We start from the raw sequence: 44,094 nt of genomic DNA on the forward strand, positions 1-44,094 counted from the left end.
TCGTGAACCGGAAAGGCCGCGAGCTCGACGTCCGGCGCAAGGCCGGGCGGGTAGGCGCTTCTCCAGGGAGCGGCGGCCAGATTCATTGCGCTCAGGCCGCTGGCCGGCCCGAGAAGCTGCCGCCGTCCTCGGCCATCTGCTTGAGGAGGGCTGCCGGCTTGAATACGTCCTTGCCCGTCTTGCCGTGCCAGTATTCCAGCCGCTCGACGATCTTCTTCAGCCCTTCGGTATCGGCCCAGAACATCGGACCGCCCTTGCCGATCGGGAAGCCGTAGCCATTGGTCCAGACGATGTCGATGTCGGAAGGCCGCGCGGCGATCTTCTCCTCGAGGATGCGGGCGCCTTCGTTGATCATCGGATAGAGCGTGCGCTCGGTGATCTCGTCGTCGGAGATGTCGCGCCGGTTGACGCCGCGCTCGCGCGCCTTCTCTTCGATCAGCTTTGCCACTTCCGGATCGGGGATCGGCTTTCGCGATCCCTGTTCGTAGAGATAGAAGCCCTTGCCCGTCTTCTGGCCGAAGCGGCCGGCTTCGCACAGCGCGTCGCCGATCGCGGCCGTTTTGCCAAGCGACTTACGGTTGCGCCAGCCGATGTCGAGACCCGCGAGGTCGCCCATCTCGAATGGCCCCATCGGCCAGCCGAAATCGGCGAAGACCTTGTCGATCTGCTCGGGCGACGCGCCTTCCAGCAGCAGGTCCTCGCCTTCGGCCGAACGCGCGCCAAGCATGCGATTGCCGACGAAGCCGTGACAGACGCCGACGACGACCGGCACCTTGCCGATCTTGCGGGCGACGGTGAGCGCCGTCAGAAGGACGTCGGGCGCGGTCTTGTCGCCGCGCACGATCTCCAGCAGCCGCATCACGTTTGCCGGCGAGAAGAAATGCAGCCCTACGACGTCATGCGGACGGCCGGTGGATGCCGCGATCTCGTTGACGTCGAGATAGGACGTGTTGGAGGCAAGGATCGCGCCGGGCTTGGCGATGGCGTCGAGCTTGCCGAAAACCTCCTTCTTGACGCCCATCTCCTCGAAAACGGCTTCGATGATGAGGTCGCAATCTGCAAGGTCAGCATAATTCGTCGTGCGCGAGAAGCGGCCCATGCGTTCGGCTTTGGCTTCCTCGCTCAGCGAGCCGCGCGAGACCGAGATCCCGTAGTTCTTGTCGATGGTGGCAAAGCCGCGGTCGAGCGCTTCGTCGCTCATTTCGAGGATCGTGACCGGGTATCCGCCATTGACGAATGACATGGCGATGCCGCCGCCCATCGTTCCGGCGCCGATGACGCCGACCTTCTTGACCGTGCGCGGCTGGACGTCCTTGCCGACGCCCGGCACCTTCGCGGCCTCGCGCTCGGCAAAGAACAGGTGGCGCTGCGCCTGCGACTGGACGCCGCTGACGAGCCCGATGAAGAGCTCGCGTTCCTTTTTCAACGCTTCGTCGAAGGGCAGGGTGACGGCGTTGCGAACGGCGGTGGCGCAGGCAAGCGGCGCCTCGAGCCCACGCGTCTTCCTGGTCACCTCCTTGACCGCCGCCTCGAAACCGGTGAGGTCGGCGCGTGCAGGAGCGATCTTATCGTCGCGATCGCGCACCGGAACATGCGGGCCGCCATCGGCCACCCTGGCCTTTGCGAAGGCAATGGCATCGGCTGTCAGTTCGCCTGCGGCGATGGCATCGATCACACCGGCCTCCAGCGCTGCCGAGGCGTTGATCGGGTTGCCGGAGACGATCATCGCAACTGCCTTTTCGGGGCCGACAAGTCGCGGGAGGCGCACCGTGCCGCCTGCACCTGGTAGAAGGCCAAGCTTGACCTCGGGCAGGCCGACCTTAGCGCCCTTGTCGGCAACGCGGTAATGGCAGGCGAGCGCCAGTTCGAGCCCGCCGCCCAGCGCGGTGCCGTGAACGGCGGCGACCGCCGGCTTGGGAAGCGATTCCAGCAGCGCGCAGAGTTCCGGCAGCGAGGGGCTGGCAAGCGCCTTCGGCGTGCCGAATTCCGTGATGTCGGCGCCGGAAATGAAGGTGCGCCCGGCGCAGGCGATGACGATCCCCTCGATCGCCGCATCGTCTCGTGCGGCTTCCAGCGCCTTGAACAAAGGCTCGCGCAGGTGGTGGCTGAGCGCGTTGACCGGCGGATTGTCCAGCGTGATGACGGCGATTGCGCCGTCGCGCGCCACTGTCACATAGTCACTCATGGGTCGTATCCTCGGTGTTCGTTGTCTTGGGATGGCGGCGTCAGCGCCAGCCGGCGTCGTTCAGGAACCCGCCGATCAGTCGGGCGGTTTCATCCGGTCTTTCGATACACGGCAGGTGGCCGGCGCCCTCGATGATCTCGAAGCGCGCGCCCTCGATCAGGTCGGCGGTCGAGCGCACGAGATCGGGCGGTGTCGATCCGTCCTGGTCGCCGACGACGCAGAGCACCGGCAGCTTCAGCGCGCGGGTGGATTCCGTCAGGTCGGCATCGCGCAGTGCCGCGCAGGTTCCCGCATAGCCGTCGACGTTCGTCCGCGTCAGCATTGCTGTGTATCCGACATAGTCGGCGTTTTCGGGGTCGCGGTAGCCGACGGTGAACCAGCGCTCCAGGATCGCGCCGGCAATAGATTCGATGCCGTTCTTCGTCACCGCGTCGATGCGGGTGTTCCACAATTCGTCATTGCCGATCTTGTGGGCCGTGTCGCATAGCACCAGCGCCGCCACATGGTCCGGTCGCATCGCTGCCAGCCCCTGCGCGATCAGGCCCCCGACCGACAGGCCGACGACGCCCGCCTTCTCGATTCCAAGATGGTCGAGCAGCGCAGCGAGATCGTGGACGTGGTCGATCAGACGATAGGGTGCGGGCGTCGCCTCAGAAAGGCCGTGGCCGCGCTTGTCGTAGAGCACGATGCGATAATCGTCGCCAAGCGTCCCCGCGACCTTGTCCCAGATGCGGAAATCGGTGCCGAGCGAATTGGAGAACACCAAAACAGGCCCGTCAGGCCTGCCGCGTACGTCATGATGCAGAACGACGCCGTTCACCCGCGCGAACGCCATGTGGCTCCTCCCTCAAGAACATACTACCGAGTATGTTGTATCATCGGAGCGCGGTCAATCGTGCCTGTGAGGAATTTCAGGCGCGATCGAGCCCCAACAGATCCAGCTCGTCCGCCAGCGGCGCGAAATAGGCATCTACATCGGCCTTGGAAACGCCGTCGAGCCCCGCCGGCCGCCAGTTGGGCGTGTTGTCCTTGTCGATGATGACTGCGCGCACGCCTTCATAGAAGTCGACGCCATCGATGATGCGGCTGACGATCCGGTATTCGATGCCCATGCAGGCCTCGAACTCCACCTTTGCGCCCTCCTGCATCTGCCGCAGCGCGATCTTGAGGCTGGTGGGCGACTTCTGGCGCATGGTTGCAGCCTGCTTGGCTGCCCATTCGGCATTCTCACCGGTTTCGGTATCGAGCCGTGCCAGTATCTCTTCCACGGTGTCGGCGGAAAAACAGCGATCGATCACCGGCTGCAGGACCGGTGCCTTGGCTCCATCCGGAACCTGAGCGAATGACGCAAGTGTGGCGTCGGGATCGCCCTTGTCGCAGAGCGCCTCCAGGATTGCATCGAAATCGGCCGAACGGGCGGCATGTGTGGCGAAACCTGTCCACAGCGTATCGGCCTGGCCCAGCCGCGCGGCGGTCAGGCCGAGCCAGGTGCCGGTCCTGCCGGGCAGGCGGGGCAGGAAGTAGGTGCCGCCGACATCGGGAAAGAAGCCGATTCCGGTCTCGGGCATCGCGAACATCAGCTTTTCTCCAGCCACGCGATGGCTGCCATGAACGGAAAGGCCGACACCGCCGCCCATCACGATACCGTCCACCAGTGCCACATAGGGCTTAGGATAACGCTTGATGAACGCATTGAGCCGGTATTCGTCGCGATAGAAGGACCGTATCGCCGGGTTGCCAGCCTTGCCCCAGTCGTGGAGCTGGCGAATGTCGCCGCCCGCGCAGAACGCCTTTTCGCCGGCGGCCTTGACGATCACGAGTTCCACCGCCGGATCGTTCGCCCAGGCGACGAGCTGGGGATGCATCAGCGCGACCATGTTGCTGTTGAGCGCGTTGAGCGCCTTGGGCCGGTTGAGCGTGACCACGCCCGCACGACCGCGCGTCTCGAAGATGATTTCCGGCTCGTCGCTCATGCGGCTCCTCCTTGGTGCTTCGAAGCGACCATAGCGGCTATCGTTCGTGCTGGAACATCAAAATGCGCACCGCCGTTGTGCGTCCCGTCAATCCAGCCGGTAGGGCACCGCGCCGCGATGGTTGTGGTCCACCACCAGCCTGCGCTTGAGCGGCGGCACCGCGCGTTGCGCGCAGTTGGGCCGTTCGCAGATACGGCAGGATATGCCGATCGGGTCGAAACCGGCGCGGTTGGCAATGTCGAGATCATCGGCATAGACGAAGTCGCCCGCATGCGTCACTTCGCAGCCCACCGCTATGGCATAGCGCCTCTGCGGCGCGCGAAAGCCCCCGCCGCCCTTCGATATCTCGGTTGCGAGACACAGATAGCGCACGCCGTCCGGCGTTTCGGCAAGCTGGCGGATGATGCGCCCCGGCGTTTCGAATGCCTGGTGCACGTTCCACAGCGGGCAGGCCGCGCCGAAGCGTGCGAATTGCAGCTTGGCCGCGCTGTGCCGCTTGGTGATGTTGCCGGCACGGTCGATGCGGGCGAAGAAGATCGGCACACCCTTGCGGCCGGGGCGCTGCATCGTGGAAAGCCGATGGGCGATCTGTTCGACGCTGGCGCCGAAGCGGCTTGCCAGCAGGTCGAGGTCGTGGCGCAGTTCCCGCGCCGAGGCCAGCAGCGCTTCGTACGGCATCATCAGCGCTCCGGCGAAATAGTTCGCAAGCCCGATCCGGCAGATCTCCACTGCCTCGCCGCTGTGGAAGCCGGCATTCTCCGCAATTGTTGCGATGGTCTCCGCCATCTCGAGTTCGCCGATCTGGAATGCGGCCTGGAAGCTGCGGGTCGAGACAGGCGAGAAGGGATTGAGGTGCAACGTACGCCTGTCGGGGTCGAAGCGCCGCAGCAGGTTTTCTTCAGGTGCTGCGCGCGCGGTCGTCACGCCATGCTGACGCTCGAGATAGTCGGGCAGGGCGGCAGAAGGGTCGCGGTCTGGAATGCCGAGCTTTGCCGCCAGTTCCTCGGCGGGGATGTCAAGTTCATGGATGTAGTTGTCGACGAAGTGGAAGAAGTCGCGCACCTCCTCGTAGGCGCTCGGCTCGGCGACGCCGGCTCCGCGGCCAAGCGTGTCGTCGAAACTCGCAAGCTGCTCGGAATTGCGCCGGTAGGCCTGATGCGCGGTGATGAGCGCGTGCGCGAAGCCGGGCGCGTTCTGGGTCACCAGCTTCATTTCCTGGAGACTTGGCTTGAAATTCTCGAACAGCGGATCATTCACCGCCTCGGACAGCGCCGACAGCAGCCTGTCGCTCTCCCCCGACGAGAAATCGGAGATTTCGATGCGAAAGGTCTCGGCCAGCGCCAGCAGCACGGCCGCCGACACGGAGCGCTGGTTGTTCTCGATCTGGTTCAGGTAGCTGGTCGATATGCCGATGCGCTCGGCAAACGCTGCCTGCGTCAGGCGGTTGGCCTCGCGCAGGTCGCGTATCTTGCGGCCGATGAATAGTTTGGTGTTTCGCATTTCGCAAATTCGCTTTTTGCAATATTGCGAAACCTACTTTATGCGCCTCCGCCCGTTCAAGCCTTTTCGCCGTCTTGCTAAGGCGTTATGCCGGAAAGTGCCGGCCATGCCGCAACAAACGCGAACAAACTGCCGAGGGGACGCCCGATGCACAGACAAGCCGACGCCGTGCGGGGATACCGCTGATGCGCGAAATCCTTGAGCAACTGGAAGAGCGCCGCGCCCAGGCGCGCCTCGGCGGCGGCCAGAAGCGCATCGATGCGCAGCACGCCAAGGGCAAGCTGACGGCGCGCGAGCGCATCGAGGTGCTGCTCGACGAAGGCTCCTTCGAGGAATTCGACATGTACGTCGCCCACCGCGCGGTGGATTTCGGCATGGCGAGCCAGAAGTATCCGGGCGACGGCGTCGTCACCGGCTGGGGTACGATCAACGGCCGGCTTGTCTATGTCTTCTCGCAGGACTTCACCGTGCTTGGCGGCTCGTTGTCCGAGACCCATGCGCAGAAGATCTGCAAGATCATGGATATGGCGGTGCGCAACGGCGCGCCAGTCATCGGCCTCAACGACAGCGGTGGCGCGCGCATTCAGGAGGGTGTTGCCTCGCTTGCCGGCTATGCCGATGTCTTCAAGCGCAATGTCGACGCCTCCGGCGTTGTGCCGCAAATCTCCGTCATCATGGGGCCGTGCGCGGGCGGCGCGGTGTATTCGCCGGCGATGACCGACTTCATCTTCATGGTGCGCGATAGCTCATACATGTTCGTCACCGGGCCGGACGTGGTGAAAACCGTCACCAACGAGATCGTAACGGCGGAAGAGCTTGGCGGGGCGCGTACGCACACGCAGAAATCCTCCGTCGCCGACGGCGCCTTCGACGATGATGTCGAGACCCTGGAACAGGTGCGGCGGCTGTTCGACTTCCTGCCGCTCAACAACCGCGAAAAGCCGCCGGTGCGGCCCTTTCATGACGACCCGGACCGGGCGGCGATGCGGCTCGACACGCTCATTCCCGATTCCGCCAACAAGCCCTACGACATGAAGGAGCTGATCCTGGCGCTGGCCGACGAGGGCGATTTCTTCGAGATACAGGAAGCCTTCGCCCGCAACATCGTCACCGGCTTCATGCGCATCGAGGGGCAGACCGTGGGCGTGGTCGCCAACCAGCCGATGGTCCTGGCCGGCTGCCTGGACATCGATTCATCGCGCAAGGCGGCGCGCTTCGTGCGCTTCTGCGACGCCTTCTCGATCCCGATCCTGACGCTGGTCGACGTGCCGGGCTTCCTGCCGGGCACCGCGCAGGAATATGGCGGCGTCATCAAACACGGCGCCAAGCTGCTGTTCGCCTATAGCCAGGCGACGGTGCCGATGGTCACGCTCATCACTCGCAAGGCCTATGGCGGCGCCTACGACGTCATGGCGTCGAAGCATATCGGCGCCGACATCAACTACGCCTGGCCGACGGCCGAGATCGCGGTCATGGGGGCGAAGGGCGCCACCGAAATCCTCTACCGCTCCGAGCTTGGCGACGCTGACAAGATCGCCGAGCGCACCAAGGAATACGAGATCAACTTCGCCAACCCCTTCAAGGCGGCCGAGCGTGGCTTCATCGACGAGGTTATCCTGCCGCATTCATCCCGCAAGCGTATCGCGCGAGCCTTCGCCGCGCTGCGCACGAAGAAGCTCGACCAGCCCTGGAAGAAACACGACACGATCCCCCTGTGAGGAACGACATGACCGACGAGAACAAATTCCCGCCCGAGAAGAATTTCCCCGCAGGCTATGTGCCGCCAAAGGTCTGGACGTGGGATTCCGCAAGCGGCGGAACCTTTGCTTCCATCAACCGTCCGATCGCCGGCTCTACGCACGAGAAGGAACTGCCGGTCGGCAAGCATCCGCTGCAGCTCTATTCGCTGGGCACGCCCAACGGCGTCAAGGTCACCATCATGCTCGAGGAGTTGCTGGCTGCTGGCCACGCAGGCGCGGAATATGACGCCTGGCTCATCAAGATCGGCGACGGCGACCAATTCGGCTCCGGCTTCGTCGAGGTCAATCCGAACTCCAAGATCCCGGCGATGATGGATCATGCGCCGAAGGGCGGAGGCGAGCCGGTGCGCGTTTTCGAATCGGCCTCGATCCTCCTCTACCTGGCGGAAAAGTTCGGCGCCTTCCTGCCGACCGATCTGCGCGCGCGTACCGAAGCGATGAATTGGCTGTTCTGGCAGATGGGCTCCGCCCCCTTCCTCGGCGGCGGCTTCGGCCATTTCTACGTCTATGCGCCGATGAAGATCGAATACGCCATCAACCGCTACGCCATGGAGGTGAAGCGCCAGATGGACGTGCTGGACCGGCATCTGGCGAAGAACGAATATATGGCCGGCAAGGACTATACGATTGCCGACATGGCTATCTGGCCCTGGTACGGCCGGCTGGCGGCCAGCGGCGCGTATGAGGATGCCGGCGATTTCCTCGAGGTCGACAAATACGAGCACGTGCAGCGCTGGCGCAAGGCGATCGGCGAGCGCCCGGCGGCCCAGCGCGGCTCCATGGTCAACCGCACTTTCGGCGAGCCGGCCAAGCAGCTCCACGAGCGCCATGATGCTTCGGATTTCGAATTGAAGACGCAGGACAAGGTCTCGGGCCAGTAATGTTCAAGAAAATCCTCATCGCCAATCGCGGCGAGATTGCCTGCCGCGTCATCAAGACGGCGAAGAAGCTGGGTATCGCCACTGTCGCGGTCTATTCCGACGCCGACCGCGATGCCCTGCACGTCAAGATGGCCGATGAGGCGGTGCATATCGGGCCGGCGCCCTCGTCGCAGTCCTATATCGTCATCGACCGGATCATCGAGGCGATCCGACAGACCGGGGCCGACGCCGTTCATCCAGGCTACGGCTTCCTGTCGGAGAACGCCAATTTCGCCGAGGCGCTGGCAAAGGAAGGCGTCGCCTTCATCGGCCCGCCGGTCGGCGCCATCGAGGCGATGGGCGACAAGATCACCTCCAAGAAGCTCGCTGCCGAGGCCAAGGTCAACACCGTGCCCGGCCACATGGACCTGATCGCCGATGCCGACGAGGCTGTGAAAATATCGTCCTCGATCGGCTATCCGGTAATGATCAAGGCGTCGGCGGGCGGCGGAGGCAAGGGCATGCGCATCGCCTGGAACGATGCCGAGGCGCGCGAGGGCTTCCAGTCGTCGAAGAACGAAGCGAAGTCATCGTTCGGGGACGACCGGATATTCATCGAAAAGTTCGTCACTCAGCCGCGCCATATCGAGATTCAGGTGCTGGGCGACAAGCATGGCAACACGATCTATCTCGGCGAGCGCGAATGCTCGATCCAGCGCCGTAACCAGAAGGTCGTAGAGGAGGCGCCGTCGCCCTTCCTCGACGAGGCGACCCGCAAGGCGATGGGCGAACAGGCCGTCGCGCTGTCGAAGGCGGTCGGCTATCACTCGGCCGGCACGGTCGAGTTCATCGTCGATGGCGAGCGCAACTTCTATTTCCTCGAGATGAACACGCGCCTTCAGGTCGAGCATCCGGTGACGGAGCTCGTCACCGGCATCGATCTGGTCGAGGAGATGATCCGCGTGGCCGCCGGCGAGAAGCTGAAGATCGCTCAGGATGATGTAACGCTCGAAGGTTGGGCCATCGAGAGCCGCCTTTATGCCGAGGACCCGTACCGCAACTTCCTGCCGTCGATCGGCCGGCTCACGCGCTATCGCCCACCGGAAGAAGGCACGCAGGACAACGGTACGGTCATCCGCAACGATACCGGCGTCTTCGAGGGCGGCGAAATCTCGATGTACTACGATCCGATGATCGCCAAGCTGTGCGCGTGGGGGCAGACGCGCGAGGATGCAGTGCGCGCCATGAGTGGGGCGCTCGATGATTTCGAGGTTGAGGGCATCGGCCATAACCTGCCGTTCCTGTCGGCGGTGATGGAACATCCGCGCTTCAAGGAAGGGCGGCTGACCACGGCCTTCATCGCCGAAGAATGGCCTGAGGGCTTCGCGGGCGTAACGCCTGACGATCGCGAGGCTCGCACGCTTGCCGCGGTCGCGGCCTTCGTCAACCTGCGTACGCAGAAGCGCAACGTGCTCATTTCGGGCACGCTCGCCAACCATCCGCGCCATGTCGGCCGCGACTGGATCGTCAAGCTCAACGGCAGCGGCGAATTCGCGGTGAACGTGCGCGACGAAGGCGGCAAGACGCAGGTCGCGTTCGTGGATGACGACAGCTCGCTGGCTGTTGCCTCCGACTGGCTTCCGGGCCGCAGCCATGCGCATTTCACCGTTGGCGGCCGGCGCATCGGTATCAAGGTTCAGCCTGCCAACTCCGGCTGGCGTCTTCGCTGGCGTGGCATTGACGCGAAGGCGCACGTGCGCAGCCCGCGTGTCGCTGAGCTTTCGCGGCTGATGCCGGAAAAGCTGCCGCCGGACACCTCGAAGATGCTTCTATGCCCGATGCCCGGCGTCGTGACGGCAATTGCCGTTGCCGCTGGCGACGAGGTGCAGGAAGGCCAGGCGCTCGCCACCGTCGAGGCGATGAAGATGGAAAACGTGCTGCGCGCCGAACGGCGCGGCGTCGTCAAAAGCGTCGCCGTCGAGCCCGGCTCCAGCCTCGCCGTCGACGAGCTGATCATGGAGTTCGAGTGATGGCTGCGGGCAATTCCAAACTAGACACCTGGCGCGCCGCCGCGGAAAAGGAAGCCAAGCGCGATCCGGAAACGCTTGTCTGGCAGACCCCGGAGGGTATTCCAGTCAAGCCGCTTTACACTGCCGAGGACCTTGAAGGCGTCGGGCATCTCGGCTCACTGCCGGGCCAGCCGCCATTCGTGCGCGGACCGCGCGCCACCATGTATGCGGGGCGCCCGTGGACCATCCGCCAATATGCGGGCTTCTCCACGGCCGAGGCGTCCAACGCATTCTACCGCAAGGCGCTCGCGGCGGGCCAGCAGGGCGTTTCGGTCGCTTTCGACCTCGCCACCCATCGCGGCTACGACAGCGACCACCCGCGCGTCGAAGGCGACGTCGGCAAGGCTGGTGTGGCGATCGATTCCGTCGAGGACATGAAGATCCTGTTCGACGGCATCCCGCTCGACCAGATTTCGGTGTCGATGACGATGAACGGCGCGGTAGTTCCCATCCTCGCCTCCTTCATCGTTGCTGGCGAGGAGCAGGGCGTCTCGCGCGACAAGCTTTCGGGGACCATCCAGAACGACATCCTCAAGGAGTTCATGGTCCGTAACACCTACATCTACCCGCCCGAACCCTCGATGCGGATCGTTGCCGACATCATCGAGTACACGGCGAAGGAGATGCCGAAGTTCAACTCCATCTCGATCTCCGGCTACCACATGCAGGAGGCGGGGGCGACGCTGGTGCAGGAGCTTGCCTTCACGCTCGCAGACGGGCGCGAATATGTACGCGCCGCGCTGAAGAAGGGGCTCGACGTCGACGCTTTCGCCGGCCGGCTGTCGTTCTTCTTCGCCATCGGTATGAATTTCTTCATGGAAGCAGCCAAGCTGCGCGCGGCGCGCCTTTTGTGGACGCGCATCATGGAGGAGTTCGAGCCCAAGAAGGCCTCCTCGCTGATGCTGCGCACCCATTGTCAGACCTCCGGCGTGTCGCTGCAGGAGCAGGATCCCTACAACAACGTCATCCGCACCGCCTATGAGGCGATGTCCGCAGCGCTCGGCGGCACGCAGTCGCTGCACACCAACGCGCTGGATGAGGCGATCGCCTTGCCGACCGAGTTTTCGGCGCGCATTGCCCGCAACACGCAGCTCATCCTCCAGCATGAGACAGGCGTGACCAGGGTCGTCGATCCGTTGGCCGGTTCCTACTACGTCGAGAGCCTGACGAATGAGCTGGCCGAAAAGGCATGGGCGCTGATCGAGGAGGTCGAGGCTCTGGGCGGCATGACCAAGGCGGTCAACGACGGACTGCCGAAGCGGCTGATCGAGGAAGCCGCGACCCGCAAGCAGGCGGCTATCGACCGCGGCGACGAGGTGATCGTCGGCGTCAACAAATACCGCCTCGAAAACGAGGACGATCTCGAAATCCTCGACATCGACAACAAGGCCGTGCGCGAGGCGCAGATCGCGCGCATCGAGAAGACTCGCCGCCAGCGCGACCCCGGGAAATGGGAAGCGTCGCTCGACGCATTGCGCGCGGTGGCCCGCACCGGCGAGGGCAACATCCTCGAGGCCGCGGTCGACGCGGCCCGCGCCCGCGCGACGCTCGGCGAGATTTCGGATGCTCTGCGCGAGGCATTCGGCGACCATGTCGCGGTGCCCGAGGTGGTTCGCGAGGTCTACGGGCCTGCCTATGAGGGCGAGCCGGAATACGAGAATCTTGTCGGCCGACTGAAGCAGCTTGCCGGCGCGCTCAGCGGTTCGCCCAAGCTACTGGTCGCCAAGCTCGGCCAGGACGGACACGACCGTGGCGCCAAGATCATCGCTTCGGCGTTTGGTGACATTGGTTTCGAGGTGATCGCAGGTCCGCTGTTCCAGACGCCGGCGGAGGCCGCCGATCTCGCCGTGAAGTCGAAGGTACACGTGGTCGGCATGTCGTCGCTCGCCGCCGGACACAAGACGCTCGCTCCGCAACTCGTGCAGGAACTGAAGGCCAGGGGCGCGGAAAACGTGATCGTCGTTGTCGGTGGCGTCGTGCCGCGCCAGGACTACCAGTACCTGCTCGATCACGGCGTAGCCGCCGTTTTCGGCCCCGGCACGAACGTGCTCGATGCAGCTCGCGCCGTCATCGATCTCATGGAAGGCAAGCGCCGCAACGAGTGACGTTGCACTAGGGGGCTGCGTCCAATGATGATGCCGGTGCTATCCTTCGCTTTCGCTTTTCGCTAAGTTCAGGAAAAACGAAAGGGGAGGAAAGCGATGTACCTGCCGCCGCGCCACGCCGAGATCATCCAGATGGCCAAGGACAATGGCCGGGTGCTTGTCGACGACCTCGCGAGCCATTTCGGCGTGACGCCGCAGACCATCCGCAAGGATCTCAACGACCTTTGCGACCAGCGCATGCTGACGCGCGTGCATGGCGGTGCGCTGTTCCCGTCTGGCATCGAGAACATGCAATACGAGGCGCGCCGCAAGATCGCGGCCGACGAGAAGGATGCCATCGGCCGTGCCGCCGCGCGTCTCATCCCCGACAGCGCGTCGCTTTTCGTCAATATCGGCACAACAACCGAGGCCGTCTCGAACGCACTTCTCGACCATCAGGGGCTGATGGTCATCACCAACAACATCAATGTAGCCAACAGGATGCGCGTCTATCCGTCGCTCGAGGTGGTAATCGCCGGCGGCGTTGTTCGTGGCGCAGATGGCGGTATCGTCGGCGAAGCGGCGGTGGATTTCATCCGCCAGTTCAAGGTGGACTATGCGGTGATCGGTGCATCCGCCATCGACCATGACGGCGCACTTCTCGACTTCGATTTTCGCGAGGTGAAGGTCGCGCAGGCAATCATCGCCAATGCGCGCCACGTCATCCTTGTCGCGGACTCCACCAAGTTCGAGCGTACGGCGCCCGTTCGGATCGGCCATCTCAGCCAGGTCGACACCTTCATCACCGATACCTGTAACGTCGAGGCGATACGGACCATTTGCCGCGATTCCGAAGTGGAGCTCCTGGAAACGACCCGCGAGTAGCTGCGGAGGCGTGGTTCGTTTGACATTCGTTCTGTTTTCGAAATAATCACATTTGAGTTTCGGTATTGCCGCTAACGTTTGTGACGGAACTCAATACCGCCGGGAGGGGACATGAGCGGGCATATTCTCGCGATCGATCAGGGCACCACGTCCAGCAGGGCGATCATATTCGGCCCCGACATGAAGGTCGTCGCGGTCGGCCAGAAGGAGTTCGCCCAGCATTATCCAGCGTCGGGATGGGTCGAGCACGATCCGGAGGAGATCTGGGCGACGGTCGTCTGGTCGGTAAAGACCGCGCTGAAGAAGGCCAAGCTCGAAGCTTCGGACATCGCCGCCATTGGCATCACCAACCAGCGCGAGACGGTCGTCGTATGGGATCGCCAGACCGGCGAAGCGATCCACAATGCCATCGTGTGGCAGGACAGGCGCACCGCCGGCCTCTGCGCGAAGCTCAAGAAACAGGGGCACGAGCCCGTCTTCGCGCGCAAGACCGGCCTGCTGCTCGACCCTTATTTCTCCGGCACCAAGATCGCCTGGCTCTTGGGCAAGGTGAAGGGTGCGCGCCGCCGCGCGGCCAAGGGCGAGCTTCTGGCCGGCACCATCGATTCCTTCCTGATCTGGCGGCTGACTGGCGGCAAGGCACATGTCACAGACGCCACCAATGCCTCGCGCACCCTCGTCTACAATATCGAGAAAAACGAATGGGATGCCGAGTTGCTGAAGCTGCTCGATATTCCCGCAGCCATGCTGCCGCAGGTGAAGGACTGCGCCGACGATTTCGGCGTCACCGACAAGAAACTGTTCGGCGCGGAGATTCCGATTCTCGGCGTTGCCGGCGACCAGCAGGCGGCCACCATCGGCCAGGCCTGTTTCGAGCCTGGCATGCTGAAATCGACCTATGGCACGGGCTGCTTCGCGCTGCTCAACACCGGCGACAAGCTGGTGCGGTCGCGGAACCGTCTGCTTTCCACCATCGCCTATCGGCTCGACGGCAAGACGACCTACGCGCTTGAGGGCTCGATCTTCATCGCGGGCGCGGCCGTCCAGTGGTTGCGCGATGGTATCAAGGTGATCGGCAAGGCCGAGCAGAGCGGTGTGCTTGCGGCCGAAGCCGACGAGACCCAGTCGGTCTATCTTGTGCCTGCCTTCGTCGGCCTCGGCGCGCCCCATTGGGACGCCGACGCGCGCGGCGCGATCTTCGGGCTCACGCGCAACTCCGGCCCGGCCGAGTTCGCGCGCGCCGCGCTCGAATCCGTCGCCTACCAGACACACGACCTGCTGACGGCGATGCGCAAGGACTGGAAGGGCGGCGCCAACGCCGACACCGTGCTGCGGGTCGATGGCGGCATGGTCGCCTCGGACTGGACCATGCAGCGCCTCGCCGATCTGCTCGACGCACCGGTTGACCGGCCAACGATCCTCGAAACGACGGCGCTCGGCGCGGCCTGGCTTGCCGGCCAGCGCGCCGGCGTTTGGCCGAAGGCCGCCAAGTTCGCAAAGTCCTGGTCGCTCGACCGGCGCTTCAAGCCGTCGATGGACGCTGCGACCCGCAAGGCCAAGCTTGCCGGCTGGGCAGATGCCGTGTCACGAACGCTATCGGACTATGGCTGAAACAGATCCATTAATTCGCTTTCAACGTTCGCTCATCGTGAGGGTATGCTATTCCTGAGATCAAGCTATAGATTTCCGAATGAAGCCACCCGACGACATTATTGTCTTGGCGCTACGCGCAATCACCGGGGAAGTTACCGGAGCCATTCGAGCTATCGGGTTCGGCTACAGTGGAAAGTCCGCCAAATTCCTATTCTATATGGAGAAACCGCCCACAGAAAATGAGCGGGAAAATGCTGAAATAATTGCTGGCAACTTTGATGCAGGTCACCCGACGAAGCTTGAGCGGCTTGATGTTGAATTCGTTGTCACAGAAGAACCCCTCGGGAAACTAGATTTCCTTGATTTCTGCATGTTTGGAAGATCGGAGTAGGATGGTCCGCTTACCGCCCGTGTCAGATGGACGGAATTTAGAACAGAACCATAGTCTCCTGTTCCTTCCATAAGAAGCTCCGTCCCGCGTGTGGGTAGCAGGAAGCGTCGTCTTGGCGGCGTCACTCGGCGCTTTCCTTTCTGCCATCTCCGTGTTACCAGCCACCGCCATCCTGAAAGGGAGAAAACGAGTCGCCGCCAGCCTTCGGGCCAGGGCGCTCCTCCCGCGCACCCGAACGTCGAAGGATCGGCAATGGCAAGAATCATCGAGACCGCAACCGGCGCGCTGGCGCTTACCTTCGACGACGTGCTGCTTCAGCCCGGCCATTCGGAGGTGATGCCCGGGCAGACCGACGTTTCCACCACGATCGCGCGCGACATCGAGCTGAATATCCCGATCCTCTCGGCGGCGATGGACACCGTCACCGATGCGCGGCTGGCCATCGCCATGGCGCAGGCGGGCGGCATCGGCGTCGTTCACCGCAATTTCTCGCCCGAGGAGCAGGCCGAGCAGGTGCGCCAGGTCAAGAAGTTCGAGAGCGGCATGGTCGTCAACCCGCTCACCATCGGCCCTGACGCCACGCTGGGCGATGCGCAGGCTTTGATGCGCACCCACGGCATCTCCGGCATTCCTGTCGTGGAGAACGGCGGCACCGGCGGTCACACGACCGGCAAGTTGATCGGCATTCTCACCAACCGCGACGTGCGCTTTGCCTCCGACCCGGCGCAGAAGGTCCGCGAATTGATGACGAAGGAGCGACTCGTCACCGTGCGCGAGAGCGTCGAGCAGGAAGAAGCCAAGCGTCTCCTGCACCACCACCGCATCGAGAAGCTGCTGGTCGTGGACGGGGAGGGCCGCTGCGTCGGTCTCATCACCGTCAAGGACATAGAAAAGTCGCAGCTCAATCCGCATGCGGCGAAGGACGCGCAGGGCCGGTTGCGCGTGGCGGCCGCCACCAGCGTCGGCGACGACGGGTTGGAGCGCGCCGAACGCCTGATCGACGCCGGCGTCGACCTGCTGGTCATCGACACCGCGCATGGCCATTCGCAGCGCGTGCTTGACGCAGTTGCGCGGGCGAAGAAGCTGTCCAATTCGGTGCGCATCATCGCCGGCAATGTCGCCACCGCTGACGGCACCATGGCGCTGGTCGATGCCGGCGCGGATGGCGTCAAGGTTGGCATCGGACCGGGTTCGATCTGCACCACGCGCATCGTCGCCGGCGTCGGCGTGCCGCAGCTTTCGGCGATCATGTCGGCGGTGGAGGCCGCAGACCGGGCGGGCGTCGGCATCATCGCCGACGGCGGCATCAAGTTCTCCGGCGATCTTGCCAAGGCGCTTGCCGCAGGTGCATCGGCCGCCATGGTCGGCTCCTTGCTGGCCGGCACGGACGAGAGCCCCGGCGAGGTCTATCTGCACCAGGGCCGCTCCTTCAAGGCCTATCGCGGCATGGGTTCCGTCGGCGCGATGGCGCGCGGCTCCGCTGACCGCTACTTCCAGGCGGAGGTGCGCGATACGCTCAAGCTGGTGCCGGAAGGCATCGAGGGGCAGGTGCCCTACAAGGGGCCGGTCGGCGGCGTGCTGCACCAACTCGTCGGAGGCCTGAAGGCTGCGATGGGGTATGTCGGCGCTGCGAACCTCACCGAATTGCGCGACCGCGCAACGTTCGTGCGCATCTCCAATGCGGGCCTGCGCGAGAGCCACACCCACGACGTGACCATCACCCGTGAAAGCCCGAACTACCCGGGCGGCATGTAGAACCGGTCAAGGATGCAAGCATGAACCAGACCGCAATCTTCTGGCCGATGATCGCCCACGCGGCGCTGGTCGTAATAATCTACGGCATGCTCGGCCTGCGCCGTCGGCAGGCGGTCGCGGGCGGCAACGCAAAGGTGTCGCAGTTTCGCGAAAACCGTGAAGAACCGGCCGAGAGCCTGTTCGTGCGCAACGCGCTGGAAAACCAGTTCGAGCTTCCGATGCTTTTCTACGCAGTCTGCCTCGCACTGCAGGCAAGTGGCGCTGTTGATGCAATCACATTGTCGCTCGCATGGGTGTTTGCGGTGTCACGCTATGTGCACACCTTCATCCACGTCACGTCCAACCGCATCCGCTACCGTCAGCCCGCCTTCACGGTTGGCTTCCTGGCGCTCATCGCCTTGTGGGTGCTGCTTGCCGTCGATCTGCTGAGCGCGGGCTGAGGCGGGCGCAAGCCCGCGGACGATTTCGGCCAGCGCCCGGCATTCGCCCTGCCGGCTCGAGTTGCGCCGCCAGGCAAAACCCAGCATCCGCGCCGGCATCGGCTCGGCGAAGGGCACGACCCTGAGTTCGGGCATCGCCTCGCTGGCCGCGCGCGCCATTTCGGGGATCAATGTCACGCCCTGGCCGTGCGCAACCATCTGCAACAGCGTCGTCAGGCTGGTCGCGCCGTAATTGGCCATAGCGGCCGGCCGCACCGAGCCGCAGACCGCCAGCGCCTGGTCGCGCATGCAGTGGCCTTCCTCCAGCAGCATCAGTCGCTCGAGCGCCGGACTTTCGGGCGGCACCGGCGGTGATATGAAGCCCGGATCAGCCTTCGGCACGGCAAGAAAGAAGCGGTCCTCGAAGAGCGGCTCGACGCTGACACCCGCATGGTCCAGCGGCAGCGCCGCGATCATGCCATCGAGCCGGCCAGCTACCGTCTCCTCTATCAGTGTCGCCGTCACCGCCTCGCGCAGTTCCACGGCCAGTGCTGGAAACCGCTTGCGCAGTTCCGGCAGAAGCGCCGGCAGGAGATAAGGCGCGACAGTGGGAATGACGCCCAGCCGGAATCGACCTTCCATCGACGCTCGACCTCGCCTCGCCGTCGCTTCGATTTCCCTTGTCTCGGCAAGCACCCGATCTATCCGCGGTTTCAGAGCTCGCGCTTCCTCCGTCAGGTGCACGGTCTTGCCGCCACGGTCGAACAGCCGACGGCCAAGCCGCTCTTCCATCTCCGCAATCTGCGAGGAAAGGGCGGGCTGCGTCACGCCGGCAAGTTCGGCAGCACGGCCGAAATGCAGCGTTTCAGCCAGCGCCTCGAAATATTCCATCTGTCGGAGTGTCAGTCTTATCATAATCATAAATTATCGAAACGAATAGGAAATGCAATTTGTCCCTATCGGCGCGCCGGGGTAGTTTGGAATAATTCCAGACTTGGAAGCCAGCAAACCTGCCATAGGCGGGATGCGGCAGCCTTGGCTGGAAACCGGCAGATTTTACACATGCCCCCGCCGCGCTCGTCGCACCCGGGACAATAAGCAAGCGCCTAACGATCGGAGATGAAGATGGACAAGAAGGTTGACGATAGCGCGGGTAAATGCCCGTTCAGCGGAGGCGCGCGCGGACACAGGAACCGCGACTGGTGGCCGGAACAGCTCGATCTCGACGGCCTGCACCGCAATTCCGATCTGTCGGATCCGATGGACCCGGACTTCGACTATGCCGAAGAGTTCAAGTCTCTCGACCTTGATGCGGTGAAGCAGGACCTTCACGCGCTGATGACCGATTCGCAGGACTGGTGGCCGGCGGACTTTGGCCACTATGGCGGCCTGTTCATCCGCATGGCCTGGCACAGCGCCGGCACCTACCGCATCACTGACGGCCGTGGCGGCGCGGGTGCGGGCCAGCAGCGCTTCGCTCCGCTGAATTCCTGGCCGGACAACGCAAACCTCGACAAGGCGCGCCGGCTGCTGTGGCCGATCAAGCAGAAATACGGTCGCAAGATTTCCTGGGCCGACCTGATGATCCTCACCGGCAATGTCGCGCTGGAATCGATGGGCTTCAAGACCTTCGGCTTCGCCGGCGGCCGTGCCGACGTCTGGGAGCCGGAGGAGCTGTACTGGGGCCCGGAGGGCACCTGGCTTGGCGACGAGCGCTACAGCGGCGAGCGTCAGCTCCAGGAGCCGCTCGGCGCGGTCCAGATGGGTCTCATCTACGTCAATCCGGAAGGCCCGAACGGCAACCCCGATCCCGTCGCTGCCGCTCGCGACATCCGCGAGACCTTCGCGCGCATGGCGATGAACGACGAGGAAACCGTCGCGCTGATCGCCGGCGGCCATTCCTTCGGCAAGACCCACGGCGCGGGTGATCCGTCGCTTATAGGCGCTGACCCCGAGGGTGCGGATATCGAGGATCAGGGGCTCGGCTGGAGAAGCGGCCATGGCACCGGAATCGGCGCCGATACGATCACCGGCGGACCCGAGGTCACCTGGACCCAGACACCGACGCAGTGGAGCAATCTCTTCTTTGAGAACCTGTTCAACTTCGAATGGGAGCTGACTGCGAGCCCGGCCGGTGCCAAGCAGTGGAAGGCCAAGAACGCGGAGCCGTCGATCCCGGACGCCTACGATCCGTCGCGCAAGCACCTGCCGACGATGCTGACGACCGACCTGTCGCTGCGCTTCGACCCGGAATACGAGAAGATCTCGCGCCGTTTCCTGGAGAACCCGGACCAGTTCGCCGACGCTTTCGCCCGCGCCTGGTTCAAGCTGACCCACCGCGACATGGGCCCCAAGGTCCGTTATCTCGGCCCTGAGGTTCCGGCCGAAGACCTGATCTGGCAGGACGTCATCCCGGCGGTCGACCATCCTCTGGTCAACGAGCAGGACATCGCCGCCCTCAAGGCGAAGGTGCTGGCTTCCGGCCTTTCGGTCTCCGAGCTCGTCTCCGCCGCCTGGGCCTCGGCGTCCACCTTCCGTGGCTCCGACAAGCGCGGCGGCGCCAACGGCGCACGTATCCGGCTTGCCCCGCAGAAGGACTGGGAGGTCAACCAGCCCGAACAGCTCGCCAGGGTTCTGTCGAAGCTCGAAGCGATCCAGGCCGAGTTCAATGGAGCGCAATCGGGTGGCAAGAAGGTGTCGCTCGCCGATCTGATCGTGCTCGCCGGCGGCGCCGCCATCGAGAAGGCGGCCAAGGACGGCGGCTACGACGTCTCCGTGCCGTTCACGCCAGGCCGCGCCGACGCCTCGCAGGAGCAGACCGACGTGCAGTCCTTCGCGGCGCTAGAACCGCGTGCCGACGGCTTCCGCAACTATCTGAGCGGTCGCCAGTTCATGGCGCCGGAGGAGGCACTGGTAGACAAGGCGCAGCTTCTCACCTTGACCGCGCCAGAGATGACAGTTCTGCTGGGCGGTCTGCGCGTACTCGGCGCCAATGCAGGCGGTTCGGACCACGGCGTCTTCACTGACAGGGCCGGCGTTCTGACGAACGACTTCTTCGTCAACCTGCTGACCATGGACACGCAGTGGAAGGCGCTGTCGGATGGCACTTACGAAGGCCGCGATCGCAAGAGCGATGCCCTGAAGTGGCGCGCGACCCGCGTCGACCTGATCTTCGGCTCGCACTCGCAACTGCGTGCGCTGGCCGAAGTCTATGCCAGTGCGGACTCGCAGGTGAAGTTCGTGAAGGACTTCGTTGCCGCCTGGGTGAAGGTGATGAACGCGGATCGCTTCGACATCGCCTGAAAGCCTGACTGAACAAGATCTGGCGGGCGCGGAGAAATCCGCGCCCGCTTTCGTTGGCGTATAGGGTTCATCTTGCCTTCATCCCGTCCCTGCTAGCCATGGAGCAAGAATTCATTAACCATAACGCCATATCGATCTTGGCGAAGAATTGCTTTGGGGGACGTCATGACCATTTCACGCCGCGGTTTCATTGCAGGCCTGCCGCTTCTGTTTGCCGGTTGCGCTGTCACCGAATACCGATCCGACCAGCTCAACTACGCCGCGGTCCCGCATGATCGCTTCCCGCTGGCGGCCCTTTCGCCGGAAAAGATCAAGCCGGAGCTGCGCCGCCGCGAAGTGGCGTATGACGGCAACTACAAGGCGGGAACTGTGGTTGTGGATACGCCGGCCCGCCGCCTCTACTACGTGATGGGTGATGGTCGCGCGATGCGCTATGGCATCGGTGTCGGCCGGGCAGGGCTGGCCTTGCGCGGCGATGCCACCGTCGGCCGCAAGGGCGAGTGGCCGAGCTGGACGCCTACCGACAACATGATCCGCCGCGACCCCCGCAACCGACGCTACGCCGGTGGCCTGCCGGGCGGGCTGAGCAATCCGCTGGGTGCCAGAGCGCTCTACCTCTATCGCGGCGGCCGCGACACGATGTTCCGCATCCATGGTACCAACCAGCCGAACTCGATCGGGCAGGCAGTCTCGAGCGGCTGTGTCCGCATGCTCAACCATGACGTGGTCGATCTCTACGAGCGCGTGCCTGTCGGCGCCCGCGTCGTCGTCATTCAGGCCTGATCGGCAGGCAGCGAGGCCAGGGGGATGTCCGCAGGGCTCTTAGAATGATCCAGCATCCCACGCGCGAGCGGCTCGTCGCCATGCCCATGGCGGCGCTCGCCGGCTTCGTGGATGCGGTCGCCTTTCTCCACCTCGGGGGCTATTTCGTTTCCTTCATGACCGGCAACACGACGCGACTTGGCGCGTCGATTGCCGAGGCCAATGCCCGGATGTGGCTGCCGGCCCTGCTCATCGTCCTTTTCGTCTCCGGCGTTGTCGCGGGAACGCTGGTAAGGCAGGCGGCGGTGTCGCGCGGTCAGGGCTGGGTGATGGTTCTGGTCACGGCAATGCTGGCCCTGGCCGGTCTGGCTTCCATTGCCGGATTCCCATGGCTTGCGATGGGCGCGCTGGCAGTCGCGATGGGCGCCGAGAACGCAGTGTTCGAGCGTAATGGTGAGGTCAGCATCGGTGTCACCTACATGACAGGCACGTTGGTCAAGATGGGGCAGCGCATAGCCTCCGCATTGCGGGGTGGCAGCCGCACGGCATGGGCCTGGTATGGCCTGTTGTGGCTGGGGCTCGCTCTTGGCGCGGTGATGGGCGCAGGCGCGTTCCTTGCACTCGGCCTTGGCGCGATCTGGATCGCCGTAGCCATCTCCGTGACGATCACGGTGTTCTTCTTTCTCCCCGATCCGGCCAACGAGACCGCCTGAAGCGGTTTCTATTCGTGGTCGGTTGCCGCCGGGGCCCGAAGCGTCTAACAGCCAGACGACGGGTCAACCGAAGCGGGAACACCGAAAATGCGTTTAGGCGGCAGGCTGGCGGCAGCCATCGAAATTCTTGACGACATGGAACGGCGGCACCGCCCCGCAGCCGAAGCGCTCAAGGATTGGGGGCTCTCCCACCGCTTTGCCGGTGCCGGCGACCGCGCGGCCATCGGTAACATCGTCTATGACGCACTGCGGCGCAGGCGATCGGCGGGCTGGCTGTTCGATGCCGACACCTCGCGTGCGCAGGCGTTCGGCGCGCTGGCGCTGGAGTGGGCTATGGATGGTGCTGCGATCAACGGCGCGCTTGAAGGCGACCGCTTCGCGCCGGCGATGCTCGACGGTGCGGAACTGGCTGCACTTTCCTCACGCTCGCTCGATGACGCGCCGGATGCAGTGCGCGCCGACTGCCCCGACTGGTGCGTGCCGCTGGTGACCGACGCCTTCGGCGAAGATTGGGTGCAGGAACTGGCGGCGCTGGCCGCGCGGCCGCCGCTGGACCTGCGCGTCAACACGGTTGCGGCCACACGCGACAAGGTCCTGAGCGAACTCAAAGGCACCGGCGCCGCGCCGTGCGAGCTCGCGGCCGACGGCATCCGCATCCCGCCCATCGATGGCGCAGGCCGGCACCCGAACGTGCAGGCCGAACCCGCCTTCCGCAAAGGCTGGTTCGAGGTTCAGGATGAAGGTTCGCAGATCGTTGCCGAGCTTGCCGGAGCGGAAGCAGGAATGCAGGTGCTGGACTATTGCGCCGGCGCTGGCGGCAAGACCCTGGCTCTGTCGGCGGCGATGGATAATCGCGGCCAGATTTTCGCCCATGACTCCGAGAAGCAGCGTCTCGCACCGATCTTCGATCGGCTCCGCCGAGCCGGTGCCCGAAACGTGCAGGCTGTCGCCGATGCCTCAGGGCTTGGACCGCTGGCTGGCCAGATGGACCTCGTCCTGGTCGACGCGCCTTGCACTGGCAGCGGCACCTGGCGGCGGCGGCCGGATGCGAAATGGCGCCTCACCGAGCGCCAGCTCGATGTGCGACTGCGTGAGCAGGCGGATATACTCGAGAAAGCCTGTGCGTTTGTGAGGCCGGGCGGCCGGCTCGTCTACATAACCTGCTCGATCTTTGCGCGAGAAAACCAGCGGCAGGTGGAGGCATTTCTCGCCGGAAACACGGATTTCTCGCTCGTCGATACTGCACCTCTGTGGCGCGCCCGGTTTCCGCAGGCAGTGGATCGAGCTCGCCTTGAAGAGAACGGCATCGTTCTAACCCCAGCCAAAACGGGAACCGACGGTTTCTTCTTCGCAGCGTTGCAACGGCGCCCTGCCTGAGCGGCACACGCGGAACGTGAAGCTGGTGCGGCCGTTTATCCAATGATGAAACATTGGGAGCGCCGCTTATGTCGCGTATCGTCACGCTGGTTCGGTTTCTTGTCCTTGTGGTCGGCGGTGGAGTGCTGATCGGCACGGCAACTGCACCGGGTGCATGGTACGAGGCCCTTGCGAAACCGGCGTTCAACCCGCCGAACTGGGTTTTCGCGCCGGTGTGGACCATCCTCTATGTGATGATCGCCGTAGCCGGGTGGCGCGTCTGGAGCAGGACCCACACTGCCGGGGCCATGACGATATGGTGGCTGCAGCTTGGCCTCAACTTTCTCTGGTCGCCTGTCTTTTTCACGCTGCAGGCGATAGGCCCGGCCTTTGTCGTCATTCTGGCGCTGCTGGTCAGCGTGCTTGCCTTTATCTCGGTAACCAGACGTTGGGACCGCGTGGCCGCACTGCTTTTCGTGCCTTACGCGGCGTGGGTGGCGTTCGCTGCACTACTCAACGGCTCGATCCTGGTTCTCAACTAACCTCTGCTGCGCTGCACAAATTGCACGTTGCCTGCATGGTGCCGCTTTGCGATAAGCGAAGCCGGCGAAGCTGAGGGAGAGATGCATGTCGGTGCGGTTCGAGCCTTCCGGTGATTTCGAGGGGCGCGTGCGCGCGAGTTTCGCGCGCCAGCAGATCATGACCACGATCGGCGCCGAGCTCACGCGGGTGAATGCCGGCGAGGTCGAGATCGAAATGGGCTACCGCCCGGAGTTGACCCAGCAGCATGGCTTTCTGCATGCCGGCATCATCTCCACCGCGCTGGATTCCGCCTGTGGATATGCAGCCTATTCGGTGATGCCGGAAAATGCTGCCGTGCTGACCATCGAGTTCAAGGTCAATCTTCTTTCGCCCGGCAAGGGCGAGCGCTTCCTGTTCCGCGGCTCCGTCACAAAGCCCGGCCGCACGATCATCGTCGCCGACGGCCAGGCCTATGCCTATGACGGCGAGGCCAATGCAAGGCTTGTCGCCACGATGACGGCGACGATCATGGTTGTGAGCGGGCGCGATGGTATCGAAGGCTGAACCGGCGCTGACGCCGCTTGCCGGCCGTCGCATTCTCTTCGTGATGGCGGCGCAGCCGGAATACGGCCCCCACCTCCAGGCCCGCTTTTCCCCGCTGATGACCGGCGTCGGGCCGGTTGAAGCGGCGGTGGCGCTCTCTGCCGCGCTCGCCCGGCTCGAGGCTGCCGTCAGCTTGCCCGACCTCGTCGTCTCGCTGGGTTCGGCCGGCAGCCGCACGCTCGAGCAGACGGGCGTCTATCAGGTTTCCTCCGTGTCCTACCGCGACATGGACGCATCGCCGCTGGGGTTCCCCAGGGGCGAAACGCCGTTCCTCGATCTTCCGTGCGTTGTCGACCTCCCGCTTTCCGTTCCGGGCGTTCCTTTGGCCAGCCTTTCGACCGGCGCAAATATCGTCTCGGGACCTGCCTATGACACGATCGATGCCGACATGGTGGACATGGAGACCTTCGCCGTTTTACGCGCCTGCCAGACATTCGGCGTGCCGCTCGCCGGTCTGCGCGGGATCTCCGACGGGGCGGCCGAATTGCGCCAAGTTGCCGACTGGACCGAATATCTGCACGTGATCGACGAGAAGCTCGCGCAGGCGGTGGACCGTCTGGAGGCGGCTCTGGCCGAGGGGACGGTCCGGCTCTAGGGCGGGCATTGCCAATGAGGGAGGTGGCCCGCGCTGCGTGTGCCGCGCGGACCGTTGGCGTCAGCTTAGGAAGTCGAGCAGGACTGTATCGAACAGCTCCGCTTCTTCCAGTTGCGGCGTGTGGGCGCTGCGTTCGAACAGCGCCAGTCTCGGCGTGTTGCCCTCCGGCAGCAGCGGCAGCCACGTCTCGATAGGTGCCACCAGATGATCGTGGCGTCCCATGCAGATCAGCAGCGGCTGTAGACGTTCCGCTAGCACGTCGCGGGTCGGATAGGTGGCAAAGACCTCACCCCACAAGCGATCGAAGACAGGCATGTTGACCCTGACGCCTTCCCACAGCATGGCAGCATCGTAGGCCGGATCGAACCAGCTTCGCGCGGCCATGCCCAGGCACATCCAGATGAAGCGCCGCTCGGGCTCGGCGTGGATGCGCTCCTCCATCACGGCCAGATCGGCCTGCAGCCGAGCTTTGCGCTCTGGGGCCACGAGAGCATCCCATATCTGCGCGCCCGTTTGCATGTGAGCCTCCGCGTGGCTCGGTCCGGTGCCGACGAGGACGGTCCGACGAACCCGTTCCGGAAAACGTCGCGCGAATTCCAGCGCCATATAGCCATGGCCGGAATGGCCGAGCACATCGACTTCGCCCAAATCGAGCACGTCGCACATCGCCGCCACATCGTCGACGATGGTCTCCAGTTCGCAATCGCGCGCTTCAAGGGGGCGCTGCGCCTCCGCGAAGCCGCGGTGATCGATGAAGACGAGCCGCCGCTTCTGGCGAAGCTGGGTCGAGAAAGTGCGCGGATAGAAGACATGGCTGCCGATGACCAGAAGCGTCGGTCCTTCCCCCTCTATCGTATAGCCGAAGGAGAAGCCGTCGCGCGGGACCGCGCCACGCACCGCCAGGGTGTTCGTGGATTGAGACATAGAAACATATTCGCAAGGGTACTTCGCCCTTGCGCTCCATTATCGTGAATGCAGAAAGCGGCCCTGCCATCTCAGGCGGGCCAGCGAATGGTCTGCGAGCTTCGCTAACGGATCAGTTTCATTGTCGTCTCGATCATAATCGGCGCGGTTGATACATGCCGGCCGCTGTCGGCACAAGGCCGCCGGCTCTTCGAAGTCACGCGGTTCGGCTGGTTGCCGGATAAGCGCCTTTATGTTGCGCGCGCCGACGTTCGACCTTGGCCAAAAGCACCAGGCTCGCCGTCAGGAGCAGCGCCGCGTTGGCGGGATGCAGCGAAAGCGGCAGCGGCGCGCCGGTGGCTGCCAGCGAGACTTGCGCGATGTAAAGCGCTACGACGAGGCCGGCCCACCAGCCGAAGCCGCGCAGGCGTCTGACGACTAGCGCCCCCGCCAGCAAGCCCATCGCCGGCAGCGACAGCGTAAAACCTATCGAAGCATGTAGCCCGATCAGGTCCGGGTTCAGGAACAGGCCGAGCCCGGCACTTGCAAACTGGGCAAACAGGCCGATCGGCATCAGCCATGCCAGCACCGTGAACCAGCCCGGTGTTCCAAGATGCAGATCGGCGAACGTGTCGTGGGTCTTGTCCATCATCGTATCCGTTCTTGCTTGGCGGCCTTTAGGCCGACGCCTGGCGCAAAAGGGGCAAGGGGGTGTCCGCAATGCAGCCCATCTCGATCAGCGTCGCCCGCATCGCTTCGTCCAGTGGCGTGCGCGGCTCGGAACCGATGAGTTCTACCAAGCGGGTGTTGTCGAACCGCATCGGGTGCTGCCACACAGGTGCGATCTCTGCTGCCTCACGCGGGAAGCTGGCGAACGGTGCCAGAAGCCGCATCGCCCACCATGGAAAGCCGTAGACGGGAACCTTGCGACCACAGACGCGGCGGATCGCGTCCACCATGCGCATGCCGGTGTCGTCGTAGAGGCCCTCGAACTGCACCCGCTCAAACGGGCGCAGGCGTTCCGGTCTGTCGAGCAGGCGCGCGAAGGTCTCGGCCAGGTCGGGCAGGTAGGCCCAGCTATGGCCGCCGCCACGCGCCGGATTGACGATGCGGCGAACGGGCTTTCCTGGCGCGACCATCGCCTGCGCGAACCAGCTCGAGCGGGCGCCCGGACCGAAGAAGTCGCCCGCTCGCAGGATCAGCGAGGGCACCTCGGGCGCGGCTTGTTCCAGCCGCTGTTCCAACGCGACGCGGATCGCGCCTTTACGGCCTGTCGGGTTCTGCGGCGTGCCGGCCTCGACCACCGGCGTTTTTGCAGGATCGTAGTTGTAGACCGTGCCCGGCAGCACCACGCGGGCACCGACGGCTTTCGCGGCCGCGATCGTATTGTCGATCATCGGCAGTACGAACTTGTCCCAGTTCATGTAGTTGGGCGGGTTCACGGCATGGACGATCACCGCCGCACCTTCGGCAGCACGCATCACGTCTGCGCGTTGCATGGCGTCGCCCTGTACCCATTCCATCTGACCTTGGCTGCGAAGGCTCGTCACGTCGCGGGCCATGCCGCGCACTTGCCAGCCATGGCGCGCAAGTGCAGCGGCGACACTGCCGCCGACGCCACCGGTCGCGCCAAGCACGAGTGCTGTTTTCATCGTTTCCATCGGTCCAGCTCCTGATATCCAAACATTGCGATGGAAGGAAAATGGCGTATGCGTGCATGAAAAGGAATTGCAAACGATCCAACATTAGTCTGTAATATATTTATGAGTGATATGGTTGGCTGGGACGATCAGCGCATCTTTCTCGCGGTCCTTGAGGAGGGCAGCCTTTCGGCGGCGGCGCGGCGACTCGGCCTGTCGCATCCGACCGTGCGCAGCCGTATCGAGACGCTGGAACAGCAGCTCGGCACCGTGCTGTTTACACGGTCCGTCAACGGCTTGACCCCGACTGAGACAGCCGAGGCGCTGCGAGAGCCCGCCCGCGCCATGGCCATGGCATCGGAGTTCTTCGTCAGGCAGGCGTCTGCCTCAGGTGGTGAGGCTTCAGGAACGGTGCGCATCAGCGTACCGGATTTCATGGGCATCGAGGTGATTCCGGCCATGCTCGCGCGCTTGCGCGAGGCGCATCCAGCCATCCGCATCGAGCTGTCGCTGAGCAATCTGCCAGCCGATCTGCTCGCGCAGGAGGTCGATCTGGCCGTCAGAACCGTCGCCCCCAAGCAGGACGCTCTGGTGGCGCGCAAGGTCGCGGCGATACCGCTGGGGTTCTTCGCCTCACCGTCCTATGTCGAGCGCCGCGGCCGCCCGACCAGCCTCGCTGAACTGGCCGAGCATGACGTGATCGGCCCGGACCGCAATCGCAGCGACCTGGCGATGGTCGAAAGGCTCGGCGGCCTTGCGCGAGACCGCCTGGTGCTGCGCACCGACAGCCACCCCGCCCATGTAGCGGCCGCCCGCGCCGGCGTCGGCATAGCAGTGGCGCAGGTGCCGGTCGGCGAGCGCGATCCCAACCTCGTGCGCATCTTGCCCGACCTCGACGTCATGGTGCTGGAAACCTGGATCGTGACCCACGAAAACCTCGCCCGCGTTCCGCGCGTCCGGGCTGTCTTCGATTCCCTGGTCGGGTCGTTCCGGGAAATGTCCCGATCGGTCTGACGAGGAGGCGGCATGCCGGTGACCGGCCCCCATTGCGCCGACTCGCTTCTTTCACTAAAGGCTCACCATGACCGAGACAGCCCATCCCGACACCGTCCTAATCATCGACTTCGGCAGCCAGGTGACGCAGCTGATCGCGCGCCGCGTGCGTGAGGCTGGCGTCTATTCCGAGATCGTACCGTTCCAGTTGGCCGAGGAGGCGTTCAACCGCCTTGCGCCGAAAGCGGTGATCCTTTCCGGCAGTCCTGCCTCCACCGTCGACATCGGCAGCCCACGTGCTCCGCAGGCAATCTTCGAGGCGGGCATTCCGGTGCTCGGTATCTGCTATGGCGAGCAGACCATGTGCGCGCAGCTCGGCGGCAAGGTGGAAAGCGGCCACCATCGCGAATTCGGGCGTGCCTTCCTCGATATCGAGGATGAAAGCGCCCTGTTCGAAGGCGTCTGGGCCAAGGGGACGCGCCACCAGGTGTGGATGAGCCACGGCGACCGCGTGACTGCGCTGCCGGAAGGGTTCCGGGTCATCGGCACGTCCACCGGCGCCCCCTTCGCCGCGATAGCCGACGAGAAGCGCCGCTTCTACGCCGTGCAGTTCCACCCCGAGGTTGTGCATACGCCGGACGGTGCGATGCTGCTTGCGAATTTTGTGCATCGCATCGCTGGCCTCAAGGGCGACTGGACAATGGCCGCGTATCGCGAGCAGGCCATTGCCGCGATCCGCTCGCAGGTCGGAGATGGCCGGGTGATCTGCGCGCTTTCGGGCGGCGTCGACTCCTCCGTTGCTGCGGTTCTGATCCATGAGGCGATCGGCGAACGGCTGACCTGCATTTTCGTCGACCACGGCCTGATGCGAAAGGACGAGGGCGAGCAGGTCGTCTCGATGTATCGCGAGCACTACAACATCCCGCTGGTCCACGTGCAGGCGCAGGACAGGTTCCTCGCTGCGCTCGACGGCGAGGCCGATCCCGAGAAGAAGCGCAAGACCATCGGCCGCCTCTTCATCGAGGTATTCGAGGAAGAGGCAAAGAAGCTCGAGCGCGACGGCAAGCAGGCCGAATTCCTGGCGCAGGGCACGCTCTATCCGGATGTGATCGAGAGCGTGTCGTTTACTGGCGGACCATCGGTAACGATCAAGTCGCACCACAACGTGGGCGGTCTGCCGGAACGCATGAACATGAAACTGGTGGAGCCGCTGCGCGAGCTCTTCAAGGATGAGGTGAGGGCGCTTGGCCGGGAGCTCGGTCTGCCGGACCATTTCATTGAGCGCCATCCCTTCCCGGGGCCGGGGCTCGCCATTCGTTGCCCCGGCGCGGTCACCCGCGAAAAGCTCGACATCCTGCGCGAAGCGGATGCGATCTATCTCGACGAGATCCGCAAGGCCGGGCTCTACAACGCGATATGGCAGGCCTTCGCCGTGCTTCTTCCTGTGCAGACGGTGGGCGTGATGGGCGACGGCCGTACCTACGAATACGTCTGCGCGTTGCGAGCCGTGACCTCGGTCGACGGCATGACGGCCGACTTTTACCACTACGACATGGATTTCCTCGGCCGCGCCGCCACCCGCATCATCAACGAAGTCCGCGGCATCAACCGAGTCGTCTACGACGTCACCTCAAAGCCACCCGGCACAATCGAGTGGGAATGATTCAGGCCCATCCGAAGCCGCCTATTGTACGCCACAATCCTCTATCCAAACCTCCTCACTGAAGACCCTCGTATGCGCGACGGCGGCGTCTATATTTTCGAGTAGGAGATCGGGCTTTTTCCGGAAGGAGTCGGTCGGTGCGGTTGTGGAAGGTTCGTGTGCCGAGGACATCTACCAGCTGGTGCACAGATATGTAGCGGCCATTCATCGCTCCTCGCCATGACCTCGCTCAGTCTTGGTGCGTGCCAGGCATCAATTCCGATCATCGGACTGTGAGCTCGATATAGGCAGCGTCGTGGAAGACGATCTCGAGCTGTTGCACCTCGCCGAAGATGGTGCTGAGGCGTGCGCGCTCTGCCTCTCCGATCCGGGAGCCGGCATTGTCCAACTCGGCCTTCAGCCAGAGCGCCTGCGCGGCGAAATCCTCATGCGCGTGGAGGTCCACCCATTCCCTGAGCAGCGGATCGCTGATCAAGCCTTCGCTCGCCGATCTGCCCCATGTCCAGTACATCCATTCCGCGGCGAACATGGCGGCCACCGTGTCGAGATAACTGCCGTCCCGCGCGATGGCCAGCATGCCCTGACAGAAGGCTGCCACCTCCTTAATGCTGGTGTCAAACGCCTCTGGGTCGATGCCACGCGCGGCGAACGTCTTTTCGAAATAGGCGATCTGCTGGTTGGCGAGTGCGTCGAGCACGCCGATCAGCCAGCGCTTCTGTCCAATCGTTTCAGCCTTGGCCGCCGCGTAGGCAAAGATCGAGATGGCAGTCTCCACGAAAGCGCCCTCATAGACGAGATAGCGATCGAACACCTCTCGCGGCAGGCGGTCATGCCGTATGTCCCGGACGAAACGGTGGCCGACCATCGCATTAAGGACGGCTTCGTTCTCGCGCAGGATGCGTTCTGACAGGCTCTCGCCCATCTCAGCCTTCCAGGGCCGGGCTGGCGGCCTCCACGAAAGCCTTCACGCGCGCCGGATCGACCGGTTTCCACCACACCCCACCCTCCTTAAGCGAGGAAGCGACAATGACGCCACTGGTGCGTTTGAGGATCTCGACGACATTTGACTTATCGACGCCCGACCCGACCAGCAGGGGCAGGTGCGTAGCCGCGCCGATCTCCTCGATCTCCTCGACGGTCGCCGCGTTGCCTGTCCGCTGGCCGGTCGCTATCACCGCGTCGGCATCGAAGAAGGCGAGATCGCGCGTCAGTTCCTGGATTGTGCGATCGGCGGTTATCGCGTGCGCACCGTGCTTCACATGACTGTCGGCGAAGACCTTGATGTGCTCGGCGCGCAGGAGCGAGCGATAGCGCATCGCCTCGGCTGCCCGCCCCTCCATGAAGCCCTCATTGGCGACATAGGCGTTCGCCCACTGGTTGACGCGGATGAAGCGGGCACCGCCGGCCATCGCGATTGCAAACGCGGGAATCGGTGCATTGGCAAGCACGTTCACGCCGAGCGGCACGCCGGTCGCGCGCGCGATCCGGTCGGTTACCACCGACATGAAGGCGGCGGTCTCGGGCCCGATGTCCTCGGGCTTGGAAAAGGGGATGTCGCCGTGGTTTTCGATCATCAGGCCATGCAGCCCACCGCCGATGAGGGCCTCCGCGTCGCGCATGCAGACGTCGTAGACCGCATCCATTGATGTTCCCCGGTAGCGCGGCGCGCCGGGAAAGGGCGGGCAATGGATCATGCCGATCAGCGCCTTGTCGCGCCCGAATATTTCCCTTATGGCGCTTGAGTTATTGTCGGATACCGTCTGCATTCGCCTTCCTTTCTGAAAGTCTGTCATGCGCGCCCATGTGATCGGCAACGTCGCCATAGACGAGACCATCGCCGTAACCTCGATGCCCGAGGCGGGTGCCTCGATCCTCGGCCGCGAGGAGACTCGCGACCTCGGCGGCAAAGGCGCCAACCAGGCCGTGGTGATGGGTCGGACCGGCCTTCCCACCACTCTGGTCGCCGCTGTCGGCGGCGATTTCCGTGCCGAAACGATCCGCGATCGGCTTGCCGGAGAACCGGTGGACACGCATCTCGTCGCGCTTCCAGGCCGCTCCAGCGATTTCTCCATCATCTTCACCACGCCCGACGGCGAGAACGCCATCGTCACGACGACGGACTCGGCCGAGGCGCTTTCGCTTGACCAGACCCTCGACGCAATTGCGCCCGCCCGCCCCGGCGATCTCATCGTGCTTCAGGGCAACCTCAGCGAGAAGGTCACCCGCGGCCTGCTGTTGGCGGCGAAGGAACGCGGCCTCGCCACCGCCTTCAATCCTTCGCCGTTGCGAGCCTATTTTGCCGACCTCTGGCCGCTCGTGGATATCGCTTTCCTCAACCAAGGCGAGGCCGAGCGCCTGGCTGGATCGTGTGGCGCCGAGGCCGCATCCCGCCTGATCGAAGCGGGCGTACGTCGCGTCGTGCTGACCCTCGGTGGCGACGGATCCCTGCTGGCCGGTGCCGGCACGGTCGAAGCCGTCCCCGCCGTCGTTGCAAAAGCCGTCGATACGACCGGCGCCGGGGATACTTTCATGGCGACCGCGCTTGCCTCGGCAGCCCTGCGCGGCGTCCCGCTTGATCAACGCGCCGTCGCCCATGCATCGGCTGCCGCTGCTTTGACTGTCGGTCGCCGCGGAACCCGCGCAGCCTTCCCAACCGTCCCGGAGCTGCAACACATCCTCGCCGCGTGAACTAGCGCGCCGGGGCGAGCCAGCCGAGAATGTTCTTCCAGAGCCGGCCATAGCCGTCCCACTCGCAGAAGGCTGGAGACAGCCAGTGCGGGCCGATATCCGACGTCCAGGCGGCCGTACGACCCTTGCCGAAACTGCCCGTGACGAGCAGCGCATGGCCGCCCTGGTCCTCGGGCAGTCGGGCAATAACCTCGACATCCTCGCGCTCGCGCACTTCGACCTCGTTGACACCGAGAAGGAGCGGCCACTCGCCGGAAAGCCCCGCTACGGTTGGATGGTCCGGTTCCGTCACCACGGCGGTGGAGCCTTCCGGTATCTCCACACGGTCATCATAGGGCAGGCAGGTGACGGGCAGCACATCCTCGACCGGCGTGCGTCGCCAGCGCGCCTTGCCATCGATGCCCTGGAAAGAGAAGTAGCCACCGACCATCAGCAGACCGCCGCCCTTCTCCACCCAGGCCTTGATGAGCTTGAGCCGGTTCGGCACGGTCCTCGAATGAAGCCAGACCGCCGGCGGAAGCAGGAGCGAATTCGCACCGATGTCGGAAAGGATGATTACGTCAAAGGCGGCGAGACCGGCCATGTTGAAGGGGAATTTCTCCACCGCCTCGTGAGCGGGCATGTAGGTGAGCTCATATTCACTACCCTCCAGCGCCTTCACCAGGGGTTCCGCGCCGAGGTGGAAGGTGACGCTGCCGAACTGGTCGAAGCCTTTGAAATGCGTGGCGGAGCTCACCCAGCTCTCGCCGACAAGGAGGACTTTCTTGGTCATGATCTTTCCGTTCTTTCTTCAGTCATGTTCCGTCCGCGTCTCAGGCTTTCGCCTGGAAGACCGATCGTGGATTGTCCCGCATGAGGATGCTGAGGGTCGCCTCGTCCACGCCATGTCGGCGAAGCCGGGGCAGGAAGTGGCGCAGGATATAGGCGTATCCGTTGCCGCCGTAGCGCGTCAGCATCATCTTCAGGAAGACGTCGTGTGAAAGCAGGATGCGGTCGAGATAGCCGCGCTCGATCAGCTTGACGATCGCGCGCGCGGCCTCCTCGTCGCTGGGGCATTGCACCTGCTGATCGGCATAGAAGAAATCCATGCCGATCATGTCGTATTCAATGAAGGCCCCGCGCGCCGCGAGCTCTCCTTGATAAGGAAGGTCGTCATGCGAAGGGTTCATGTGGCACAGGACCGTATGGCGCAACTCCGCGCCTTCCTGTTCGGCAATGTCGAGGACCCGGTGCCCGAGCCGAAACCAGCCCGGCAGATGTACCATCAACGGAAGCCCGGTTCGGGCCTGCGCGCGTGCCGCCCCACGGAGCGACTTTTCCTCTTCTTCCGTGAATTCCGCGGAGACACCGATCTCGCCGATAAGGCCTATGCGGATGTCGGTACCGTCCACGCCGACGGTCGCCTCCCGGACGATCTCGTCGGCGATCTGGTCGACGCTCATCATCGCGACCTTGGCCGGGTGCGAGCCGGCAAGATAATAGCCAGCGCCCATCACAATGTTCAGGCTCGAAGCTTGCGCGATGCGGCGCAGGGCGGCGGGATCGCGTCCTATGCCCTGGCAGGTCGGCTCCACCACCGTGTTTCCGCCCGCGGCCGCGAAATCCTTCAGTTCGGCTATCGCCAGGGGTTCGTCGTCCAGCGTGATGTTGTGCTTGTTGACGAAAGGATCCTGGCGCAGTTCACTGAGGATTTCGATGCAGACAAAGCTTGTCGCGAGATATTGCCGCTCCGGCGTCTTCGGCGCGTGCCACCAGCAACGGCAGTCGTTCAGGACGTGCTCGTGCATCAGCGTGACGCCGAGGGTCGAGGTTTCGATCGGCCCCGCCACCGTCATCACCTTGCCTGACCGCACATGGGCTTCGGAAAGATCGCTCATCGCGCGGTCACTTCCCGCCGCCGAGACGGAAATTGGACGTAAAGATGCGTGTATTGAGCCAGATCGCCATAAGGATGATCGCGCCTGTCACGATCTGCGTGAAGAAGGGTGAGATGTGCATCAGTATGAGACCGTTGCCGATCACCGCGATGGTCAGCGTTCCGAGGACCGTGCCCAGGATGCTGCCGCGCCCGCCCATCAGGGACGTGCCGCCGAGAACCACGGCGGCGATGACCTGCAACTCAAAACCGACAGCGGCGTTCGAAGAGCCGGAGCCAAGGCGCGCGGCGATGAGTAGACCCGCGACGGCGCAGGCGACGCCCGAGACGAGATAGACCGAGGCGACGATCCATTTGGCAGGCATGCCCACGCGCCGCGCCGCCTCCAGATTGGACCCCACGGCAACCACCTGCCGGCCATATTTGGTCGAGGCAATGACGACATATCCTATGATCGCAATCGCGGCCGCGATCAGCGCGGGCATTGGAATGCCAAGCAGTTCGCCGCGCCCGAGCGCGAGAAAGCCGGGCACGCCCGAAATCGGAATCGAGTAACCTTGCGTCAGGTATAGTGCGAAACCGCGCACGATCGACAGGCCGGCCAGCGTCACGATGAAGGCCGGGATGCCCTGATAGGCGATAAACCAGCCCTGGATCATTCCCATGCCGCCGCCAAAGGCGATCATGCCAAGCACCACGACGGGCCAGGGATAGCCCATTGCAAGGAAGATTGCGGCGAGCGCGTTGACAAGAGCGACCTGCGAGCCGACCGAAAGGTCGATGCCGCCGGTGATGATGACGAAGGTCATCGCGACCGCGACGATGAGGATCGGAGCGGCCTGGCGCACGATGTTTAGTATGTTTCCGACTGTCAGGAACGTCTCGGTGGTGATCGAGAAGAACACCAGGCAGCCGACAAAGAAGGCTGTGATCGAGAGTACCTGGGCGTGTTCGGCGAGAAAATCCGCGACCGGGGAACCGGCCGCGCGTTCCGTGTAGGCGGTCAATGGCGTTCTCCCCCGACGATGAGCTTGACGAGGTCCTCGAGATCGGTTTTGCCGATGTCGCGCTCGGCGACCTTGGTTCCCTCATACATGACGGCGATGCGGTCACAGACGCGGAAGAGGTCCTGAAGACGATGGGTGATCAGCACCACGGACACACCCTTGGCCTTGACGCGGTTGATAAGCGAAAGCACGGCCTCCACCTCGGCCACGGCGAGCGCCGACGTCGGCTCGTCCATGATGAGGACCTTGGGGTTGAAGGACGCCGCACGCGCGATGGCGATCGCCTGGCGCTGGCCGCCGGAGAGCTTCTCGACCTTGGCCGAGAGGCGGGGAATGCGGATCTCCAGAGCATCGAGCATGGCGCGCCCTTCCGCCAGCATCCTCGGCCGGTCGAGGAATGGTCCCTTCGTCGGTTCGCGGCCAAGAAACAAATTTCCCACCACGTCGACATGGTCGCAGAGGCTGAGATCCTGAAACACCATCTCGATTTGGCGGTCGCGGGCGTCCGCTGGGCCGGAAAAGCGCACTTCCTGACCATCGATCGAGATCGTGCCGCCATCAGGCAGATAGGTTCCAGAAATGATCTTGGTCAGCGTCGATTTGCCGGCGGCATTGTCGCCGACAAGGCCCAGGCATTCACCCGGATAGAGATCGAGATCGACACCGCGCAACGCCTGATGCGAGCCGAACGTCTTGCGGATGCCGCGCAGCGAGACGCGCGGCAGCGGCTCCTTCCCGCCGCCGGACTGCCGGGGGAGATTTTCTCCCCCGGCATTGGCAGCCGAATGCTGTACGCCCGACATTAGTTGAAGATCGCGCGATAAGGTTCGACATTCTCCTTGGTGACGGTCGTCACCGGCACCGAAATGGCAGCATCGACCGAACCACCTTCCGATAGCGTCTCGAGAGCTTCCACGGCGGCCGCGCCCATGGCTGCCGGATCCTGCTGGATGACGGCCGCGACATAGCCCGCATCGATGCCGGCGATCGCCTGCGCGGTCAGGTCCCAGCCGAAGATTTCGACGGAGTCCTGCTTGCCCTGGCTTTCGACCGCCGCGATGGCACCCATCAGCGCGGGTTCGCCCGTCGCATAGATCGCAGTCAGGTCGGGATTGCCGGTAATGAGGTTCTCGGCGGCGGAAAGTGCCGTGTCCTGAACGTTCTGGCCGTCGACGACGCCGGCCTTTTCGATACCTTCGGCGCCCTCGATTGTCTTCTCGAAGCCTTCCTGACGCACATTCTGGATGAAGGAGTTCAACGCGCCGACGACGCCGATCTTGGCCTTGCCGTCGCTGTTCGCCTTCACATGCTCAAGGAAGAAGGAGCCGATATCGGCGCCGGCCTTGGCGTTGTCCACACCGATCTGTGCCTTTTGCGGACCCTCGGGCAGGATCGCGTCGATTGCGACGACGGGGATACCCGCATCGTCGGCCTGCTGGACGGCGGCCATGATGCCGTTCACGTCGATAGCGACGACGGCAATCCCGTCGACCTTCTGCTGGATATAGGTCTCGATTGCGCTATTCTGCGCGGCCGGGTCATTGTTGGCGTTGAAGATGACCAGCTTGACGCCGGCTTCGTCGGCTGCCTTCTGCGCGCCCTCGTTCATCTGGTTGAAGAATAGTGCTTGCTGATTGATTTGCACGAGAGCGAAAGTCTTCTCCTGTGCAGATGCCTGGCCGAAGGTAAGGCCGGTCAGCGCGGTTGCCGCGAATGCAGCGGCGAATGTTCTGCGAGTGACGTTCCAGGTCATGAGTTGATCCTCTGGTTGGCTGATCCAAAACCGCTGCTTTTTATGGTTTCGACGGCGGTGCAACGGAGTTCCGCACGACGATTTCTATCGGCAGCAATTCCTCCCCATGGCGGGGGGGCGACTGCTGCCAGTTCGTTTCGAGAAGAAGCGCCAGCGCGCGCTGACCGATAGAGCGCACCGGCTGTCGGATTGCGGTCAGCGGCGGCGCAAACAGGTGCAGCGGCCCGACATCGTCGAAGCCGATGATGGAGACGTCCCGCGGGATCGAGACGCCTTGCGCACGCAGGACCTCGATGACGCCGATGGCGATTTCGTCCGATGAGGCGAAAATGGCTGTGGCCGGCAGGTTCTCGTCGAGGAAGCGCCGCGCCGCGATCCGGCCAAACTCGACGGTATACTCGCCTTCATACCGAAGAAGTCGCGCGTTTCCGGCGGAACTCTCCATCATTGCCTGCTCCAGCCCCTTGAAGCGGCGGAGGGTACTAATCATCGTTGACGGCCCGCCCACATACAGGACCCGGCTATGACCGTGCTCCGCCAGGTGCCGGCCTGCGAGATAGCCGCCTTGAACGTTGTCGCAGAACAGCTTCGGTACGGTCGCACCGGGCACGTCCTCGTCAACGACGACAACCTTGCCGGTGTGGTTGATCAGAGTCGCCAATTCACCGTCGTCGGGGTGGTTGGTGACGAATACAAGCCCGTCGACATGATTGCGTTCCAGCATTCGAAGATAGGCTATTTCGCGGCCCGGCCGGTTGAGCGTCGCGTACAGCGACAGCGCCTGCCCCTTGCGGTCGGCCTCCTCTTCGACGGCTGCAACCAGCGTCGCGAAGAAGGGGTTGGCAATGTCGGGCACGACGAGGCCAATCGTGTCGGAACGCCCGCGGCTGAGGCGGCGCGCATGCGGGTTCGGCTCGTATTTCAGCTCGCGGATGGCGGTTTCGATACGCTGCTTCGTTTCAGCGGGGAGCTCGAGTGAACCGTTGAGGAGGCGCGAGACCGTCGTCACCGATACGCCAGCGGCGATCGCGACATCCTTCAGGCTGGTCGCACGCTCCCTCGACATTGCCTCTCCCAAGTACATCCGCCGAATTAGTAAACCGCTTTAGTGAAGCGGTTTACTAACTAGATTACGAAAGGAGGGATGAGTCAAGCAGGACTGGACATCCCTTGATTCTTGAGCGTGTTGCGCCTGGCAGGGAGCGGCGCTATCCGGTCCAATGCCCGCGGAACTCACCACTATCCAGACAACTATGACGGCCGGTAAGCGGTCCGAGGAGCCGCACCTTGAGATGCGCTGTCTGAAAACCGAGCCTGACAAGGAGCCCCATTAGAGGCAAGCGCTGCATCGGCGCGCACGCTATCGGTCCATAAACGCGCCGGGTACCGACTTGTGGAACAAATTATCGCCCATGATGGGCGAGCGGATAGGCCCGGAATGGAAAGCCGGACTGCGACTCGTGCAAATTCCGAACAGGCACAGGGCGATTGGAATGTATATTCCCAAAGCCATAACCCAGGATTGTTATAGAAAATACATTACAGATTGCTTTCAGTCACATGAAATTATGAAATAGTGTTATCGAAGAAGCTATCCGCTGCCCGTCCTGCGGTCACCAGGTTGGCCGGCCTCTGGGGCAACCTTGACGGAGCATCCGCGAAGAGGCGCTTCACCGCCCTCAGTCGAAACGCGCCCGAACTTCCGCTTTCAGGCGCGGGCCAAGTCTGTCTAAAATCTAGTGATCCGCTTAACGTCCAGAACGGTCCGCCGGATGCCTAACCTAAGTGGTTTTTTGGCGTAGAAGGAGCAGATGTCGGATACGGTGGCGAACGATCGGCGGCGGCACGCCGCGCCAGCCGAACACGACAAATATGTCTACGCTAGAGCTACCTGGCCATCATTCGTTTTGCGCTGCGGAAAATGGCGGTCATAGGCCGGCCTGCACGGCTGCAAAAGGATCGGCGCGTTGCTCCCTACTGAGACGTTGCCGAAGCTTGCTTTTCGGCCAGGTCTGCGTCGCGGTAGTACCGACCGCTATGGCGGCAACGCGTGCCGGTTCACCGCATTGGCCGGCTGTCTGCCATACAGAACGCGATAGCTTGAATTTGAGAAACCGATAGCGGCCGGATCACAGCGACAACCCTCCAACTGGTTGACGTTGTAATCGGATGCGGCAGCATATCTCGGCAAGCTCAAGGTTATCGGCCTCGAACAGGAAAAAGCGCGATCAGCTATGCTTCACCACGCCTTTCGACAGCAGGTATATGAGATACGGTCCGCCAATCATGGAAGCGGTCAACCCGACCGGAAGCTGATACGGAAACGCAACCATACGGGCCAGCCAGTCCGACACCACCATCAGCGTAGCGCCGATCATCATCGCGCCGATGACGTGATGGCGCGCGCGGCCGAGGCCGAGCAGCCGCGCTAGATGGGGGGCGATCAGGCCAATGAAGCTGAGTGGTCCGACGAACAGGGCGGCAATCGCGGTGAGCAGCGCGGTTGTCATGATGACCGACAGTCTGGCTGCAGCAAGCGGAATGCCGAGACTGCGGGCGGCTTCGGTTCCCAGTGGAAGGATGTCGAGCCAGCGCGAGAAGAACAGGCTCGCCCCCACCAGCGGAGCCATGAAGGCGAAGGCGATTGCTGCCTGCCCGAAGTCGGCCTGGCTGGTGGATCCGGTCAGCCAGGCAAGGAGGACATAGGATTGGCTGGTGCCCATGGCTATCACCGCGGTAACGATGGCGCTGGCAACCGCCCCCGTGGCCACGCCGCCGAGCAGCAGGCGTTCGGGGCCGAAACGCCCACGCGCGGCGATCGTCAGGATTATCAGCAGCGCCCCCAGCGCGCCGGCCATCGCGCCGCCGATCTGCCATGCCAGGCCCGCTGACGCGCTGACGAGGAGAACCACGGCAAGTCCTGCACCCGATCCCGCGCCCACGCCCAGAATCTCGGGGCTGGCGAGGGGATTGCCTGTCAGCCGCTGGATCATCACACCGGCTGCAGCCAGCATGGTACCCGATGCGGCGGCGACGAGGATGCGTGGCAAGCGCCAGTGCGTCAGGTCAGCGAGCAGATCGCCGCTGGCCAGAAACCAGCCGTCGGGCCCGTTGCCTGCCAGAAGCGCTGCGATGAGGGCAAACACAAGCCCGATGACGGCGAGGCTCAGCAGTACCGCCGGTCGCGCCGCCCGATGGGAAACGACGATGGTTCTGGCAAGCATCGGCCATTCCATCATACGAAGCCGCGGCAGGATCCACAGGAGCAGCGGTCCGCCGAGAAGGGCGGTGGCGGCACCGGTCGGCAAGCGCTCTCCGCTTACGCCGGCGGTGAGCTGAACCAGCCCGTCCGTAGCCCAAAGCAGGATCGCGCCGATAAGCGGCGCGGCAACGATACGCTGCCCGAGCGTACGCGCACCGGACAGCGCGGCGAGCGCCGGCGCCGCCAGCCCGACGAAGCCGATGACGCCGACTTCGGCGACGACCGTTGTGGCGATCCAGACCGCAAGGGCGACGATGGCAAGCCGGCTTGCATGAAGCGCGAGGCCAACGCTGCGCGCCGAGGCGTCGTCGAGACCGAGGATGGCAAGTGGGCGCAGGAGCAACAGCGCCGCGCCAAGTCCGACCGCAAGGCGGCTGGCGATGACGATCGTCGGGTCCCAGCTCTGCTGGACGAGAGAACCGCCGCCCCAGATGAAAAGAGAAAACAGGTAGTCGCCATTGGCGAGGATCAGCGCAGCGCTGGCCGCATTCGCGGTCAGGGCGATCATCATGCCGGCAAGCACGACGGACACCGGCTCCAGCCCGCGCCGCCATGTCAGGGCCAGGACAATCGCCACTGCCGCGATCCCGCCGGCAAAGGCGACCAGCGATACCGACCAGGCCATCAGCATTGGCGCGTAAAGCGTGGCGACTGCCATCGCCAGTTGCGCGCCGGCCGAGATGCCAAGGGTTGACGGTTCAGCCAGCGCGTTGCGCAGCACGCGCTGGAGCAGCAGTCCGGCAAGGCCAAGCGCTGCGCCAGCCAGTACCGCCACGGTCGCGCGCGGCAGCACGGCATATTCGAGAATGACGCTCTCAAGGTGGGCAGAAGCTGGGTCGCGCCCGTTCGGCCACGCAATGTAGACCTGAAACAGGAAAAGCGCTGCAGCGAGAATTCCGAGGCCTACCCACGGCAGAATGATGCGTCTTCCGCTCATGCCGCTGGCCAGTTTCCAACAGCTGTCTGAAGCAGCCGCGCGAAGCGGCGCGCGGAGGGCAGGCCGCCGAAATGATTGACGGGGGCAATCGTGGACACGCGGTTTTCGATGACCGCCGGTAGCGCGTTCCATACCGCGTTTCGCGGCAGCGTCCGGGCCGTTTCAGGAGGGGTGGGCTCGACGATAACGATGCCGGCCTCCGGCACCCGCGCCAAAGCCTCGATGCCGACAGGCGCGGCGGCACTGTAGCTCGTCGTGTCGGTCCACGCGTTTTGCAGGCCGATCTGGGCGAGAACATCGCCGAACATGGAATCGCCGCCAAACGCCAGGAAGTGCCTTGAGTCGCCGAGGCTTATTACGAAGATCGGCCTCGTTCTGCCGGAGGCGAGCGAGGAACGCGCGCGTGCAAGCGCATCTGCGGTCGTTTCCACATATGCCTGGGCCCCGGTTTGATGGCCAAGCGCCTCCCCGAGTTTCAACGTCGAACTTTCGAGGAGGGGATAGGGCGGTGTACCGGCTTCATGAACAGGCAGGTCCAGTACCGGCGCGACCCTCTCGAGTTGCGCACGCTGATAGCTGTAGAACTGTGAAATCAGGATGAGGTCCGGCTTCACCAGCCGCAGCATCTCGAAATTGGGCGTGCCGCGCAGGCCCAGATCGTTCACGGTCGCCGGAGCCTCCGGTTCCACCACCAGCTTGCGATACTGGACCAGTTCGCTGGCAGCCACGGGCACGATGCCGAGCGCCAGGCAGGTTTCGAGAAGGGCCCAGTCGATTACCGCTACGCGCGGTGCCTGACTGGCCACGGCGGCGCGCGTCGATATAGCCACCGCGATCGCGGACAGGAATGTGCGACGGGTAAACGAGGAGGATGGAGTGCGGCCTGTCATGCGTTCAGGAGACGAAGCTCAACGGTTGTCCGGTGCCGGGATGCGGCAGGATGCCCATCGGCAGGCCGTAGAGCTTGCCGAGCGTCACGGGTTCCACGATGGCTTGCGGCGCGCCACGGGCAACGACTTCTCCATCCTTGATGGCGATGAGCTCGTCGCAATAACGCGCGGCCATGTTGATGTCGTGCAGCACGACCAGCGCGCTCAGCTCATGTTCGCGCGTCAGCATATGCACCAGCGCCAGCATCTCAGCCTGATGCGCAATGTCGAGTGCCGACGTCGGCTCGTCCAGGATCAGGCAGGACGTGTCTTGCGCAAGCATCATCGCCAGCCAGGCGCGCTGGCGTTCGCCTCCCGAAAGGCTGTCGACCAGCCGGTCGGCCAGTCCAGACAGGTCCGTGCGCTTGAGCGCGGACTCCACCTTCGCGGCATCCTGCTGGCCGAAGCGCCCGAGCGCTCCATGCCAGGGAAAACGGCCGAGCGCCACCAGTTCGCGCACCGTCATGCCTTCGGCGGGCGGCGTGAACTGGGGAAGATAGGCGATCTCGCGGGCGAGTTCGCGATCGCGAAAATCGTCCAGCGGCCTGCCGGCAAGGCGAATCTCCCCCGAACTGGGTTTCTGCTGACGGGCTATGAGCCGCACCAGTGAGCTCTTGCCGGATCCGTTCGGTCCGATGACACCGGTCATCACCCCTCGTCGCAGAGCGAGCGACACGGGTTTCAGAATTAGCACCGCACCCGCGCTGAAGGTCACATCCTTCAATTCCAGCAATGCTTCCCGGGTGCGGGCACTGTCTTTGTCCATGATTACCAGCGTGTTGACGCTTTCAACTTGAACGAGCGACCCTCACCATAGGAGCAGGTGGAGACGCCCTGGCAACTTGCCACATACGTCTTGTCGAAGACATTGGTGACGTTGAGGTCGAGGCCCCAGTTGTCGCGTTGATAGCCGAGCTTCAGATCGACGAGCGTGACGGCTGGAACCTTGAGCGTGTTCTCATTGTCCGCCCACGACGACCCGATATGCCGAACGCCCGCGCCGACTGTGATGCCGTCATAGGCGATTGTATATTTGACAAACCCACGCCTTGCTGTAGGATGTGTAATCAGCAAGGGAGGGCAGTATGAAACGCATCAGGAAATACGGGCCGAAA

Annotated in this window: 39 protein-coding genes and 1 pseudogene (1 of these 40 cut by a window edge); 19 read left to right on the forward strand and 21 right to left on the reverse strand. The window is 63.8% G+C overall.

Going from position 1 to position 44,094, the window contains the following annotated elements; translation table 11 throughout:
- The 5 genes from ACVJNE_RS10605 to ACVJNE_RS10625 form a co-directional block, all read right to left on the reverse strand.
- Positions 1–86, reverse strand: partial view of an AMP-binding protein gene (locus ACVJNE_RS10605; protein WP_499565386.1) — the beginning only. It extends 1,582 nt beyond the left edge of the window; the window shows 86 of its 1,668 coding nt (coding positions 1–86); it begins with the start codon at positions 84–86; the stop codon falls past the left edge of the window.
- Positions 87–91: 5 nt separating this feature from the next.
- Positions 92–2,185 carry a 3-hydroxyacyl-CoA dehydrogenase NAD-binding domain-containing protein gene (locus ACVJNE_RS10610; protein ID WP_499565388.1) on the reverse strand — a complete coding sequence of 698 codons (2,094 nt, stop codon included), beginning with the start codon at positions 2,183–2,185 and terminating at the stop codon, positions 92–94.
- A gap of 40 nt (positions 2,186–2,225) precedes the next feature.
- Positions 2,226–3,020 (reverse strand): 3-oxoadipate enol-lactonase, encoded by a 795-nt coding sequence (gene pcaD, locus ACVJNE_RS10615; RefSeq protein WP_444724878.1) that lies wholly within the window; start codon positions 3,018–3,020, stop codon positions 2,226–2,228.
- Positions 3,021–3,096: 76 nt separating this feature from the next.
- Entirely contained in the window at positions 3,097–4,158 is a 1,062-nt protein-coding gene (locus ACVJNE_RS10620) for an enoyl-CoA hydratase/isomerase family protein (RefSeq protein ID WP_499565391.1), read from the reverse strand.
- Positions 4,159–4,245: 87 nt separating this feature from the next.
- Positions 4,246–5,658, reverse strand: coding sequence for a helix-turn-helix domain-containing protein (locus ACVJNE_RS10625; protein WP_499565392.1), 1,413 nt, complete (start codon positions 5,656–5,658; stop codon positions 4,246–4,248).
- Between the two features lie 185 nt (positions 5,659–5,843).
- Between ACVJNE_RS10625 and ACVJNE_RS10630 the strand changes: the two genes are divergently transcribed.
- The 9 genes from ACVJNE_RS10630 to ACVJNE_RS10670 all read left to right on the forward strand — a co-directional run bounded on the left by ACVJNE_RS10630 (position 5,844) and on the right by ACVJNE_RS10670 (position 17,495).
- On the forward strand, positions 5,844–7,376 hold the full coding sequence (locus ACVJNE_RS10630; RefSeq protein WP_444724881.1) for an acyl-CoA carboxylase subunit beta: 1,533 nt from the start codon (positions 5,844–5,846) through the stop codon (positions 7,374–7,376).
- Positions 7,377–7,384: 8 nt separating this feature from the next.
- A complete protein-coding gene (gene yghU / locus ACVJNE_RS10635; protein ID WP_499565394.1) occupies positions 7,385–8,299 on the forward strand; it encodes a glutathione-dependent disulfide-bond oxidoreductase in 915 nt (304 codons plus the stop codon).
- Complete coding sequence (locus ACVJNE_RS10640; protein ID WP_499565396.1) at positions 8,299–10,308, forward strand: acetyl-CoA carboxylase biotin carboxylase subunit; 2,010 nt, start codon at positions 8,299–8,301, stop codon at positions 10,306–10,308. Before yghU ends, ACVJNE_RS10640 begins: the two co-directional genes overlap by 1 nt.
- Positions 10,308–12,452, forward strand: a complete 2,145-nt coding sequence (scpA, locus tag ACVJNE_RS10645; RefSeq protein ID WP_499565398.1) for a methylmalonyl-CoA mutase — start codon at positions 10,308–10,310, stop codon at positions 12,450–12,452. The genes ACVJNE_RS10640 and scpA overlap by 1 nt, the downstream gene beginning before the upstream one ends.
- A gap of 96 nt (positions 12,453–12,548) precedes the next feature.
- Positions 12,549–13,316 (forward strand): DeoR/GlpR family DNA-binding transcription regulator, encoded by a 768-nt coding sequence (locus ACVJNE_RS10650; protein ID WP_499565400.1) that lies wholly within the window; start codon positions 12,549–12,551, stop codon positions 13,314–13,316.
- 111 nt (positions 13,317–13,427) lie between these two features.
- On the forward strand, positions 13,428–14,927 hold the full coding sequence (gene glpK / locus ACVJNE_RS10655; protein ID WP_499565402.1) for a glycerol kinase GlpK: 1,500 nt from the start codon (positions 13,428–13,430) through the stop codon (positions 14,925–14,927).
- Positions 14,928–15,006: 79 nt separating this feature from the next.
- Complete coding sequence (locus ACVJNE_RS10660; protein WP_499565404.1) at positions 15,007–15,300, forward strand: MafI2 family immunity protein; 294 nt, start codon at positions 15,007–15,009, stop codon at positions 15,298–15,300.
- Between the two features lie 252 nt (positions 15,301–15,552).
- Complete coding sequence (gene guaB, locus ACVJNE_RS10665) at positions 15,553–17,055, forward strand: IMP dehydrogenase (RefSeq protein WP_499565406.1); 1,503 nt, start codon at positions 15,553–15,555, stop codon at positions 17,053–17,055.
- A gap of 20 nt (positions 17,056–17,075) precedes the next feature.
- The gene (locus ACVJNE_RS10670) at positions 17,076–17,495 is read left to right on the forward strand and encodes an MAPEG family protein (protein WP_444724887.1); all 420 of its coding nucleotides are present in this window, start codon (positions 17,076–17,078) and stop codon (positions 17,493–17,495) included.
- Here the strand turns inward: ACVJNE_RS10670 and ACVJNE_RS10675 are convergent.
- Positions 17,496–18,389, reverse strand: a pseudogene (locus ACVJNE_RS10675) (hydrogen peroxide-inducible genes activator); the annotation flags it as partial.
- 210 nt (positions 18,390–18,599) lie between these two features.
- Here ACVJNE_RS10675 and katG point away from each other — a divergent pair.
- The 7 genes from katG to ACVJNE_RS10710 all read left to right on the forward strand — a co-directional run bounded on the left by katG (position 18,600) and on the right by ACVJNE_RS10710 (position 25,328).
- Positions 18,600–20,777: a catalase/peroxidase HPI gene (gene katG, locus ACVJNE_RS10680; RefSeq protein ID WP_499565408.1), complete on the forward strand. Its 2,178-nt coding sequence runs from the start codon at positions 18,600–18,602 to the stop codon at positions 20,775–20,777.
- A gap of 165 nt (positions 20,778–20,942) precedes the next feature.
- Entirely contained in the window at positions 20,943–21,560 is a 618-nt protein-coding gene (locus tag ACVJNE_RS10685) for a L,D-transpeptidase (protein WP_173186764.1), read from the forward strand.
- 44 nt (positions 21,561–21,604) lie between these two features.
- Positions 21,605–22,252, forward strand: coding sequence for a YoaK family protein (locus ACVJNE_RS10690; RefSeq protein WP_499565410.1), 648 nt, complete (start codon positions 21,605–21,607; stop codon positions 22,250–22,252).
- A gap of 87 nt (positions 22,253–22,339) precedes the next feature.
- Complete coding sequence (locus tag ACVJNE_RS10695; protein ID WP_499565412.1) at positions 22,340–23,629, forward strand: RsmB/NOP family class I SAM-dependent RNA methyltransferase; 1,290 nt, start codon at positions 22,340–22,342, stop codon at positions 23,627–23,629.
- 68 nt (positions 23,630–23,697) lie between these two features.
- Positions 23,698–24,150 (forward strand): TspO/MBR family protein, encoded by a 453-nt coding sequence (locus ACVJNE_RS10700; protein WP_499565413.1) that lies wholly within the window; start codon positions 23,698–23,700, stop codon positions 24,148–24,150.
- A gap of 85 nt (positions 24,151–24,235) precedes the next feature.
- Positions 24,236–24,694 carry a PaaI family thioesterase gene (locus tag ACVJNE_RS10705; protein ID WP_499565415.1) on the forward strand — a complete coding sequence of 153 codons (459 nt, stop codon included), beginning with the start codon at positions 24,236–24,238 and terminating at the stop codon, positions 24,692–24,694.
- A complete protein-coding gene (locus tag ACVJNE_RS10710; RefSeq protein WP_499565417.1) occupies positions 24,678–25,328 on the forward strand; it encodes a 5'-methylthioadenosine/S-adenosylhomocysteine nucleosidase in 651 nt (216 codons plus the stop codon). The genes ACVJNE_RS10705 and ACVJNE_RS10710 overlap by 17 nt, the downstream gene beginning before the upstream one ends.
- Before the next feature lie 60 nt (positions 25,329–25,388).
- On the opposite strand, the gene ACVJNE_RS10715 is transcribed toward ACVJNE_RS10710, so the two are convergent.
- The 3 genes from ACVJNE_RS10715 to ACVJNE_RS10725 form a co-directional block, all read right to left on the reverse strand.
- Positions 25,389–26,252: an alpha/beta fold hydrolase gene (locus ACVJNE_RS10715; RefSeq protein ID WP_499565419.1), complete on the reverse strand. Its 864-nt coding sequence runs from the start codon at positions 26,250–26,252 to the stop codon at positions 25,389–25,391.
- A 196-nt stretch (positions 26,253–26,448) separates the two neighbouring features.
- Entirely contained in the window at positions 26,449–26,880 is a 432-nt protein-coding gene (locus ACVJNE_RS10720; RefSeq protein WP_499565421.1) for a DUF6220 domain-containing protein, read from the reverse strand.
- A gap of 28 nt (positions 26,881–26,908) precedes the next feature.
- Entirely contained in the window at positions 26,909–27,892 is a 984-nt protein-coding gene (locus ACVJNE_RS10725) for an NAD(P)H-binding protein (RefSeq protein WP_499565422.1), read from the reverse strand.
- Between the two features lie 102 nt (positions 27,893–27,994).
- On the opposite strand from ACVJNE_RS10725, the gene ACVJNE_RS10730 reads away from it, so the two are divergent.
- On the forward strand, positions 27,995–28,885 hold the full coding sequence (locus ACVJNE_RS10730) for a LysR family transcriptional regulator (protein ID WP_499565424.1): 891 nt from the start codon (positions 27,995–27,997) through the stop codon (positions 28,883–28,885).
- A 67-nt stretch (positions 28,886–28,952) separates the two neighbouring features.
- Positions 28,953–30,527 (forward strand): glutamine-hydrolyzing GMP synthase, encoded by a 1,575-nt coding sequence (gene guaA, locus ACVJNE_RS10735; RefSeq protein ID WP_499565426.1) that lies wholly within the window; start codon positions 28,953–28,955, stop codon positions 30,525–30,527.
- Between the two features lie 262 nt (positions 30,528–30,789).
- On the opposite strand, the gene ACVJNE_RS10740 is transcribed toward guaA, so the two are convergent.
- Both ACVJNE_RS10740 and ACVJNE_RS10745 read right to left on the reverse strand, forming a co-directional pair.
- Positions 30,790–31,449, reverse strand: coding sequence for a TenA family protein (locus ACVJNE_RS10740; protein WP_499565428.1), 660 nt, complete (start codon positions 31,447–31,449; stop codon positions 30,790–30,792).
- A gap of 1 nt (position 31,450) precedes the next feature.
- The gene (locus ACVJNE_RS10745) at positions 31,451–32,293 is read right to left on the reverse strand and encodes a BtpA/SgcQ family protein (RefSeq protein WP_499565430.1); all 843 of its coding nucleotides are present in this window, start codon (positions 32,291–32,293) and stop codon (positions 31,451–31,453) included.
- A gap of 25 nt (positions 32,294–32,318) precedes the next feature.
- Here ACVJNE_RS10745 and ACVJNE_RS10750 point away from each other — a divergent pair, with 25 nt between their 5' ends.
- Complete coding sequence (locus ACVJNE_RS10750) at positions 32,319–33,215, forward strand: PfkB family carbohydrate kinase (RefSeq protein ID WP_499565432.1); 897 nt, start codon at positions 32,319–32,321, stop codon at positions 33,213–33,215.
- 1 nt (position 33,216) lies between these two features.
- Here ACVJNE_RS10750 and ACVJNE_RS10755 read toward each other — a convergent pair whose 3' ends face one another.
- The 10 genes from ACVJNE_RS10755 to ACVJNE_RS10800 form a co-directional block, all read right to left on the reverse strand.
- Positions 33,217–33,987, reverse strand: coding sequence for a glutamine amidotransferase (locus ACVJNE_RS10755; RefSeq protein ID WP_499565434.1), 771 nt, complete (start codon positions 33,985–33,987; stop codon positions 33,217–33,219).
- Between the two features lie 40 nt (positions 33,988–34,027).
- On the reverse strand, positions 34,028–35,092 hold the full coding sequence (locus tag ACVJNE_RS10760; protein ID WP_499565436.1) for a phosphotriesterase family protein: 1,065 nt from the start codon (positions 35,090–35,092) through the stop codon (positions 34,028–34,030).
- A 7-nt stretch (positions 35,093–35,099) separates the two neighbouring features.
- Positions 35,100–36,098 (reverse strand): ABC transporter permease, encoded by a 999-nt coding sequence (locus tag ACVJNE_RS10765; protein ID WP_499565438.1) that lies wholly within the window; start codon positions 36,096–36,098, stop codon positions 35,100–35,102.
- The gene (locus tag ACVJNE_RS10770; protein WP_499565439.1) at positions 36,095–36,901 is read right to left on the reverse strand and encodes an ATP-binding cassette domain-containing protein; all 807 of its coding nucleotides are present in this window, start codon (positions 36,899–36,901) and stop codon (positions 36,095–36,097) included. Before ACVJNE_RS10770 ends, ACVJNE_RS10765 begins: the two co-directional genes overlap by 4 nt.
- Positions 36,901–37,851 carry a substrate-binding domain-containing protein gene (locus ACVJNE_RS10775; RefSeq protein ID WP_499565441.1) on the reverse strand — a complete coding sequence of 317 codons (951 nt, stop codon included), beginning with the start codon at positions 37,849–37,851 and terminating at the stop codon, positions 36,901–36,903. The genes ACVJNE_RS10770 and ACVJNE_RS10775 overlap by 1 nt, the downstream gene beginning before the upstream one ends.
- Before the next feature lie 40 nt (positions 37,852–37,891).
- The gene (locus ACVJNE_RS10780; protein ID WP_499565443.1) at positions 37,892–38,917 is read right to left on the reverse strand and encodes a LacI family DNA-binding transcriptional regulator; all 1,026 of its coding nucleotides are present in this window, start codon (positions 38,915–38,917) and stop codon (positions 37,892–37,894) included.
- Between the two features lie 1,162 nt (positions 38,918–40,079).
- Positions 40,080–42,050, reverse strand: a complete 1,971-nt coding sequence (fhuB, locus tag ACVJNE_RS10785; RefSeq protein ID WP_499565445.1) for a Fe(3+)-hydroxamate ABC transporter permease FhuB — start codon at positions 42,048–42,050, stop codon at positions 40,080–40,082.
- Entirely contained in the window at positions 42,047–42,940 is an 894-nt protein-coding gene (locus tag ACVJNE_RS10790) for an ABC transporter substrate-binding protein (RefSeq protein WP_499565447.1), read from the reverse strand. The genes fhuB and ACVJNE_RS10790 overlap by 4 nt, the downstream gene beginning before the upstream one ends.
- Positions 42,941–42,944: 4 nt before the next feature.
- The gene (locus ACVJNE_RS10795; RefSeq protein WP_499565449.1) at positions 42,945–43,745 is read right to left on the reverse strand and encodes an ABC transporter ATP-binding protein; all 801 of its coding nucleotides are present in this window, start codon (positions 43,743–43,745) and stop codon (positions 42,945–42,947) included.
- Between the two features lie 2 nt (positions 43,746–43,747).
- Positions 43,748–44,053 (reverse strand): TonB-dependent receptor domain-containing protein, encoded by a 306-nt coding sequence (locus ACVJNE_RS10800; protein ID WP_499565451.1) that lies wholly within the window; start codon positions 44,051–44,053, stop codon positions 43,748–43,750.
- Positions 44,054–44,094 lie beyond the last annotated feature (41 nt).

Source organism: Mesorhizobium sp. DxT (assembly GCF_058448885.1).

Excerpts from the sequence above, each read along its gene's own strand:
- ACVJNE_RS10610 (WP_499565388.1), bottom strand. The coding sequence starts at position 2,185 with ATGAGTGACTATGTGACAGTGGCGCGCGACGGCGCAATCGCCGTCATC.
- pcaD (WP_444724878.1), bottom strand. The coding sequence starts at position 3,020 with ATGGCGTTCGCGCGGGTGAACGGCGTCGTTCTGCATCATGACGTACGC.
- ACVJNE_RS10620 (WP_499565391.1), bottom strand. The coding sequence starts at position 4,158 with ATGAGCGACGAGCCGGAAATCATCTTCGAGACGCGCGGTCGTGCGGGC.
- ACVJNE_RS10625 (WP_499565392.1), bottom strand. The coding sequence starts at position 5,658 with ATGCGAAACACCAAACTATTCATCGGCCGCAAGATACGCGACCTGCGC.
- ACVJNE_RS10630 (WP_444724881.1), top strand. The coding sequence starts at position 5,844 with ATGCGCGAAATCCTTGAGCAACTGGAAGAGCGCCGCGCCCAGGCGCGC.
- yghU (WP_499565394.1), top strand. The coding sequence starts at position 7,385 with ATGACCGACGAGAACAAATTCCCGCCCGAGAAGAATTTCCCCGCAGGC.
- ACVJNE_RS10640 (WP_499565396.1), top strand. The coding sequence starts at position 8,299 with ATGTTCAAGAAAATCCTCATCGCCAATCGCGGCGAGATTGCCTGCCGC.
- scpA (WP_499565398.1), top strand. The coding sequence starts at position 10,308 with ATGGCTGCGGGCAATTCCAAACTAGACACCTGGCGCGCCGCCGCGGAA.
- ACVJNE_RS10650 (WP_499565400.1), top strand. The coding sequence starts at position 12,549 with ATGTACCTGCCGCCGCGCCACGCCGAGATCATCCAGATGGCCAAGGAC.
- glpK (WP_499565402.1), top strand. The coding sequence starts at position 13,428 with ATGAGCGGGCATATTCTCGCGATCGATCAGGGCACCACGTCCAGCAGG.
- ACVJNE_RS10660 (WP_499565404.1), top strand. The coding sequence starts at position 15,007 with ATGAAGCCACCCGACGACATTATTGTCTTGGCGCTACGCGCAATCACC.
- guaB (WP_499565406.1), top strand. The coding sequence starts at position 15,553 with ATGGCAAGAATCATCGAGACCGCAACCGGCGCGCTGGCGCTTACCTTC.
- ACVJNE_RS10670 (WP_444724887.1), top strand. The coding sequence starts at position 17,076 with ATGAACCAGACCGCAATCTTCTGGCCGATGATCGCCCACGCGGCGCTG.
- katG (WP_499565408.1), top strand. The coding sequence starts at position 18,600 with ATGGACAAGAAGGTTGACGATAGCGCGGGTAAATGCCCGTTCAGCGGA.
- ACVJNE_RS10685 (WP_173186764.1), top strand. The coding sequence starts at position 20,943 with ATGACCATTTCACGCCGCGGTTTCATTGCAGGCCTGCCGCTTCTGTTT.
- ACVJNE_RS10690 (WP_499565410.1), top strand. The coding sequence starts at position 21,605 with ATGATCCAGCATCCCACGCGCGAGCGGCTCGTCGCCATGCCCATGGCG.
- ACVJNE_RS10695 (WP_499565412.1), top strand. The coding sequence starts at position 22,340 with ATGCGTTTAGGCGGCAGGCTGGCGGCAGCCATCGAAATTCTTGACGAC.
- ACVJNE_RS10700 (WP_499565413.1), top strand. The coding sequence starts at position 23,698 with ATGTCGCGTATCGTCACGCTGGTTCGGTTTCTTGTCCTTGTGGTCGGC.
- ACVJNE_RS10705 (WP_499565415.1), top strand. The coding sequence starts at position 24,236 with ATGTCGGTGCGGTTCGAGCCTTCCGGTGATTTCGAGGGGCGCGTGCGC.
- ACVJNE_RS10710 (WP_499565417.1), top strand. The coding sequence starts at position 24,678 with ATGGTATCGAAGGCTGAACCGGCGCTGACGCCGCTTGCCGGCCGTCGC.
- ACVJNE_RS10715 (WP_499565419.1), bottom strand. The coding sequence starts at position 26,252 with ATGTCTCAATCCACGAACACCCTGGCGGTGCGTGGCGCGGTCCCGCGC.
- ACVJNE_RS10720 (WP_499565421.1), bottom strand. The coding sequence starts at position 26,880 with ATGGACAAGACCCACGACACGTTCGCCGATCTGCATCTTGGAACACCG.
- ACVJNE_RS10725 (WP_499565422.1), bottom strand. The coding sequence starts at position 27,892 with ATGGAAACGATGAAAACAGCACTCGTGCTTGGCGCGACCGGTGGCGTC.
- ACVJNE_RS10730 (WP_499565424.1), top strand. The coding sequence starts at position 27,995 with ATGAGTGATATGGTTGGCTGGGACGATCAGCGCATCTTTCTCGCGGTC.
- guaA (WP_499565426.1), top strand. The coding sequence starts at position 28,953 with ATGACCGAGACAGCCCATCCCGACACCGTCCTAATCATCGACTTCGGC.
- ACVJNE_RS10740 (WP_499565428.1), bottom strand. The coding sequence starts at position 31,449 with ATGGGCGAGAGCCTGTCAGAACGCATCCTGCGCGAGAACGAAGCCGTC.
- ACVJNE_RS10745 (WP_499565430.1), bottom strand. The coding sequence starts at position 32,293 with ATGCAGACGGTATCCGACAATAACTCAAGCGCCATAAGGGAAATATTC.
- ACVJNE_RS10750 (WP_499565432.1), top strand. The coding sequence starts at position 32,319 with ATGCGCGCCCATGTGATCGGCAACGTCGCCATAGACGAGACCATCGCC.
- ACVJNE_RS10755 (WP_499565434.1), bottom strand. The coding sequence starts at position 33,987 with ATGACCAAGAAAGTCCTCCTTGTCGGCGAGAGCTGGGTGAGCTCCGCC.
- ACVJNE_RS10760 (WP_499565436.1), bottom strand. The coding sequence starts at position 35,092 with ATGAGCGATCTTTCCGAAGCCCATGTGCGGTCAGGCAAGGTGATGACG.
- ACVJNE_RS10770 (WP_499565439.1), bottom strand. The coding sequence starts at position 36,901 with ATGTCGGGCGTACAGCATTCGGCTGCCAATGCCGGGGGAGAAAATCTC.
- ACVJNE_RS10775 (WP_499565441.1), bottom strand. The coding sequence starts at position 37,851 with ATGACCTGGAACGTCACTCGCAGAACATTCGCCGCTGCATTCGCGGCA.
- ACVJNE_RS10780 (WP_499565443.1), bottom strand. The coding sequence starts at position 38,917 with ATGTCGAGGGAGCGTGCGACCAGCCTGAAGGATGTCGCGATCGCCGCT.
- fhuB (WP_499565445.1), bottom strand. The coding sequence starts at position 42,050 with ATGAGCGGAAGACGCATCATTCTGCCGTGGGTAGGCCTCGGAATTCTC.
- ACVJNE_RS10790 (WP_499565447.1), bottom strand. The coding sequence starts at position 42,940 with ATGACAGGCCGCACTCCATCCTCCTCGTTTACCCGTCGCACATTCCTG.
- ACVJNE_RS10795 (WP_499565449.1), bottom strand. The coding sequence starts at position 43,745 with ATGGACAAAGACAGTGCCCGCACCCGGGAAGCATTGCTGGAATTGAAG.